Origin of the sequence: Lysinibacillus sp. A1, assembly GCF_000801965.1 — a bacterium.
In the GTDB taxonomy this organism is placed as follows: Bacteria; Bacillota; Bacilli; order Bacillales_A; family Planococcaceae; genus Lysinibacillus; species Lysinibacillus fusiformis.
Genome location: NZ_JSZM01000015.1, coordinates 1 through 57,671, shown reverse-complemented (window position 1 = coordinate 57,671; position 57,671 = coordinate 1). Strand labels below are relative to the sequence as shown.

The window sequence follows — 57,671 nt, the reverse complement described above, 5'->3', positions numbered from 1 at the left end:
CTGGAGATATGGGCTATGAGCAAGATGGGTATTTGTTCTTTTTAGGTCGCAAGGATTTCCAAGTAAAATTACATGGTTATCGCTTAGAGATCGAGGAGATTGAGAAACAAATTAGTAACCTGCCACCTGTTTCAAGCTGTGTAGTTGTTCCTGTCCATAAAGATAATGAAATTGTTTCTCTCACTGCTCATATCGTTTTGCGTGAGCCTTTAGCGGACTCTGCTTTTAAAATGACAAAGCAGTTGAAGACCCTATTATCGGAGTATTTACCAGCCTATATGATACCTAGAACGTTTAAATATATGGATGCTTTACCGCTAAATTTAAATGGTAAAGTCGATCGTAAAGGATTGGCGGTTATGGAAACAGTATGACGCCTTATGGAAATATAGCATTCTTTCTCATCATTGGACTATTATTGCTACCTACCATTTTATTAGGTTTACGTGGCAAGTCTGCGAAGCATTATAATTTATTGGTTTCGTTGATTGTTTTAGCCCTTATCTTTGGACACTCTTTGAACGGATCAATTTCGTTAATATTGTTTACGGTCTTTCAAATAGTGCTTATTACGGCTTATCAACGCTATCGACTGCAGCAAAATAATGTGCCTGTTTTTGTCATGGCTGTGCTCCTGTCGATTTTACCGCTTGTGCTAGTGAAGATTTTGCCTATCCTTGGTCTGCATCATTTATTCGGCTTCCTTGGTGTATCCTACATTACGTTTAAAGCTGTGCAAATGATTTTAGAAACACGCGACGGCTTAATGAAGGAAAAAGTCTCTATCGTCGAACTGGCCTATTTTTTACTGTTCTTTCCTACAGTATCATCGGGGCCTATCGATCGTTGGCGCCGTTTTACGAAGGATTTTCATTCGGTTCCCTCTTCGGAAGACTATCAAAAGCTGTTACTAAGTGGCATTAACTATATCTTTGTGGGCTTTTTATATAAATTTATATTGGCTTATTTAATCTACAACTACACACTTATTTATTTGCCAAATCATACGTATAACTATTTGACACCTTTCCAAGGACAATTAGCGTATATGTATATGTATAGCTTCTACTTATTTTTTGATTTTGCAGGCTATAGTGCATTCGCAGTAGGTGTAAGCCGAATAATGGGCATTCAAACACCTATTAACTTTAACCGCCCATTTGCCAGTCGCAATATTAAAGACTTTTGGAATCGTTGGCATATGAGTCTTTCCTTCTGGTTCAGAGATTATGTGTATATGCGCTTTGTTCTTTGGATGACGAAGAAAAAATGGCTGAAAAATAAATTCGCCATTTCATATATTGGGTTCTTTTTACTATTCTTTTTAATGGGCATTTGGCATGGCCTCGAATGGCATTTTGTCGTTTACGGTCTCTATCATGCCTTATTAATTATTAGCTTCGATAAATTCGAACGCTGGAATAAAAAGCATAAGCTTTGGCCAAAAAATAAATGGACACATGCCATTGGTGTATTTATCACGTTCAATGCCGTATGTTTTGGCTTCTATATCTTTTCAGGGAAATTATTTTAACTAAAGGCTTTCTACAAATAAAGCCTGTTCAATAAAGGAGAATTATTAATGGATAAACAACAAGTTTTAGAAATGCTAGTGGAGTTATGTGAAGATGAAATTATTGTAGAAAACCCAGATATCGATCTGTTCGAGGAAGGTCTTCTCGATTCTTTTGGTACCATTAATTTATTGGTAGAAATTGAGAATCGTTTTAATATTTCAGTACCTATTACTGATTTTAATCGTGAAGAATGGAACACGCCGAATCGTATTGCAGGGAAATTAGCTGAAAGACAATGATAAAAAAAGGCTTTCTATCACTATTTATTGCCTTAGCCCTGTTCTCCGGCTTTGTCTTCTTTCCAAATTCTTGGATCAAAGCATGGATATCAGAAGATGATGTGGAGCAGGCCAAAACAAATATGTCTCCACTCGTCTTTCAAGGCACGTATTTACAGGAACGAATGTTACAGGAACCTACTTCCATGCCTTTATATGGTTCCTCTGAATTAAATCGATTTGACCCGTTTCACCCTTATAATTATGCAAGAGCAACAGATGCCCCGTATACGACATTTATGATTGGTCGTGGTGGGATGCAGTCCATTACGCATTTCTTAAATTTTGCTGCGCAAGAGAAAAATTTAGAAGGCAAAAAATTAGTTTTTATTATTTCACCTCAATGGTTTACGGAAAAAGGCATGGGTGAATTCCATTTTTCACCGAATTATTCTATGTTACATGCCTATGACTTAGCGTTTAATCGTGACATGGATGCTAATCTCCGTAAACAGGCTATGGAGCGCCTGTTAGAATTTGATACCGTTGAGCGAGATCGTCTCTTAAAAACGATGTATCAATATCAAATGTCTAATGGCAAAAAACATCCTGTTACAGGACGTATGGCTATGGTAGCGGGCCGCTTTCACAAGGAATTACTAGAAAAAAAGGATCTCTACTATTCGCTATTCCCTCGCAAGGGGCATTCATTAAAAAATAATGATAAGCTCGTTGCGGACCAAAGCTTTGAACAGCAAATACAGCATGCTGAAGCCTATGGGGAGAAACGTGTCTCCAATGAATATATGATTGAAAATAGAGCTTACAAGCGACTGGTTAACGCTAATTTTTCAAAGTTTAAGAATATGCGAAAGCATGAAGATTATACGAAATCTCCTGAGTACAAGGATTTTCAGTTAGTTATGGATGTGTTAAAGGATGCTGGTGCTAAGCCATTATTCGTCTCTATTCCCGTTAACGGCTATTGGTATGATTATAATGGCTATCCTAAAGAACGACGTCAACAATATTATGAGAAGATGGCACAACTATTAAAGCATGCCAATGTCGACTATGTTGATTTTACAGACCATGAGTACGACCCTTATTTTATAATGGATACGATTCATATTGGCTGGAAGGGCTGGGTTTATTTAGACCAGAGTATGGATAAATACTGGGCACAGCAGTAATGTAATAGCAAATGGAGAATCAGTCTGTAGTGAGCTAACACTTCAGACTGACCTTTTTTATGTTCATGAACTTTCATCATCTAATGAGAACAGTCTAAGTTCCTCGGAATCATTGGAAAATTGGATGGCCTTTTCAAACTGCAAGCCTATTCTTTCGAGTAACTTAGCTGACGCATGATTATCTTGGGTAGTAATAGCCACAATTCGATTAAATTCTAGTGTATCTAGACCATAGGCTAAAACGGCTGATGCTGCTTCATAGGCGTATCCCTTTCCCCAATAATCAGGGAGAAACGCGAAACCAATATCTACATCCTCTAAATTATCTCTTTTGACGAAACCACATATTCCTATCGGGGTTTGATCTTCCGTTTTTTCCACTACATATAGGCAAAATCCGAATTGCTCATACATCCGTATTGCACCATTTTCTATATAACGAGCCGCCTCCTCTACGGTCTTCACACCGCGGTCACCGATAAATTGTATCCACGAGGGATCATTCACTAGCTCAAGAATAAATGGCGCATCATCCGTTGTTTGTAAGCGCAATATTAGTCGTTCTGTTTCAAGAATGTTCATTGTCACGCTGCTCTCCTTTCGTCTGAAGCTTACAGTCAAATTTACTGCTCTCCCATTCAGACGCTAAAATAGAATATTGATATTCATCCACCCATTGTCCCTTGGACATATAGTTTTGTAAGAAATGACCTTCGCGTCTCATCCCTACACGTTCAAGTACGGCAATAGAATTGTTATTTCTCACATCCGTAAAGGCAATGACTTTATGTTTCTTGAATGAATGGAAAAGATAATTTATTAACGCGCAAACCGCTTCCTTTGCATATCCCTTCCCTTGATGTTCTGGAGAAAGGGTAAATCCAATTTCTACAATGCGTGGTTCACTTAAAGGCGTGTGAAGTGCGCAATCTCCAATAAGCTCATTCGTTTCCTTCAAAGCAATGGCGAATTGGTACCATGTTCCTGGCTGATGAGGAACATGGTTTATTTGGTGATGCACGAACGTTTTTGCTTCGTGATATTGATAATTCTGCCACGATTGATATTTAGCAATTTCAGGATCAGCCCGATATGTATAAAAACTTTCAATATCATCCGTCTGAAATTTTCTTAATAGAAGACGATCTGTTCCAGCAAATACTTCCATATTTTTCTCCATAGTATTTTCCCTTTCGTAACTTTTTTCCTTATATATTATTATAATCATTTTAAACAATGGATGCTTTGTTCATTTTACATGACAACGTTTATAAAAAATCGCCCCAAAAGTATGTTTAACTTTTGGGACGATATACGTATTAGTCGCTTATTTTAAGTTGTAGAATGATTTTAAACCAAGGTACTCAGCTGTTGAACCAAGTTGATCTTCAATACGAAGAAGTTGGTTGTATTTAGCTACGCGGTCTGTACGTGATGGCGCACCGGTTTTAATTTGGCCTGCATTTGTTGCTACGGCGATATCAGCAATTGTTGCATCCTCTGATTCACCAGAGCGGTGAGAGATAACTGCTGTGTAGCCTGCACGTTTCGCCATTTCGATCGCTTCAAATGTTTCTGTTAATGTACCGATTTGGTTTACTTTGATAAGGATTGAATTTCCTACTCCTTGCTCAATACCTGCAGATAATTTTTTTGTATTTGTTACAAATAAATCATCACCTACTAATTGAACACGACTACCAATACGTTCAGTTAATAGCTTGTGTCCAGCCCAGTCATTTTCATCTAAGCCGTCTTCAATTGAAATGATTGGGTATTTGTTTGTTAATTCTTCGTACCAATCAACCATCTCTTCTGAAGTTTTAACAACACCTTCACCATCTAAGTGGTATTTACCATCTTCTTTATTGAAAAGCTCTGATGAAGCTACATCCATTGCAAGCTTCACTTCTTCACCTGGTTTGTAGCCTGCTTTTTCAATCGCTTCTAAAATGACTGTAATGGCTTCTTCGTTAGAGCCAAGGTTTGGTGCGAAACCACCCTCGTCACCTACTGCTGTATTATAGCCTTTAGCTTTTAATACGGCCTTTAAGTGGTGGAAAATTTCAGCACCCATACGTAGTGCATGACGGAAAGATTCTGCACCGACAGGCATAACCATAAACTCTTGAATGTCTACGTTGTTATCTGCGTGTGCTCCACCATTTAAAATGTTCATCATTGGTACTGGTAATTGTTTAGAATTAAACCCACCAAGATATTGATAAAGAGGTACATCTAAATAATCTGCCGCAGCATGTGCAACTGCCATGGATACACCTAGAATTGCGTTAGCACCTAGCTTGCCTTTATTTTCTGTGCCATCGAGCTCTATTAAAGCTTTGTCAATGACAACTTGGTCAAGAACAGAATAGTTACCTTCTAATTCTTGCGCAATAATTGTGTTAACATTTTCAACTGCTTTTAATACACCTTTGCCTAGGTAACGAGAGTTGTCACCATCGCGTAATTCTACAGCTTCGTATTCACCTGTTGATGCACCTGATGGTACGATTGAGCGTCCGAAAGCGCCTGACTCTGTAAATACTTCAACCTCTACTGTTGGGTTCCCACGTGAATCTAAAACTTCGCGAGCATAAATTTGTGTAATAAATGGCATAATTAATTCTCCTCTTTTTCAATTAATGATTGACCTGTCATTTCAGTAGGCTGTGATACCTGTAATAATTCTAACATGGTTGGAGCCAAATCGGCTAAAATACCACCATTTCGTAAAACAACATTTGGTTTTGTCACAATTACTGGAACAGGATTTGTTGTATGAGCTGTCATAGGCTCCCCTGCTAGTGTTACCACTTCATCTGAGTTCCCATGGTCAGCTGTAATAATAGCTGCACCACCTTTTGCAAGAAGCGCATCTACTACTTTCCCTAAGCATTCATCCACTACTTCAATGGCTTTAATTGTTGGTTCAAGCATTCCACTATGACCTACCATATCAGGGTTGGCAAAGTTAAGTAGAATACCATCGAATTTTTCAGCCTCAATTTCTGCAAGTAAGGCTTCTGTCACCTCATAAGCAGACATTTCAGGTTTTAAATCGTATGTGGCAACCTTTGGAGATGCGATTAATAAACGTTCTTCACCTAAGAATTTTTCCTCACGTCCACCGCTCATAAAGAAAGTAACATGTGGATATTTTTCGGTTTCAGCAATGCGTAGCTGTGTTTTACCATTCATCGCTAACACTTCACCGATTGTATTTTTCAGGTTGTCATTTTCATAAGCAACCTGTGCATTAACTTCATCACTATAATGAGTAAAGGACACAAATTTTAAATTTTTTGGATGCTTGGCAGATACTGCAAAACCATCAAAGCCTTCATTTGTGAATACTTTTGACAACTGTATAGCACGGTCCGGACGGAAGTTAAAGAAAATGACTGCATCGTTATCACCAATTGTTGCCACTGGCTCTCCATGCTCTTGAATGCTAAATGGAATGACAAATTCATCTGTCACTTCACGCTCATAGGATGCTGCTACACCACCTTTTGCACTTTCCGCTGTTTGACCAACGCCATCTACCAGTACATTATAAGTAAGCGCAACACGATCCCATCGTTTATCGCGGTCCATTGCATAGTAACGACCGTGGATAGATGCAAATTGACCTACTCCCATTTCAGTCATTTGTTTTTCAGTTTCTTCAATATAGTCTAAAGCTGTTGTAGGTCCAACATCTCGACCATCTAAGAAGCCATGAACGAAAACGTCCGTTACATCTTGCTGCTTTGCAAGCTTTAATAGAGCAAACATATGCTCATAATGGCTATGAACACCACCATCTGATAACAACCCCATAATATGCAGTTTAGAATTATGGGCTTTCACATGTGCCACCGCATCTAAAAATGCTTGATTTGTAAAGAAGTCTCCTTCACGTATCGATTTATTTAAGCGTGTTAAGCTTTGATAAACAATACGACCAGCACCAATGTTTAAGTGACCCACCTCGGAATTACCCATTTGGCCTTCTGGTAGCCCTACGGCTTCTCCAGATGCTGTTAATGTAGCGTGTGGGAATTGGCTCCAATATCGATCAAAATTTGGCTTTTTAGCCTGTGCTACTGCATTTCCGAATGTTTCATCACGAAATGCAAAGCCATCTAAAATAATTAAAGCTACTGGCTTTTTAGGCATTTGCTGCCGCCTCCAATAATGTTAAATAAGATTCTGGTTGTAAGCTTGCTCCACCTACTAATGCTCCATCAATATGCTCTTTTGATAAAAGCTCATGAACGTTGTCAGGCTTAACGCTGCCACCGTATTGGATGCGAACTGCATTGGCCGTTTCAGCATCAAATAATTCTTCAACGACCGAACGAATCGCTCCGCAAACTTGATTGGCATCATCGGCTGTAGCCGTTTTACCTGTACCGATTGCCCAAATTGGTTCATAGGCAATGACCATATGCTCTACTTGCTGCGCTTCAAATCCAGCAAGTGCCGCTTTAATTTGGCCCGCAACCTTTTGCTCTGTCGTTCCCGCTTCTCGTTCCTCTAGCGTTTCACCACAGCAAATAATCGGTACAATATTATGTGCAAGTGCTGCTGCTACTTTTTTATTAATAGCCTCATCTGTTTCATTGTAGTACTCGCGACGTTCTGAGTGTCCTAATATAACATAGTCCACGTCCACACTTGCTAGCTGTGCAGGACTAATTTCACCAGTAAAGGCACCTTCATTTTCATAGTGCATCGTTTGGGCACCAATAGCTAGCTCTGATTCACTAGCAACTTGCACAAGAGTAGGTAGGTAAAGTGCTGGTGCGCAAATTACAGCGTCTACTTTCTCATTAGAAGGAAGTTTATCCTGTACGGCATCTACAAATTGTATAGCTTCTTCAAATGTCTTAAACATCTTCCAGTTACCTGCAATAATTGGTTTACGCATCGTCTTGCCTCCGATTTTTTATTTGGCTTATTTATCGTCTAGTGCAACAATTCCTGGAAGCTCTTTACCTTCCATTAGTTCTAGTGAAGCACCGCCACCTGTAGAAATGTGATCCATTTTAGTAGCTACTTCAAACTTTTCAACTGCCGCTGCAGAGTCACCACCACCGATTACAGTATAACCGGATGTAGTTGCCATTGCGTCAGCCACTGTTTTTGTGCCATCCGCAAATTTATCCATTTCAAAGACACCCATTGGTCCGTTCCAAATAATCAATTTAGAATTTTTAATGACCTCTGCATAGTGAGCAGCTGTTTTTGGCCCAATGTCTAGCCCCATCCAATCGGCAGGTATAGCATCCACATCCACAACTTTTGTTTCCGCATCTTGTGAAAATTCATTAGCCACTACCGCATCAATTGGCATATGTAATTGCACGCCTTTTGCTTTCGCCTTTTCAATAAATGATTTTGCTAGCTCAATTTTATCTTCTTCTAATAAAGATTTCCCAATATCGTAGCCTTGTGCCTTAATGAACGTGAATGATAATCCACCACCAATAATTAAGTGGTCTACTTTTTCTAATAAACTTTCAATTACACCAATTTTATCTTTAACTTTGGCACCACCGATAATCGCTGTAAATGGATGTTCAGGATTCGATAGCGCTTTATCAAGTACATCTAATTCCGTTTGCATCAGGAAACCTGATACTGCAGGAATGTGCTTGGCGATTCCTTCTGTAGAAGCATGTGCACGGTGAGCTGCACCGAAAGCATCATTGACATAAATATCTGCTAGCTGAGCAAATTGCTGTGCTAAAGCTGGCTCATTTTTTTCTTCGCCTGCATGGAAACGAACGTTTTCAAGAAGTAAAATGTCTCCATTCTGCATGCTTGCAACAGCTTCTTCCACTGCTTGCCCAATGGATTCATCTAGCTTCGTAACTGGTTTGCTCATTAGCTCCGCTAAGCGGATACCAACTGCTGTTAGACGCATGTCCTCTTTTACTTCACCTTTTGGACGACCTAAATGAGAAGCTAAAATGACTTTTGCACCTTGCTCTACTAAATATTCAATTGTTGGAATAGCTGCTCGAATACGTGTTTCATCTGTAATGGCCCCATCCGCCATTGGAACATTAAAATCAACACGTACAAAAACGCGTTTACCTTTTACATCAATATCTTTCATTGTCTTCTTATTTAACATGAAGAAACTCCCTTCAAAGTTGTTTTAGTCTTACATCCTTGTGTTTTACCCATCTTGGCTCCACACCATGCTTCCTAAATTGAAAAGTCATCTTGGTACTTTTTCGGGGTCACCATCTAGTATGCATATGATTCTCGAACTTTTGATAATGAACCCTAATACTTGTTTTTATAGTAGCAAAAATACCCTTTTATGTCTTGCAAACACCATGTATCAATTACGCCTGTGTTGGAGCCCTAACAAAATCTGTGACATCCACCGGGCTATTATCTTGATGTAGTTGGTGCTGTTTGGACACCCACTCCCACTCCATTAAAGAGAGCCATTTGTGTATTCATCTCATTACCTATAGAGGTTGGTATTTCCTGCTGAATTTAGACAAAAAGGGAGTAAGGGTTATCCCTTACTCCCATTACCCTTGTATATTATATCTATTCGATATTATAAAGGCTATACTTTTTGTGCATAAAAAGCAGTATTATGTCACACTTTTTACTCAAAATGTTGAAATATGATACTTATTTATTGTTTAACCCTTGTTCAGCAATGTATAAAGCTAAGTCCATTAAGCGAGTAGAGTAACCAATTTCGTTATCGTACCAAGCTAGAACCTTTACCATTTTGTTTTCTAATACCATTGTTGAAAGACCATCAACAGTAGAAGAATGGTGGTTACCGTTATAATCAATAGAAACTAATGGTAGTTCATTGTAGTCTAAAATGCCTTTTAATTCATTTTCAGATGCTTCTTTTAATACCGCATTAATTGCTTCTTTCGTTACATCTGCTTTTAATTCTACAACTAAGTCTACACATGATACGTTAGGTGTTGGTACACGCATAGAGAAGCCATCTAATTTACCTTTTAATTGTGGTAATACTTTAGAAACGGCTACAGCTGCCCCCGTTGTTGTTGGAATCATAGATACCGCTCCTGCACGCGCACGACGTGGATCAGAGTGTGGGAAGTCTAAGATTCGTTGATCGTTTGTATAAGAGTGGATTGTTGTCATCATACCGCGTTCAATGCCAAATTTCTCATCAAGTACTTTCGCTACAGGCGCAAGACAGTTTGTTGTACATGAAGCATTTGAGATAACATCATCTGTTGCTGGGTTATAGTCTGTATGGTTAACACCCATCACAAATGTAGGCATTGCTCCTTTTGCTGGTGCAGAAAGGATAGCTTTTTTAGCTCCTGCTTCAATATGCTTCCCTACTTCTTCCACTGAACGGAAATGACCAGTACATTCAAGAACTACGTCTACACCTAATTCACCCCATGGTAATTGTGAAGGATCTTTTTCAGCATATACTTTTATACGTTGACCATTCACTACGAAAGAATCTTCATCTGCATTGACTTCAGCATCATAGATACCGTGGACTGAATCATATTTCAATAAGTGTGCAAGCTGACCTGCGTCTGTTAAGTCGTTTACAGCTACTACTTCAAATTCATTTTGCTTCATTGCCTCACGAAATACTAAACGTCCAATACGTCCAAATCCATTAATTGCTAATTTTAATGCCATTGTTAATTCCTCCAATAATGTGTAATGTCTGCCTCTATTGAAATAGAGACGTTAAATTGCTTTTATGCTCATTCAAAAAGTGCTTCAACACTTTTTGAGATCGAGTGACATGGTAATGCTCACACCCATCAATCAAAATGGCTGTCAGAAGATAAAGTAGCAGCAATGGCTTTTGCAGCTGCTTCATCTGTAATAAAAATCGTTTGCTTTGGCGCTACTTTAAAATATGAAAGCATCGCATTGACCTTTTGTTTTCCTGCTGCCACTGCAATAACTTGCTGGCTATTTTTTACCTGTTCAAGCTGAATACCAATCGTGCGGATACGATGTACGATTTCACCATCGGCATTAAAGTAATAGCCAAATGCCTCACTTACCGCGCCCTTCTCCTCAAGAATTCGTAAATCCTCAGAAGATGAATTACGTCGAATCGCCATTTCCTCTGCCGATCCAATGCCATGGATCACGCAATCTGCTCGATCATAATAAGCCATCATTTCAGTTACCATCGGCTCTGTTAACATTGCTTGATAAGCTTGCTCACTTAAATGCTCAGGTAAAAATAATGTACGGTATTGTTCCTCCATCTGCATGGCAAATGTTGCAACAAGCGTATTCGCTTGCATTTGCATTTCATGACCAATTCCTCCGCGTGCGGCAACAAAGGTAATATCTTTTTGTCCCTCTAATGGATGTAAAAATTGAGCTAGAGAGGCAACTGATTTTCCACCAGTGACCGCTACAACTTGTTCGTCAAAAGCAGTAGACATAAATTGCAATGCTGCTTCCTTGCCAAGCAAGGTTAGGATTGTATTGTCTTCACTATAGTCACCTGGTACAACAACAACATGTTGTATACCAAAATGATTTTCAAGCAATTTTGCAAGCTGGGTTAAACCAGACCATTCATAAACGATGGCTCTCAGTTTTTCAATGACTTCTTCACCATCATCTGTACATACCATACCCGACTTTTTTGAATCTAATAACCCTTGTTCACGTAAAATGTCAGTTTCTTTACGAATTTCTCTCTCTGTCATTTTCAATGAATCTGCGAGTGTTCGACGCCCGATAGGTTGCATGAGTTGAACGGCTTGCAAAATACGATATCTAGATTGCAGAAGCGGATACATTTCAGGAAGTAGCCTTTGCTGTGCCTCTGGAATAGTGAACATATTTATCTACTCCCTTGTTAATAGAGGTGGGATTAATTCGGTCCCACTATATTATTTTGTGTCCCACTTATGATTTTATTATAATACGCATATTTGGAAAGTGCAAGTAATTGTATAGTTTTGGATTAAAAAAAAAGCCCCATAGCTTTGTCATTAGCTACGAGACTTGGGTTTGCTTATTTTGTGAAAGATAAAATTGCGTTTTTGTTAAATCCTTCTAAAGCTTTTGTTGCTTCATTTTTATTTGTAAATTCAAAAATACGAACGTCCTTTTTTTCAAATACTGTAATAACCCACATTGTAAAATCTCCCTTCACATCGCTTTTGTAATATAACAACCACTAAAATTTGTGATACTTTTTATTATCTGTTTTATAACAACGTCTTACTTGATACCTATTCTACTCCGATTTTTATAAAATAAAAGACTAATGTGAAGGTCTTCACAAACTGTTCAAATTCAAACCGCTTTCATTGAACAATTTGTGAATTGTATGAATGCCAACTAACAATAGAGCGATTTACGCCGTTATTATCTTTTTAAAGACATAGTACTTAACGGCCCAAGTACTCCATCAATGTGGCATAATCCAGATTGCCGTATTGGATAACGACCCCATCCTTTTCTACTACAGGTATCATTAACATATATTTTTCGTGTATGAGATCATCCTCTTCAATATTAACTATTTCAATATCGAACACTACATCTTCCTGTACAAGCTTTAATGTATGTAAGCCCTCTACACATAATGGACAATTAGCTCGACTAAAAAATTGAATAATCATGGATGGCACCTCCTGTTTCTATTATTTCTTCATCGTTGAACGATGACAATGTTAGCTACAACGATTGTAAACTATGTAGTGGATTCATTCAAAAGCTTACTAGAAAAATGAAAGGCATTGAGTGCGAATAACAAGCACTTCAATGCCTTTTGGCTATTATGTTATTTTAAATGATGATCAAGGAATTTCAACATGGCATTATAGAATTCGATTCTATTTTCTTCATTCGAGAAGCCATGGCCTTCATTATCCTTTAACATATACTCTACATCTACACCTCTAGCACGTAAAGCTTCTACAATTTGGTCGGATTCCGCTTTGTTGACACGTGGATCATTTGCGCCTTGTGCAACAAATAAAGGTGTTTTAATTTTATCTGCATGGAACACCGGAGAAACCGCTGTTAATAATTCTTTATCTTTCTCTGGATGACCTACTCGTTCATAAAACATGTCTCGCATCGTTTCCCAGTATGGTGGAATTGTATCTAATAGTGTGAAAATATTAGATACACCAACATAATCAACTGCTGCCGCATATAAATCTGGTGTATACGTAATGCCAGCTAATGTAGCATAACCACCAAATGAAGCACCGTAAATACCGATACGTTTAGGATCTGCAATCCCTTGGTCAATCGCCCATTGAACGCCATCCGTTATATCATCTTGAATTTTCAAGCCCCATTGCTTATTACCAGCTTGAAGGAATTCCTTGCCATATCCAGTCGAGGAACGGAAGTTTACTTGTAGCACTGCATAGCCACGATTTGCTAATAGCTGTACTTCTGGATTGAATCCCCACATATCACGAGCCCACGGTCCACCATGTGGGTTTACAATAAGAGGTAGATCTTTAGCATTTTTATTTTTCGGCAACGTTAAATAACCATTGATAATTAATCCATCACGACTCTTATAAGAGATAGGATGCATTTCTGCAAGTTCTGAAGATTTCAGCCATGGGCTCAATGTTGCTAATTCTGTTAATTCATCTTTTGTTGAATCATAGTAATAATACTTTCCATAGATGGTGTCACTCGATACACTTACAATAAATTTTGTCATCTCTTTATTGTAATCGTTTATGCCCAATTGGCTTTCTTGAACACCAAGCTTGTTTTGAATTTTACGGAATAACTTTTCAAAGTCTTTATCAAAGAATTGATAATGGATTTTATCCGTAGCATACGCACCATACAATAATTTATCTTTTTCAGCATTATACAATACACCCGAAACATCCACTTCATCATTGGACATGATTACTTCTTCTTTACCTTGTAAGTCATACTTTACCACTTCTACTTTATCCCGGCCTTTATTGGATGTAGCATAAATAAACTTATTGTCCTTCGAGAAAGCTAGCGGCATCACTTCATCCCCAGCACCGATTTTAATAAATGGTCTGAATTCATCCTTTTCTGAATCTCGATAAAGGACAGCACCTTCCACCCCATCAGTAGCCACAGCTATACGTACATTGCCGTTACGATCTGCTAACCAGTTCGTAATATTGCCAGGATTTTTAGCGACGTGAGTCGTTTTACCCGTCTTTACATTTAGCTTGTACACATCAAAAACGGTAGCATCCTCTTTGTTCATCATAATAAGAATTTCGTCTTTTACACCCTGTAAGCTATCCAATATCCCTACAGTCACGTTAGGATATGGCGTTAAATCTTTTTCCACAGAACCGTTAAATGTTGTAGAATAAATATGAAAGTTTTCATCTCCACCTTTATCTTTTAAATAAAGTAAAGCATCATCCTTCCAGAAAAAACCTGCAATATCTCGATCCTTTGAGCTTGATACACGAACAGGCTCACTATTATCATTCATTTTTTTCACGAATACATTCGAGCGGTTCTCCCATGCAGAGGCAAATGTAATGTAATTACCATCAGGGGACAGTTCGTAGCCAAAATTCCCTGGATTTTTCATAAAATCTTCCACAGAAATTTCTTTTACTCCTTTATTGTTGGAGCCATTTTTTATATGTTTAACATTGTTAAGGAGTTTACCAGCATCTTGTTTCGTAATAAAATCTGTACTTGAAGATACTCCCTTAAAGAAACCAAGCTTATTGGCCTTTTTTAAATACTCTGCTAGTGACTTTTCTTTTCCTTCTTTATTGGCAGCTCTAACTAAAATCCTAGCTGCTTGATCACGTTTAATAGTAGCGCTTAAGTCTGAAATCTCTCCAGCCTTTACCCATTGATCCTTAATTTGTTGACGCATTGAATCGGAGCCATGCTGGAATGTTAAAGCTGTTACTGCTAAATCTAGAAATTCCTGTGCTGAAAGATGTTCCTCTTGTGCTAATACAACATTTGTTTCATTGGCAGCACGTACTTCTTGCAATGTTGCAGGGATAACCGTAGCAGTTGTTAAAATAATTGCTAATGATGCAGTTAAAAATCTTTTTTTCAAAATGATTCCTCCCTATATCAGTTTACGTTATATCGATAGTCGATATATACAAATTATACCATTATTTGTATTTTTGTCAATATTTTCATAATAAAAGCGAACTAAATAATTAGCTCGCTTTCGGTTAGTATTAAAATTTTCGGCTTGCCCCTCCACCTGCTGAAGATCCGCCACCAAACCCTCCAAAACCGCCACCACCTGAACGTCCGCCACCAAAGCCACCAGGGTAACCGCCGTAGCCTCTCCCACGAGGTCCGCCTCTTCCGCCTTTTGAAAAAGAAGAAAAAATGAGGACTATAATAACGATGACAATAATGAGCCAGATGGGCATTCCTTCCTCTTCATTTGCACCTGCAGGTAATTCACCATTCCAATTATACTCTTCAGCTACAGCACGAAAGACCTCAGCATATGTAGCTAGAAAGGCTTGATCATTATCACCTTCACTTGCAAAGGGATAAAATGCATTATCTAAAATACGCCCTAATTTACCATCTGGTAATGGTCCCTCTAAGCCTTGACCGACAGCTATCACTACATCATTTTGGCCTTTGCCCTGTCCAAATGTAGCAAGTATAAGGACACCATTATTTTTCTCTTTGTCCCCAATACCCCAGGAACGAATCATCTTTGTCGCATACATTTTCGCCTCCTGCCCATGAAGGCTATCAACGGTTACGACCATGATTTCAGCACCTGTTCCCTTATCTAATTGCTCTGAATAATGGTTTAGCTCTTGTTTTACATCCAAAGATAAAACATTCGCAAAATCATGAATATACGTATTTTTCATTGGTGAAGGCATTGCTGCTTTCGTCATAGTCATGCTAAAAAGAAGCACTGAGCAAACGATAATCAGCTGTATAATACAACGCTTCATCATTGTGTACCTGATTGACTAAAATCAATAGACGGTGCTTGTTCGGCACCCGCTGCGGCTTTAAAGTATTCTTTTTGTTCAAATCCAAACATTCCTGCCATTAAATTGCCAGGAAAGCGTTTAACATGTTTATTAAATTGTTGTACTTCATTATTATAATCCTCGCGCGCAACTGCCAAGCGATTTTCTGTGCCAGCAAGCTCATCCATTAACTGACGAAAATTTGCGTCTGCCTTTAAGTTCGGGTAGTTTTCCACGACTACTAGTAAACGACTAAGTGCACCCGTTAAAGCATCATTCGCAACAGCTTGCTGCGCGGGAGTATTAGCATTGCTCATTTGAGCACGTGCGTTAGTAATATCCGCAATGATCTGTTGCTCGTGATTCGCATACCCTTTCACAGATTCAACCAAATTGGGAATTAAATCATAGCGGCGTTGGAGCTGGTTTTCAACTTGCGCCCATTTGGAATCTACATTTTCCTCAGCTGTTACTAAACTGTTATATTTAGGAATCAATACTAAGGCTAGCACGATAAGAATGATAACAATTATCCCAATTGGTCCAAACCATTTCTTCATTTTCTAAAACCTCCTTGACTTGCATTTCCTTTTGTTAGTCTACATTTTTGCCTTTGCATTTATACCGTATGAAATTCATTTGGCTTGACATACTAAATACTGCATCAAAAATTATATGAGGAGGCGTTTTTTTTGTCACAATCGTTTTACAATGAATCATCATCCAATCAAACAAATTTCAATCAACAACATAGTCTAAATCATGGTGGACACGAAATGATGGACATGCATGAAGCAATTGGTGAAATTATCGCTGGTATGAACCAAGCGATCATTTTACGTCCACAAGTAAAGGATCAAGAATTACTCAGCATTTTGGATCGCCAATATAATTTTACATTGGGTATGTATAATACGATTGTTGAGTCCTTTAAAACAGGTCATGATCCATCTGTTCCTACGGGACGTTACCAAATGGAAACAGGCAATGACTTTAAATATGGCTTAACTCCAGGCCAACCCAAAAAACCAATGCAAAACGCTAATGAAATTAATGATGAAGCCATTTCTGGTTTCTTATTAGGCGCTCAAAAAGGAGCAGCAAAATGTATGACGGCTGCTGCAACAGAAACGACAAACCCTGTTGTTCGTCGTGTTGTTGCTGATAGTATTCCCAACTGCATAGAAATGGCCTATGAATTATCCATTTACCAAAATAAACATGGCTATTATCAAGTGCCTCAGTACTCTCAACAAGATATGCAAACGATGCTTAATGCATACGATACAACCTCTAATCCCCTTCATTAACAATCAAAAGGCAGTCCATAGTGATGAATTCTCATCATGGACTGCCTTTTCTCATTATAGTACTTTTCCTAAAAATGCTTTTGTACGTTCACTTTGTGGGTTTCCGAATAATTCCTCAGGCAACCCCTCTTCCACAATATAGCCACCATCCATAAAGACTACTCGATCACCAACTTCCCGAGCAAAGCCCATTTCATGTGTGACTACAATCATTGTCATCCCTTCAGCCGCTAGATTTTTCATAACATCTAACACCTCTTTTACCATTTCAGGATCAAGAGCTGAAGTAGGCTCATCAAATAGAATGGCCTTTGGCTTCATTGCTAACGCACGTGCAATAGCTACACGTTGCTGTTGTCCACCTGATAGCTGTTCAGGATAATTATAGGCTTTACTGTCGAGACCGACCTTTTTTAGCAGCTCATGCCCAAGCTCTTCAGCTTCTGGACGACTCATTTTACGAATTTGCATGGGTGCCATCGTGACATTATCGATGACGTTCATATGAGGGAATAAGTTAAATTGTTGAAACACCATTCCCACCTCTGCTCGAATTTCATTGATATTCGTTTTCGGATCATTGATCTTCACATCTTCAATATAAATAGCACCGTCCGTTACTTCCTCTAGCATATTAATGCAACGTAAAAAAGTACTTTTTCCTGAACCAGAAGGCCCAATGACACAAACAACTTGTTTTTCTTGGATTTCATAATCAATCCCTTTTAATACTTCTAGCTTACCAAAATATTTGTGTAGGTTCTCAATTCTTATCATCTTGCTTCCCGCCCTTCTGCCTTACGAGGGACATAACTATTGCTAAATCGTTTCTCAATAAATGCAACAATCTTCGTTACACCATACGTTAATATTAAATATAGTAATGCAGCAACAATATACGGTTCCCAGAAACGGAAGCTTGCACCTGCAACAACTTTACTAGCATATAAAATATCTGGTGCAGCAATGACTGTTACTAGTGAGGAATCCTTTAATAATGCTATGAATTCATTCCCTAATGGCGGGATCATGCGTCTAAAGGCCTGCGGTAAAATAACCTTACGCATCGCTTGGTTATGTGTAAGTCCAAGTGAACGAGCGGCCTCCATTTGCCCCTTTGCAATACTCTGGATACCTGCACGGAAAATTTCTGCGTTGTAGGCAGCACAGTTTAAAATAAGCGCTGTAATCCCTGAAACCATATACCCTAAAGAATGTCCAAAAATGGTTGGAATAACGGCTAAGTGTATTAATAAAATTTGAACAAGCATTGGTGTTCCGCGGAATAAATCCACATATAATTTTGATGGCCAATATATCCATTTTTTACTTGATAATTTCCCTAGTCCTAAAAATAGTCCTAAAAGAATACCGCCAAAATAACCACTAAGTGTCAAAATAAGTGTTACGCCAATACCTCGTATAAACATATCTCGGTAGTTCCAGACAATGTCCCAGCGTAGGTCAAAGATGTCCATCCGAAAACCCCATTTCCCCTTTAAAGTCACATCAATTAAATGAGTCGCTAGCATACTGCTTGGCGAGTGGCATTACCCTATTATTCGAAATCAGTACCTGTAATTTCTTTTAATTTACCGTTTTCTTTAATCTTTTTCAGACCTTCATTTAATTTATCTAATAGCTCTTTATTCCCCTTTTGAACCATAAAGCCATAATATTCTTTTTCGAATGCGTCATCTTGAATGACTTTAATTTTTTGATCTGGATGCGCTTTAATATATTCGTATACTACCGCATTGTCTCCAATAGCTGCGTCAACATTACCATTTAGCATTTCTTGAATTGCGATTGGCTGACTTTCAAAAGCCATAATATTTGTACTTGCTTCACCTTGTAGCTTTTTAGCTGCCATATGGCCAGTAGCATTAATTTGTACGGACACCTTTTTATCTTTTAATTCATCTAATGATTTAATCTTTGAATCTTCTTTCACAACAATTAATAATTGAGATTCATAGTATGGCTCAGTAAAATCAAATGATTCTTTGCGCTCATCTGTAATTGTAATCCCTGAAGCACCAATATGTGTTTCACCGTTTTTAATTGTTTGGAAAACGGGTTCCCAACCAATATTATTCCACTCTACCTCGAAATCCATTTCATCAGCAATTGCTTTTAAAATATCGACATCAATCCCCACAATTTTCCCTTTATCGTCAACAGATTCAAACGGTGCAAATGTTGCTTCTGTACCTACTTTATATACTTTCTTGCCATCCGCACCTTCTGAAGGTGTGCTACCAGAAGAGGCATTGTCCTTTGTGCCACATCCTGCAAGTGCTAAAGTTAGCGCTGCTATAACCATAAGTAACATCCAAGCTGTTTTTTTCATTGCATTTCCCCCTATTTCGATAATTTTCCATCCTGCGTATTATTTTTCGCAATTCGGAAATGTTAGACTATTAGGTCAATTATATTAACATTATAGTATTTGCACAACAACTTTTCGCATAAAACTAAATATTTTTTCATATTAATTAATGGAAAACCCAATTAAATAGAAAAAATAAGCATTAATAACAAGAAAACGAACCTAAAACTAATATATATACAATAGAAGCAATGCCAAATTTCGATAAATTTAAACAAAAAAAAAGAATCCCCTCAGAAAGGATTCTTTTTTTCGGCTATTACTAGCCTTCACGGACAGTATGTTCACTAAAAAATAATTTGGAGTTGTTGCTTTCTTGAAGGTTTGAAAGGCATAAATAGGGGAATAATGCCAACTAGGACAGTATTCCCATTACTTTTCCTCTCTATCTCCACTAAGCAGGCTGCTAAACTACTTATTAGGAGATTGAGCTATTACAGTATATCAATATTCAGTAAAATGGCGCCCTCGGAGGGAATCGAACCCCCAGTGCAAGAACCGGAATCTTACGTGTTATCCATTACACCACGAGGGCAAAAAACACAAAAAAAAAGTACTCACCCTAGGCTTACGAAAAGCATGATGTAGATAATCCTCATTTGAAGCATACCTGCAAAATAGTGTCCTGTACTTTCAAACTTATAACCTTACCTATTATACAAACGTATCACATATATTTCAACCATAGAATGCAAAAAGAATTTATTTTTTTTATTTTAATTAATTTCACTTTAGCAGGGTTAATATTTGACCTTCCCTGACTATAATGTGTATGATAAGGTTACAGCTGAAATAAACAATGTAGATTTCAGCAAAGGTAATCGAATTTAGTTTTTTGAAGGAGGATTTAACATGAATTTAATTCCTACAGTTATTGAACAAACAAGCCGTGGTGAGCGTGCATATGACATTTATTCACGTCTACTTAAAGACCGCATTATCCTTTTAGGAAGTGCTATTGATGACAATGTGGCGAACTCAATTGTCGCACAGCTACTTTTCCTACAAGCAGAAGATCCAGACAAAGACATTTCTCTTTACATTAATTCGCCAGGTGGATCAATTACGGCTGGTATGGCTATTTATGACACAATGCAAATTATTAAGCCAAAAGTTCAAACGATTTGTATTGGTATGGCTGCATCAATGGGAGCTTTCTTACTTGCTGCGGGTGAACCTGGTAAACGTTTTGCATTACCAAATGCGGAAGTAATGATTCACCAACCACTAGGTGGCGCACAAGGTCAAGCGACAGAAATTGAAATTGCTGCTAAACGTATTTTATTCTTACGTGAAAAATTAAACGGCATTTTATCTGAGCGCACTGGTCAACCACTTGAAGTCATTGCAAGAGACACAGATCGTGATAACTTCATGACAGCTGAACGTGCAAAAGAATATGGTTTAATCGATCACATTATGCACCGTAGTACGGATAATAAATAATACAAAAAAGCCTCCCAGAAAATTACTCTGAGAGGCATTTTTATTTGTTTGTTAATCTTCATTTTCAATAATTGTAGCTAATGCTGTAACCGCTTGCTCAGCATCATTGCCTTCACTACTTAACGTTACTTCGGTACCTTTCGCCACCGCTAAGCTCATGACACCCATTATCGATTTGGCATTCACTTTTTTTTCATCTTTTTCTAGAAAGATATCCGCACTGAAACGATTGGCCTCTTGCACAAATAGTGCTGCTTGTCTAGCTTGTAGTCCTAATTTTAATTTAACCTGGACTCTTCTCTCGATCATTCTCAAAACTCCCCTTCACTACCGTTCATCTATTAGTTTTATCTTACCTTACTTACTAGCAAAAGAACAATAAGCGATTACGCATGACATTCATACCTGAAAAGTATGAAAACTTAACCACCTATTTTTTCACCGCGTCTTAATGCATCTGCTATTTCGTCTATTTTTCTTAAACGATGGTTGACACCTGATTTGCTGACGGTACCACTGGATACCATTTCACCAAGTTCTTTTAACGTAACATCTTGATACTCTACTCGTAATCGTGCAATTTCACGAAGCTTTTCTGGTAGTTGGTCAAGACCAATAGAATTTTCAATAAATCGAATATTCTCTACCTGCCGTAATGCTGCTCCAATTGTTTTGTTTAGGTTGGCTGTTTCACAGTTCACAATACGATTGACACTATTGCGCATGTCTCGCAATATCCGAACGTCCTCAAATTTCATCATTGCCTGATGGGCGCCTACAATATTAAGGAAATCAGAAATTTTTTCGGCTTCCTTTAAATAAGTAACAAAGCCTTTTTTACGTTCAATTGTTTTGGCATTGAGTTCAAATTCATTCATTAAATCCATCAATGCCTCACCATGTTCTTTATATAAAGAATAAATTTCTAAATGGTAGGCGGACGTTTCTGGGTTATTGACAGAGCCTCCTGCTAAAAATGCACCTCTTAAATAGGCTCTTTTTTGACCATTTTTTTTAATGAGCTTTCTTGAGATCGTATGATTAAATTGAAAGTCGTCTGAGATGATTTCTAAATCAATTAACAGCTCGCGCGCTCCTTCTCTTACACGGCAAATATATACGTTATTTTTTTTCAATCGCATTTTCTTACGAACTAGTAATTCCACATTGTACGGATACAATTTTTTCATAATCGTATATAGTCTTCTTGCAATTGCAGCGTTTTCAGTTTGCACGTCCAAGCTTAGTTGTTTATTCGCAAAGGATAATGAACCATTCATACGAATTAGGGCAGAAACTTCTGCTTTCATACAATGATTGTCCGCTTCTATTTGGGTTAACTCCTTTTTCGTTTCAGAAGCAAAAGACATATCACGCCCCCCTTTCAATCATAATTTCTATGTATATGTTCATCTTACCATATACAATAAACACTTTATGTTTCTATTATCGGTTCTCTTACCGATCATAAATACCGGCATAATCTACCAGCCACTCTGCAACATTCGTAGCATTATGTCGAACCGTACCATCTGATCGAATTGTAGCAATATCGCGCCTTATAACCTCTAATCCCATACTTTCAAGCTTTGCCACATCAAATGTCACTGGCTCTGCTCTTTCTTCTTTATACAATTCTTTTACAGGATTCGGCAATTCTTCATCATTAACTAAAATCGAATCAATAAAGGATGCGCCAACATGCTTATGTATGGCCGATACATGATCACCTGCTGTATAAGAAATGGTTTCACCTTTTTGTGTCATTAAATTACAAACATATATTTTTCTTCCTTTTGCTTTCACAACAGCTTCCCCTATCTCTTTGACAAGGAGATTTGGAATAATACTTGTATATAAGCTTCCTGGGCCAATTAATATATAGTCTGCACGCTGAATTGCCCGAATAGCTTCTGGTAACGGTTGCACGTTTTCGGGTACTAAAAAAACGCGATCAATGCGTTTTGTCGCTGTCGGGACTTTTGATTCACCTTCAATGATTGAACCATCCTCTAACACAGCATGTAAGTTAATTTTTTTATTGGCTGCTGGTATTACACGGCCATGTACTTTTAATACCTTCCCCATCTCACTTATAGCATGGTTAAAATCACCAGTAATATCAGTAAGTGCTGTTAGCATTAAGTTCCCTAAGGAATGGCCACGTAAATCCTCTGACGCTGAAAAACGGTATTGAAACATTTGCTCCACTAGCGGTTCAATATCTGATAATGCCGCAATGACATTCCGAACATCACCTGGTGGTGGAATATCATAATCATCTCGTAAACGACCTGAAGAGCCGCCATCGTCTGCTACCGTCACAATAGCAGTAATATCAAATGGATGGTGCTTGAGCCCACGAAGTAATGTAGATAGTCCTGTTCCACCACCAATTACCACAAGCTTTGTTTGCTTTTTCCCCATTCACTCATTCCTTTCTACGATTAATATCACGATGCGTAATAACCGTATTCTCTTTGCTGGCTAAATAAGCCCCAAAAAACTCTGCTAAAGTTACTGAACGATGCTGACCACCCGTACAACCAAAAGCGATAACGAGTTGTGATTTACCTTCTTGTCGATAAAGAGGAATCATAAAGTCGAACAAATCCGTTAGTTTTTGTATAAGTATTTGCGTATCTTCCAAGGCTAAAACATAGGAGGATACTTCTGTTTGAAGTCCCGTCTTTGGGCGTAGCTCTTCTACATAATACGGATTTTTAAGAAAACGAACATCGAACACTAAGTCTGCATCAATTGGCATACCATGCTTGAAGCCAAAAGACATGATGTTTACGGTAAAAATAGTATCTGCTTCACTGGCAAATTCTTTAACGATCTTTTCACGTAATTGCTTTGGTTTCATGTTAGATGTGTTATAAACAAAATTAGCACGGCCTTTTACTTCCGATAAAAGCGCTCGCTCTTGCTTTATACCATCTAAAGGTAAGCCACTTACTGCCAATGGATGGGCTCTTCTTGTTTCTTTATAGCGTCTTACTAATGTGGCATCATCTGCATCTAAAAATAAAATACGAGCTACAATGTCGCCTTCTTTTAGTATATGGTCTAACGCCCCAATAAGCGCATCAAAAAAGTTACCTCCACGCATATCCATCACTGCCGCAATACGTGTACTATTCTTGCCAGAATCTCTTAGCAGAGTTAAAAAAGTTGTAAGTAACGCAGGTGGTAAATTATCAATACAGTAATACCCTAAATCTTCAAAGCTTTGAATAGCTACGGTCTTCCCAGCTCCAGACATTCCTGTAATAATAACCAATTCATGTGTACTTTTTTGGCCTTCAACCACCACTGTCATGCAACTCCTTTATTGTTCTTTTGATATTTGTATTTTCTGATGAAGTAATTCAAAATTCGTTGTATAGTCAAACGTGCCATACTGAATACCTGATTGCGAAATAGCAAATTGTAAATTAGTGCGATCTCCTTCAGCCATTGGCAAATGTGCTAAATCCTCTACTGGGTGCCATGCAAGTTTACCTTCTCTAGTTTCTACAAACGGTACACCGTCTACATCCTTGGCAACAAATGTATAAAGCATCCATTCATCTACGACTTCATCATTTTCTTTAATGACCATCGTATAAACACCCTTTAGGTGTACATGTAAAGGTATAACATTTGTCTCTTCCTGAAATTCACGAACAGCAGCCTCAAAGATGGACTCACCGCTTTCCATTTTTCCACCCGGAGCAACGTACCAACCTCGTCTTGGTTTTTGAAGTAATAATACTTTACCGTCTTTTACGGCAATTAAATTTGCAATTCTTTGCATAGGCACACCTCTAATCACTTTTGCATTCTACTCTCCATTATAGCAAGACACAGCAAGATTTGTCCTCATTTACAACTCTCATACGTAGACATTTAACAATTTAGTTTTATCGAAGAATTTATTAAAAAAAGCTTATGCTCTTTTCATGATCTATACAAATAAAAAAGTAGGTTGTTCCCACCTAATTGAGGCGGAAACAACCTACTAAACAAAATAAAAGGGGGATTGCTAATTACACTTTTAATCATACACCTTTTATATGTCATTCAAGTTACAACAATATTAAAACCACATTAAAATTGTATTTTTTTCCTTAAAATAGCCAAGTTATGCATTAATTTTCTCTAATAGCTCTTCTACATAATGCTGTACAGCTTGAGCTGCAATACTGCCATCACCAGTTGCTGTAACAATCTGACGTAGTGATTTTTCACGTACATCTCCAGCTGCAAAGATACCTGGAATTGTTGTTTCCATATTATCATTTGTCAAAATATAACCAGCATCATTTAAAATACCTAAAGATTCAAATGGCTTTGTTAAAGGTAGCATACCGATATACACAAACACACCATCTGTTGTAAACTCTGATTCAGTTCCATCCACAGTTGATTGTAGTGTAACACTACCCACTTTACCATTAGCTTCATTAATTTCTTTTACTGTAGCATTCCAAATGAAATCAATTTTGTCATTTGCAAATGCACGATCTTGGAGGATTTTTTGTGCACGTAATTTATCACGACGGTGGACAATTGTTACTTTATCAGCAAAGCGTGTTAAATATACGCCCTCTTCTACAGCTGAATCTCCTCCGCCAACAACTACAAGATTTTTTTGTTTAAAGAACGCGCCATCACAAACTGCACAGTAGCTGACACCACGGCCGCCAAGTTCTTTTTCACCAGGCACACCCATTTTTTTATACTCTGCACCAGTTGTAATAATAATGGCACGTGTTTTATATTCTTTTGTACCTGATTTAATGGTTTTAAATTCTTCCCCTTCGATGATTTCTGTTACATCGCCATAGGCATATTCAGCACCGAATTTTTTAGCATGGTCAAACATTTTTGTAGAGAGCTCAGGTCCTAAAATTGTATCGAAACCAGGATAGTTTTCTACTTCTTCAGTGTTGGCCATTTGTCCACCAGGGATTCCTCGTTCAATCATAAGCGTTGCCAAATTAGCACGTGATGTATAAACAGCAGCAGTCATCCCAGCAGGACCTGCACCAATAATGACCACATCATAAATTTTTTCTTCCGACATAAATACTTCCCCCTAAACAGAATACTTTTTATCTTCATTCAACAAATAGTAGTGAAAGTGTAACGTCACCTACATATGATCCCAACTTACAATAGAGGGGATGAAGATAAACCATTGGCAACTAGCAAGGAGTAACACTCAAACGCAATGTTGCCAGGGCAAATTCTTGATAACGTTAGTATGTTCATCGTATGTGAAAGTATAAAGTTATTCAACTATGTTGCTCACACACTAATTATGACTGTCTGGTAAAAAAGCTAAAATTTCTTCAATATACTTCGATAAAGTGGCAACAGATACTCCATATTGTTGAGCTATTTCTTTTTTTGTCACCTTAAGCATTTGAGAAGATCTAAATAAATAATCATTTGCTCCTGCAATCGCTACAGGATTTGTAAAACGATAATTTTGAATTAAAGCTTGTTCACATAAGACAAACCACATTTGAAACATAGGTACAATCAATGATGATAATTTGCCATACTGCTCTAATAAAATTTCCGGCACATTTACAGCACGTAAAAAGCTGGCCTCTACTTTGTTTTTCTTATCAAATTCATGACCAAGTGCATAGGCTAAAAATAATTTCTCAAACGCACCGAATTGCTCGATATTGACCCATTTAGGATGGGCGATTATTTCTTGCTTATGAGCCGTATCCTTCAATAAAAACAATCCAAAGATACGCTCACTTGAATAGCTACTTTCTAATTTTTCAACGATAAAATTTCGATCATGTTCCAACGCGTCCAGTGCAAATTCATTGTCATGTTGGCGCCAAGGTTCAAAGCCCTCTTTATCTGGGTCTACCTCTAGCAGTTGACCCCAAGCACTTTTCGAAACCTCTTCATGCCCTGAAAAATAAGCAGCATGGGATAGCCAGAAATAAAAACCTGCGTCGCCTACATAGCCTCTTTTTTGCATACTGCGCAACCATTTATAGGCTAATTCATATTGCCCTATTAAAGCTAATGTAGCACCTAGTTTATAACGATGCTCCCATGTATATGGCTGAATTTTAACAAGGATATTTAATAGCTCTTGCAAATCTTCTTCATTCTTTTCATAATACGCAATCACCGTTAAGTTACAAAGTGCATGTAAGTTTCCCTTATTTTCACGTAGTACTGTATGTAAGAGAGCCTTCGCCTGTTCCTCTTCTCCAACATAAAAATAAGCAAGTGCAAGATTATTATAGGCCGACCAAAATGCTGGTCGATCTTCAATTAAATCTTCTAAAATAGTAATAGCTTCAGGAAAGTCGCCCTTCTCCATATGACGGCGAGCCTGTTCCTGACGATATAAATCCTCACCAGATCCTTCAAGCTCCTCAAATTCATCCTGCTCGAATGCGACAAATTCTAAAATTTCTGCTGCTTCATCTGCATATGCACCTTCAGGCTCTAGCTGCAAATACTCTTCAGCAAAGCGTTTTGCATCCTGCATGATTCCTACACAACCTGACACTTCCGCCATGTAAAAAATAATTTCCGGATTATCGGGGTCAATTTGATAGGCACGACGAAGCAGATCATACGCTTCTTCAAAACGTTGACCTTCTAACTCTACAATAGCAAGCTGCAAGATTATCATAGGATCATCTGGGCTAAGATCAACTGCACGCTGCAAATATTTATAGGCTTTATTCATTTGTCCACTGTTCATAGCTTGAATTGATTTTTTATAATAATAGTCGCCTGTTGGAATGAACGACACTATATTTGATTGGTTCTTATTTTGACGTTTCTTTTCCAATACATTTCCTCCGAAACAAGAAATAAGGAACGTATTAAACGTTCCTTTACACAGTAAACCCTATTATACCATACAATTAATAATATGCTGTTATTTCTCCTCGTGACGTTTTTTCAACACATGAAGAACATCATATATACTTACCTTTTGTTCTTGCAGTAATACTAGTAGGTGATAAATTAAATCAGCAGCCTCCCACTTTACTTCTTCTGCATCCCGATTTTTGGCCCCAATAACAACCTCTGTCGCTTCCTCACCAACCTTTTTACAGATTTTATCGATACCCTTGTCAAATAGATATGTAGTATAAGCTCCCACAGGCATTTCCTGTTCTCTCTTTTCAATAACACTTACAAGTTTTGCAATCATTTCTACAGAGCCGACTTCAGCATTTTGCTGTACCACCTCCGTAAAGCAAGTAGTCGTACCATTATGACAAGCTGGGCCATCTGGTAAAACCTCCACAACTAATGCATCTTGATCGCAGTCTGTTTTAATGGCGACAACCTTTTGTGTATGACCACTTGTCGCGCCCTTATGCCAAAGCTCTTGACGTGAACGAGAATAAAACCAAGTTTCACCTGACCCTATCGTTTTCACTAATGACTCTTTATTCATATAAGCCACTGTTAGTACTTCTTTCGTATGGGCATCCTGTACAACTGCCGGTACAAGACCTTTCTCATCAAATCGAATACGTTCTATCATCGTACTGCCACTCCTTTTTCACGTAAGTATTCTTTCACTTGGGCTACGCTTGTTTCTTTATAATGGAAGATGGAAGCTGCAAGTGCTGCATCTGCATCAACTTCCTCTGCTAATACTTCGTAAAAATGTTCGGCATTTCCTGCTCCACCACTTGCAATTACAGGGACTGTCACAGCCTCTCGTACTGCTTTTGTTAATCCCAAATCAAAGCCAGATTTTTCTCCATCTTGATTCATACTAGTTAATAAAATCTCACCTGCTCCTAAGCGCACCGCTTCCCTTGCCCAGTCCATAGCTGACCAAGTAGTTTTGTTGCGCCCACCATGGGTATAAACCATCCATGTACCGTCCTCTTCACTATAGCGAGCATCGATGGCCACGACGATGCATTGGGCACCAAAGAAATCGGAGCCCTCTTGAATTAGGGCAGGACGCTCTAAAGCGGAAGTATTAACAGAAACTTTATCCGCACCAGCGCGTAAAATACGCTTCATATCATCCAACGTCCGAATACCTCCACCAACTGTAAAAGGAATCGCTAATGTGGCAGCACTTTGTCGAACTACATCTATCATTGTTTCTCGACCTTCATGTGAAGCAGATATATCTAAAAATACGAGCTCATCTGCGCCTTGTTCATCATAGAATTTTGCTAGTTCCACTGGGTCACCAGCATCACGAATGGATACAAATTGTATCCCTTTTACAACACGTCCCTCCTTGACATCTAGACAGGGAATAATTCGTTTCGTTAGCATGCTTTCACACCTTTCAGCCATTGCTCCAATAAATATACGCCCAGCTCACCTGATTTTTCAGGGTGAAATTGCATACCTGTCACGGAACCTTTCGTTACAATACCGGGAACTCGTATGCCACAATAGTCTGCATAAGCAACAAGTTCAGACTCCTCAATATGAGTGGCATAAAACGAATGAACGAAATAGACATGCTTTGCAGGGGCACTATTTTCTAACCAAGCAGGACGATTCGCCATCACCAATTCGTTCCAGCCCATATGGGGCACTCGATATGCCCTCCCCTCATTTGTTCCACTAAATCGCTTAATTTGTCCTTTAAAGAAACCCAAGCCATTTGTTGATGTGACCTCATCACTTTGTTCAAATAATAATTGCATCCCTAAACAAATGCCTAAAAGAGGGCGATTTTGGCTTTGGGCTTTTATTAGATAACGATCTAATTTAGTCTCAGCTAAACGCTTTCTAGCATCCGGGAATGCCCCAACTCCTGGTAATAGTAATGCATCTGTAGCATCTAGCGTCTGTTCATCAGCTGTCACAACCACCTCACAGCCCAGTCGATTTAATGCTTGTACCACGCTAAATAAATTCCCCATACCATAATCAATCACACCTATTTTCACGTTAACAGCCCCTTAGTCGATGGTACTCCTTTAACACGTGGATCAATTTCTACGGCAGCATCAATCGCTCTAGCTAATGCTTTAAAAATTGCCTCGATGATATGGTGCGTATTATGTCCATAGGGTACAATCACATGTACATTCATTCTTGCCTCCAAGGCAAATTTCCACAAAAACTCATGCACTAATTCTGTATCAAAAGTTCCCACCTTTTCTTTTAAAGCGGGCACACGGTATTCTAAGTGTGGACGATTCGAGCAATCAACCACCACCTGCGCAAGTGCATCATCCATTGGCACAAATGCCGTTCCATAGCGTTTAATGCCCTTCTTATCGCCAAGTGCTTCTCGAATTGCTTGCCCTAACACAATACCAAGATCCTCCGTAGTATGGTGATCATCGATATAGGTATCCCCATTCGCATGGATGGTCCCGTCAAAAAGACCATGCTTGATAAATAAATCCAGCATATGGTCCATAAAACCTACGCCTGTTTTAATGTTTGCCTTCCCTTCGCCATCTAAATTGATAGCTACTGAAATTTGCGTTTCATTAGTTGTTCGCTCTACTTGTGCAAATCGTTTCTTTTCCGTCATTGTATTATTCCTTCTTCCATCCACGAGATTCCACCGCACGTGCATGCCCCTCTAAACCTTCCATACGTGCGAGACGGGCAATTTTTGGTGCATTGTCTTGCCAAGTTTTTTCACTGTAATAAACAATACTTGATTTTTTCACAAAATCATCTACGTTTAAGCCACTAGCAAAACGAGCTGTGCTATTGGTTGGTAATACATGATTGGTCCCCGCAAAATAATCACCAACAGGCTCTGAACTATAACGACCAATAAAAATACCACCTGCATGCTTTATTTGTTCAGCGATCGCCTCAGCATTATTTGTCATAATTTCTAAATGCTCCGGTGCTAATGAATTAATCGCTTCTACTGCATCTGATACCGTTTCAGCTACATAAATGACCCCAAAATTTTCGATTGAAGCACGCGCTACTTCTTGACGTGGTAAAATCTCCAATTGCTTTTCAACTTCTTCAGCTACATTTTTGGCCAATTGCTCTGAGGTCGTGACGAGAATAGCACAGGCTAAAGGGTCATGCTCTGCTTGTGATAATAGATCTGCAGCAATTTCGTCCGGAAATGCAGTGTCATCAGCTAGTACTGCAATTTCGCTTGGTCCCGCAATCATATCAATTGCAACCTCTCCAAATACCTCCCGTTTAGCAAGGGCTACAAAAATATTTCCTGGGCCTGTAATTTTATCGACTGGGGCGATGGTCTCTGTGCCATATGCAAGAGCAGCAATTGCTTGTGCCCCACCAATTTTATAGATTTCATCAATCCCTAAAAGATGAGCCGCCACTAGGACACCTGCAGGTATTTTTCCATCACGGCCTGCCGGTGAAGCAATCACGATTCGATTAACACCAGCTACCTGTGCTGGAATCACATTCATTAGCACGGAGGATGGGTATGCTGCAGTACCGCCAGGAACATATAACCCTACTGCATCTAGAGCTGTTACACGTTGTCCTAGCCAAGAACCGTCTCCAAGCTCTATGCGATAGCCATGTCGTGACTGTTGTTCATGATAAAGTCGAATATTATTGGCCGCTTCCGCCAAATCCTGATAGAGTTGTTGGTCAAGAGCATTTATGGCCTCTTGTATCTCTTTCTTTGTGACCCGCAAGCTTACAGGCATATATCCGTCCCACCGTTCTGTATAGGCACGTAACGCTACGTCTCCCTGTGTCTTGACATCCGCTAGCACCTGTCTTACAACTGTTAACTGTTCCTCATTTCCTCCTTCTAGTGGTCTTTTTAAGGAAATACCCTTTGCTAGTTTTGTTATTTTCATACAATTAAACCCCTTCAGTTACTCATATGTAGCGCTATATGATTACTTTATTGTTCATTCACACACTTCTTTAGTCGTCTTACAAGGTCAATAATGCGCTCACCCTTCATGCGATAACTGACTGGATTGGCAATTAACCGAGATGAGACAGCTGAAATAAATTCATATTCCACTAAGCCGTTCTCTTTTAATGTGCGTCCTGTAGAAACAATATCGACAATTCGATCAGCTAAGCCAATCATAGGGGCTAATTCAATAGATCCATTAAGCTCAATGATTTCAACTTGCTCCCCAATGCCTTTATAATATTTCATCGCAATATTCGGATATTTCGTAGCAATCCTAGGAGCAATCTCATTCATCTCTGTATGGGGTAAACCCGCTGATGCGATATAGCAATTACTAATTTTCAAATCCAGTAATTCATGTACCTCTCTCTGCTGCTCTAACAAAACATCCTTTCCTGCAATACCGATATCCGCTACACCATGTTCAACGTAAACAGGCACATCCATTGGCTTTGATAAGATAAAGCGAATTTTCTCTTCTGGTATTTCAATCATTAATTTACGCGACATTTCGACCTCTTCTGGTAAATTAAATCCTGCCTCTAATAGCATTTGGTAGGCTTCTTCAAAGATTCGCCCCTTTGGCATTGCAATTGTTAATTCATTCACTGCCAACTTCCTCCTGTCCAACTACAACTACTTCAGTAAAGTGTGCTAAAAAGGCTTCTTCATCGACTAGGCTACTACGCAACTGTAAGGTAGCGAATTTCCCCGCTCCTCGTAATGTGTTTACCTGTAATAAAGCTGCCTCAAATTGTTCTTCCTCAAACAGCACAACAGTTGCTTCTTGCTGCCCCTCTGATTGCCCATTTAATGTTTCCAATAAACGATCGACACGAATGCTAAAGCCTGTCGCACCAGCTTTTGATCCAAACACCTCTAACAATCCATCGTAACGACCACCATTCCCTAATGGAAAACCACTACCTAAGGCAAATATTTCAAAAAGCATACCTGTGTAGTAACTCATATGACTCGAAAGTGTAAAATCAAACGTAACATAATCAGCTAAGTCAGCCATCTCCAATAGCTGAGCAAGCTGTTGCATATATTCTAATGCATCATTTTTGCGAACATATTGTTCAATATCACGAATGTCCTTCACATCCATTGCTTCTTCAATAAACTGGAGAAGAGCATCCGCTTTAGCTTTCGGTAAATTAAATGACTCTACCGCTTCTTCAAATCCAACATAATTTCGCTGGACAAGTAAAGTTCTAAGTGTAGCTTGCTGTTCAATACTCTCTGTGTAATCTTGTAAAATGCAGTTTAGAATTCCTGCATGCCCAATCGTCACTTTAAACGCTTCTAATTGTAAGTGTTTCAAAAGTTCCATAGCTGTCACTATGACTTCTGCATCAGCAAATACGGATTGGTCGCCTATTAATTCAATGCCCATTTGATCGAATTCTGCTGGTCTCCCACCTTCTGCTTCTTGTGCACGAAAAACACTTGCGAAGTACGCTAAACGTTGAGGAATCATTTCTTTCAATAATTTTGAAGTGGCCACCCGAGCAATGGGGGTCGTCATATCCGGTCGTAGCACTAATGTATTTCCTTGACTATCCACAAGTTTAAATAAATGAGTATCAGCAATCGCGGAGGCTTTTCCGACTGTATCAAAATATTCAACAGCTGGTGTTTTGATAAACTCATATCCTCTTTTACATAAGAAATCTTTGCCAGACTGTCTTACTGCTTCAACTTTTTCAAAGATCTGCGGAAATGTATCACGCATTCCAAGTGGTTTTTCAAACATTTTTATTGACGACATATGAACACTTCCTCACATTCACTTTAATTCACTAGAGTATTAGAGAATTAGATTATGAAAGAATTCTAACTTATTTCTTTTCAACAGTCAACGTAATTTCCCTTAATTATCTAAATCTTTAATTTACTTTTCATTTGAATAATATAGAGAGGCAAGTGCAAGTTGAAGAAAATCTACAAAACTTAAAGATTGAGAATGAGAATGTGTCTAAAATGTGACAAGTAAATCATAGTCACTGTTAACATGTCTGTAAAAAATTGATAATGATTCTCGAGTGGACGAAAGTATAGACCATTCCATCAGCTATTCTCAATACAGTCTATCATAAGATTATATTAGTATAATTTAATTGCCAGGTGTAATTAAAATGATTCTCAATCTCATTATCAACAAAAATATTATACTATCAGTATTTACGATGATTATTACTCTCATTCTACTTTTACTTTTACAATTCAAAATCCTTAATATAGAATAGCATTAATAAATAAAACAACAGTTATAATACACATTGGAGGGATTTATGATGGCATGTCCATTCGTACAACTTAGTGAGCAAATGATCGTTAGTATTTGTAAGGGAGATTTTTATCCTGGTGATAAAATTACATTACATACAACCGAAGACATTGATGGTACTGCAATTAAATCAACTTTCGTTGAATCAACTTGCTTAGGCGATCATAGTAATTGTGAATTCAAATCAGAATATGATGCTGTACACGCATAAATCGGCTTCATAATACCAAAAACAAAAGCTACTCCCAAAAATTGTTGGGAGTAGCTTTTTAAACTTATTGAACGTTTATTATTTTTTAGGTGTACACCATTGCACAATTTCATGACGCTTACGCTCTGCCATTTGCTCTGCTGTATAAATAATTTGCATTGGATTTCCTCCTGCTAGGCAGCCAGCCGGCACATCCTTATGTACAAGAGTAGCGGCCGAAACAATGGCGCCATCTCCAATTGTCACACCAGGTAAAATGGTAGAATTCGCACCAACCATTACTTCATGACCAATATGGACATCCCCTAAACGATATTCCTCTATTAAATATTCATGGGCTAAAATGGTCGTATTAAAGCCAATCACTGTATTATCTCCAATAAAAATACGTTCAGGATACATTGTGTCTGGCATAACCATTAAGGCTAGTGATGTTTTTTCACCAATGGTCATTCTTAAAAATGTTCGATAAAGCCAGTTTTTCACACGTAAAAATGGTGTGAAGCGTCCAATTTGAATGATAATGAAACACTTCATCACCTTCCAAAAGGACACCGTATCGTAGATTTTCCAAAGAGAATTCGCCCCTTCGACACGGTAACGTTCTGTTTTACGCGCCATCTAACTTACCCCTCTTTCACAATATCCAATAAATCCGTCATATGATGCAAAATATATTCCGGTTGATACTGCTGTAAGTACGCCTCTCCTTTAATCGCCCAAGCGACACCAGCTGCTCTGACTCCTGCACGATGCCCGGCTTCTATATCATGCGAATTATCCCCAATCATAATGGCATCATCTTTGCCCACACCTAAATGTTCCAATGCAAGTAATACTGGTTCAGGATCGGGTTTCACATTTTTCACATTATCTGTTCCAATACGGACATCAAATAGGTGTGTTGCTCCAAGGATAGATAGCCCACGATCAATTGTATCATTCCGTTTTGTCGAAACAATCGCCAATAATATTCCTTGCGCTTTTAATTGCTCTAATGTCGAAACAACATCAGGGTATTGACTAACAAGTTCATCATGATGCTCTAAATTCCAAGCTCGATATTTGGCTATTAAAGCTTCCTCTTCACCTGGTGCAATGTCATTAAATGTCTGCTTAAGGGATGGACCAATGAATTTCAAGCAATCTTTTGGCGAAAATTGCCCGGGAAATCTCTCATTTAAAACATGCATAAATGTTTGAATGATTAGTTCATTTGTATTCAGTAAAGTTCCATCAAAATCAAATAGTAGTGCCTTTACAGCCATATGTTACATCCCCTTATTTATTATCTAAGTATTTCATGGCCGGTTTAACCTTTATTCGACGATAAATAATGGCCCCAAGACCTACTACAATACTTATAATAGATACAATCTGCGCTGAGCGTAAATCGCCAACTAGGTAAAGACTATCTGTACGCATTCCTTCAATGAAGAAACGACCAATAGAATACCATATTAAATAACTGAAGAAAATTTCCCCACGATTTAAATTTACCTTCCGTAATACTAGTAAGATAATGAGCCCTATTAGATTCCACACGGATTCATACAAAAACGTAGGATGTACATAAGTACCTAATTCTTCAATGTACATTTGATTGATAATCCAATCTGGTAACATTAAATTTTCTAAAAATTCCTTTGATACAGGACCACCATAAGCCTCTTGATTCATAAAGTTGCCCCAGCGACCGATAATTTGTCCAATTAAAATACTAGGCGCTGCAATATCCGCTACTCGTAAAAAGCTTACATTTTTAATACGAGTAAATATGTAAGCCGTCACAAATGCACCAATTAACGCACCGTGTATAGCAATACCGCCATTCCATATCTCAATGATTTTACCTGGATTTTCACTATAGTAATCCCAGCGCATTGACACATAATAAATGCGCGCACAAATGATGGAAATCGGAACCGCCCACAATAATAAGTCTGCCAAAAAATCTTCAGGCAGTCCTCGTTTTACGGCCTCTCGTTGGCCCACCACATACGCTAAAATAATACCCGATACGATAAGCAATCCATACCAACGAACTGGAATTGGCCCTAAGTGAAAGGCAATCGGGTTAATTTGTAAAAGTAATAAATCCATCTTTTGCTCCTCTCCAACTATCTATTACCAAAGAACGGTTAACTTTTAATCATCTAATACATCGTTTGACGAAATAACTTCATCTAAACGTCTTGAAAATTCTTCAGCCGCATTTACGCCCATTTTCTTCAATCGATAATTCATCGCTGCCACTTCGATAATTACAGATACATTTCGTCCTGGCCTTACAGGAATTGTTAGTTTCGTCAATTCCGTATCAATGATTTTCATCTTTTCTTCTTCTAAGCCTAATCGATCATACACTTTTTGAGGGTCCCAAATTTCCAGCTCAATAATAAGTGTAATACGTTTATACGGGCGGACTGCACTTGCACCAAATAGTGTCATAATATCAATAATGCCGATGCCTCGTATTTCCAGTAAATGCTCTAAAAGAGGAGGTGGACTACCAATTAATAAATTTTCTGATTCTTGTCGAATCTCGACACAATCGTCGGCTACTAAACGGTGACCTTTTTTGACAAGCTCAAGAGCTGTTTCACTTTTACCTACGCCACTTTTACCAATAATCAGTATACCAATGCCATACACATCAACAAGGACACCATGTGCAGCTGTCATTGGTGCTAAACGCCCCTCTAAATAGTTCGTCAATCTACTTGAAAACTTGGTTGTTGTCATATGTGTTTTAAAAACTGGAACATGCTTTTCGTTGGAAGCTTGAATCAGCTCCTCAGGTACTTCTAAATCCCGAGAAATAATAATTGCAGGTGTATCCTGGGAACAAAGTAAGCGCATCCGCTCAAGCTTGATATCTGTTGGTAACATTTCAAAAAATGACAGCTCTGTTTTGCCAAGCAATTGTACTCGATTGGCTGGATAATGTGTAAAATACCCTGCCATTTCAAGTCCTGGTCTTGAAATATCACTTGTCACGATCGTTCTGCCGATTCCTTCCTCACCTGCTAATAACTCTAACTTAAATTTCTCCATAACATCTCTCGTTAATACTACGACCAATGAAAAAGCCTCCAATCAATGGATAAGGTTCTCCTTATTTTAGCATGTCTATGTATAAAAGAAATGTATTTACTCTTCACAAAAAAAACTAGCGGCTCTCCAGTCCGCTAGTTTTTGAAGTATTATTTTTTAGTAGCTAACCATTTAGCAACTGCTTCAGCATCTGCGCCTTTTACAATTCCTCCAGGCATGCCACCTTTACCATTATTAATAATATCTAAAATTTCCGATTCCGATAAACGAGAACCTACATCGTTTAATGCTGGTCCATTGGCACCTTGTAGCTCGCCACCATGACATGTCACACATGATTTCATTGCGATAGCTTCTCCATCTGGAGCAGTGGCACCTTCATTGTTAGTTGCCTCTTTATCTCCGCCTCCACAAGCTGCTAAGAAAATTGCTGAACCGAACACTAATGTTAACATTGCTTTTTTCATTAGTACCCCTCCTCATAATCGATAATACCTTACGCCGCCATTATACCAAAATTATGCACGTTTGAAACCTTCTCCTAATACCTCATAAGCATCCGAAACGATGACAAACGCTGATGGGTCAACGCTTTTAATGAGTTGTTTCAGCTTTGTGAATTCTGTCTGATAAACAACAACCATAAGAACTGGTCGTGCCTCTCCTGTATAGCCCCCAAATGCTTGTAACTTAGTTACACCCCGATTGACTTCTGCATAAATGGCTTCACGTACTTCATCTTGTTTCAACGTAATAATATAGACCATTTTGGATTGGCTAAAACCTAGCTGAATAATATCAATCGTTTTGGTTGTTACATAAAGTCCAATTAGGGCATACAAACCTTTCTCTAAATCGAAAACAACTGCTGCACTAATCGCTATGATTCCATCTATTAACAGTACACTTGTACCAAGCGTTAATCCAGTATACTTCGTAATGATTTGCGCTAGTAAATCAGTGCCACCAGTAGAAGCATTCCCTTTAAAGACCAGTCCTATTCCTAATCCCACTACAATTCCGCCAAAAAGAGCTCCAAGCAAAGGATTGTCCGTCCATGGCTCCCAGCTATTTGTTAGCAAGACAATAAACGGTAATGTAATCGTACCAATAAATGATTTTATGCCAAATTTTTTGCCGAGTAATAAAACACCAGCAATAAATAGTGGAATATTAAAAGCATACTGTACAATACCTGGATTCCAGCCAAATAACCCATGCAAAATCGTACTAATTCCACTTACCCCTCCGGAGGCAACTTGATTTGGTAATAAAAATACATTAAAACCAATAGCAATCACTGCTGCTCCTACAATAACATACACATAGTCCACAATGTTTTCCCTAACATCATGTTTCATTTCCCCACGCCCACTTCAACTATCAGAATTTTTTTAAGACGAGATGATTATAGCAAATACTTTACACATTGAGAACTTCATCTTGATGAAGAGATTAGCGATTGTGGAGGATAAAAATAAGCTATCTTATACGAATGTAAGATAGCTTTTTGTTCGAAATATTGGCACTTACTTAAAATGATTTTTCTGCCCATTCCATTGCCTCATAATATAGAAGATCCATATCATTGAGCGGGATATTTAATTGAGCACCTAGCTCCTCTAAACGCTCCCAATCTAATTTACCTAGAGCGATACTAAATTCTAGAAATGGCGTCATCTCTGTTTCGTGGCCTAAAATTGTATTTGTAATATCTTCTGAAAACGGTAGCTGATACAATATGCTACTCATAGGTCTTTGCAGTAATGTATCAATGAGTGAAAACATACCTACAAGGAAATATTCCGAAAAATTCTTTTTGTAAGAGAGCTTCGCTAACTTCTCACAAACTTTTGCTCGAAACAAGGACATACACATCACTTCTTTGAAAAGATCTGAATCCGCATCAATATCAATTTCTCGCATCGCTAATAGATAAATCCATTTTCGCAAATTGGATATACCTAATAACACAATTGCTTGTTTAATGGAGCGTACTTTAGATTTTGAACGCTTAGAAGAATTATTGATCATTTGTAATAATTTATACGTCAAAGAAATATCTCGTTCGATATTTTCTGCTAATAATTGAATATTAGGTTCTTCTTCTTTTAGCAATGAAATGATATGAATATACTGAATCGTATTTGCAGGTATATCTGTTGCTTTTATAATTTGAGGTTGTTCAAAGAAATAGCCTTGAAATAAGACGTATCCAGAAGATTTAGCCACTTCAAATTGATGCCGAGTCTCTACTTTTTCAGCGAGCAATTGAATATGTGGATAATTTCCCTTTACTTTATTTTCAATCTCCATTCTTTTAACCATCGATGTTGCTAGAAAATCTACTTTTATATAATCAACTTGTTCAAATAATTCATCATAGATTTCAACATGTTCATCCATAATAAAATCATCTAATGCAATTTGAAATCCATATTTTTTTAGCTCCACCACGCGTTTCACTAATTGTGATGTCAGTGGAACATCCTCTAAAATTTCAATGACAACTTGTGAAGGATTTAAAAATTCATGAATGGAGCTCATTAATAAATTATCAGTAAAATTAACAAAACCTGGCTTACCTTTTGTAACTTCTTCAAAACCAATTGAAAGAAATGAGTTCACCAGTACATCAATAGTTGCTGCATCTGAATCAACCATTGGAAAGGCATTAACATTTTTGCCACGATATAATAATTCATACGCAACGACCTGTTCGTGAAGATTAAAAATAGGCTGCCTGCCAATAAATACTTCCATTTCGTTGCCCCCATTTCTCCACATTCTAGTAATTAATAGTATAGCATTTTTTACGACCTGATGCTTATACTTCCATATAATTTATTATCACCATTATAGATTTACTAGTGCTTTTTTCTACCTAAAAATAGACAGTCCCAGTGATGTGGCATCACGTTAGGACTGTCTAAATTATTTGCTAACTTTGGCTTTTATCGCACCAATTACAGCAGGAACGACAGAGATAAAAATAATTAATATAAGTACAACTGAGAAGTTATCTTTAATAATAGGAATATTACCAAAGAAATAACCAAGTAATGTACAGCTGAATACCCATAAAATAGCACCTAAAATATTATAAAGTAAGAAGTAGCTATAATTCATTTTACTTGCTCCCGCTACGAATGGGATAAATGTACGAATAAACGGCATAAAACGAGCTATTACTATTGTTTTTCCACCATGTGTATTGAAGAATTTTTCAGCTGCTTCCATACGTTCTTTTTTCACAACTCTTCCGAGAAGGCTCTTTGGAGGAATCGACGTTCCAACTTTATGACCAATATGATAATTCATTGTATCACCTAAAATGGCCGCTGCTAAAAATACTGGTATTAATATCCACATATCAAAGGCTCCCATTGCAGCAGCCAATGTACCACTTGCAAATAGTAATGAATCACCTGGTAAGAATGGGAAAATAACGACGCCTGTTTCTACAAAAACAATGGCAAATAAAATAAGATAACTCCAATTGCCAAAATCACGAATGATTTCTTCTAAATGCACATCGATATGCACAATAAAGCTTATTAACTCCTGAATGAGTTCTATCATGTTTTTGTATGCTCTCTTTCAATAGTATTTTTACCTAAAAGCTTTGACGTAGCCTTACATCAAAGGGTTCCAGTTTTGTACGTCTTTTTACATTACTTCCTCACTATATGACAAGCTATTGAAAAGTATGTAGAAGATTTCACAAGTTTGATTTTATCACTTCCAGATAACTTACCTCAACTGATTTTACTATTATACGAATAATGTACACAAAAAAAGAGCTACCATTTTTCAATAGTAGCTTTTTTCGTTTTATACTTTTTCTTTTAAGGAACGGCGAAGTATTTTTCCAGTCGTATTTTTAGGCAATTCATCCATAATTTCAATGACCTTAGGCACCTTATATTTCACCATATGCTTACCACAATACGATAGAAGTTCTTCCGTCGTAGTGGCCGCCACCTCTTTTAATACAACATATGCGTGAACTGCCTCTCCTAAGTTAGGATCAGGGAATCCAACTACCGCTGCCTCTACAATGTTATTATGGGCAAACAATACTTCCTCGACCTCTCTAGGATAGACATTAAAGCCTCCTACAATGATCATATCCTTTTTACGATCGACAATATAAAAATAGCCTTCGTCATCCACTCTTGCTAAATCGCCTGTATAGAGCCAGCCATCACGGATTGTCATAGCCGTTTCCTCCGGCATTTTATAATATCCCTTCATTACGTTAGGGCCACGTACTATTAACTCCCCAACCTCGCCAACAGGTACTTCCTGACCGTTTACATCGACAACTCTATTTTCCACATTGCTAATTGATGTACCAATAGATCCAGCTTTACGGTCACGATCCAAAGGATTAAAGCACGTCACAGGTGATGCCTCTGATAAGCCATATCCTTCTGACACACGCACATTAAATTTCTGCTCGAAATTATGTAATAGTGCAACTGGTAAAGATGCTCCTCCTGAAATAGCTAAACGAATTGTCGAGAAATCTTCAGGATTGCCCTCAGGTAATTGGTATAAGAAATTATACATAGTTGGTACCCCAGCAAAGACTGTTGCTTTTTGCTCTCGCGCTAAAGCAAAAATTTCTGTAGGGCTAAATCTAGGTGCTAGTAAAACTGTTGCTCCACTTAATAATGGCGCGTTTACAACAACTGTTAAAGCAAAGACATGGAATACAGGTAATGTGGCAATGACACGATCCTTTTCTTGGATACCTAAATAATGGGCAACATCACGCGCATTTGAATAGACATTTTCATGCGTAAGCATCGCTCCTTTTGGCGTGCCAGTAGTACCCGAAGTATATAAAATAATAGCATTGTCATCATCTGCCACTTCAACAGGTTGTAAAGATTGAGAAGTATTCGCGACAATTCGTGTAAATAAATGAGTTTTTTCTTGCGCACTTGGTGATAAAGTAGCTATTTTTTCCGCTATATCTGCCGTTGTTTCACAAACTACAAATGCTTTTACCTGCGGAAATGCTTGTACACCTTTCTCCACCAATGGTAGTAAAAGATCCAGCGCAATAACTGCTTTTACATCGCCATTATGCAAAATATAAGAAATTTCATCTGGTGTATAGATTGGGTTAACAGGGATTGCCGTTGCCCCTAAACGCATTGTTGCATACAAAGCAATTAAATAATGTGGTGTATTGCCGAGTAAAAACGCCACATGATCCCCTTTTTCAACACCTAAATCTTGTAATCCCTTTGCAAAACGACCAACTGTTTGCTCGAATTCTCCGTATGTCGTATCTTTCCCCATAAAATGATACGCAACTTTTTCCGGCTGTTCTGTTGCCTGTTGACGAACACGTGAAACTAAATTCAATTACACCATCCCCTTATCGTATAAAATGAATCGTTATTCAGTAATATTATATAAGAAATATATGTAAAAAACAATCAGTCTTTTTATTTCATGTCATAAATTACGTTAAATAATTCATTTTTTTCTCTTTTAAACAAATACATTACGAACGAATATGAGAAATGTATCGCCAACGAATTAAATAAAAATACACTACTTGAATTAATACAAAAAAGCCAAAAGCAAAGAATACTTCTTTTACAATAGAAATATTCGCGATATCTTTCAAAATGCCCTGTACCATTAGAAACGCAAAGGCACTGTGCATCATAGCAACGCCCCATGGTAAGAAAAATTGAGGAAATAAATGGCGGTTAACAAGCTTCTTTAACTCTATATCCGTTAAACCCATACGCATTAAAACATCAAATTTACGCTTTTCTCTCTCTAGTGATGTATGCAATTTAAAATAGATAAAGCTTCCTGCAGCCAGTAAGAATACGGTAGCCACTAGAACTCCCACTAATGTAAATAATGAGTAGGTAGCTAATATATAAGAATAATTTAAACCGGCATTTTCAAAGTAAAATGGACTGAATTTATCCTTTTTAAGAAAATATAAATTGGATTCTAAATAATCGATGTCCTTACCGACTTCCTTCGTTTCCATCCACTGTGGAATAACAAATGTAAATAAATGATAGCTTGGTTGAATAATGTTTTTCTCAGAAATAGGAAGAATAAGCTTTGCAAAATCTTCATCACTAATAACGATCGAGTTGACGCTTACAATTGAACCAGGAAATACAATCTTAGGATAAACACTATCAATCGTAATTGGTATCGAATTTTCTTCAAGCACTGTATGCACAACTCTATTTTTTAATTTTTTTAGTGAATCCTCTGAATAAGGAATAAATACCGCTTCACCGGAATCAAGATTTAGAAGTGGATAACTATAGGAAGATAGCAAGACATTCATATCAGACTCACGAAAAACCTCTACTTCATTTTGCGTGAAAGAAGATGTTTGCTTAACAACAACAAAGCGGGACAGCTGATAGGATAACCCCTTCTCTTCTAATTGCAGACGCAAAGAATTTATATGCTCTCGCTCAAAAGGATTATCAATATCGCCCTTATAAACTAAACCCAATGGATTTAAACGATCATATTGGGTTGTATAAGAAGACATTGTCGCTAATACACCTACAGATAAAAATGCGAGTGTGGAAACCATAGTAACAACAAAAAACATTTTCACATTATCCATCATAATATGAGTTTGCTCAGCTAGTGAGAGCAGACGATAGCGTTGCCAATGAAATTTACGTTTACCTCGTGCTAAGTCTAAAAAACACGGAACGGAATCGCTGAAAAAATAATAAGTACCAAATGTTGCTGAAAATGGTATTAATAGCGTGAGTCCTATTAAAGACGTATGTCCTACAACAAACGCGAGAATATACGTCCCTAAAATTAAAGTAATACCGTATATAGCCCGAATTTTGGAATAGGTTGTTAAACTATTTAAATAATCGCTACCTTTAATTAGATCTCGTAATTTCCTCTCTCGTGTAAAATATACACTAATAAAAGAAATGACGACAAAGGCACTTGTGAATACGCCTATTGTCAGTAGGAATGGCTGCCAAGAAACATACAATGGTAACTCATCCAAATGTAAAATTTCCCGTACAATCATGAAAAAGAATTTTGAAAAAGAAAAGCCAAAAACAATTCCTACAATAATGGAGCCTGCCCCAATAATCATTGTCTCAAGAAAGACAAGTTTATTCATCTGACGCTTTTCCATTCCTAGATGCAATAACATCGCAAATTCATGTGATCTAGCCTCTAAAAAGGCACTCATAGAATAGTATAAAAAGAATAACGTAAAAAGGACGAGTACAATTTCAGCACCCACCATGCCAATAAGTGATACTTCTCCTAATATTCCGCGTTCAATATCAGGATGAAACATCAGCATTGAATAGATAAAAAATACAGCCACAGAAAAAAAGCTCGCCATGAAAAAGGCACCATATATCCGGCTGTTCCGTACGACATTACGGTAAGCGAATTGTCGAAAGGTCACCTACTTGCCCTCCTCCTAGTAAGCTCAAAACATTTAATATACGTTGGAAAAACATTTGACGACGGTCATCTCGATAAATTTCATTGAAAAATTCGCCATCTTTTATGAATAGCACTCGATCACAGTAACTTGCTGCAATTGGATCATGCGTGACCATCACAATCGTCGTGCGTTTATCTTTATTTACTTTCGTTAAAAGTTCAAGTACATCTCGTGAAGAATTCGAATCTAAATTCCCTGTTGGCTCATCTGCTAAAATGAGACTTGGATTATGAATAAGTGCTCGACCTATGGCTGTTCTCTGTGCTTGTCCACCCGAAATTTCATTTGGACGCTTGTGCAAGAAGGGTGTCAAATCTAACTTATCGACAATATTAGCCAGCCGTTCCTCCATTACCTCTAATGGTTGCTGGTCCAATGTTAACGGCAACACAATATTCTCCTCAACTGTTAGCATATGCAGAAGATTGAAGTCCTGAAAGACAAAGCCTAGCTGCCTTCTTCTAAAGTAGGCTAGCTCCGTTGCATTAAGCTTATGAGGATTCATGCCATCTAAAATTATCTCTCCACTCGTTGGTTCATCAATAGTAGAAATAATATTCAATAATGTTGTTTTACCACTTCCGGAAGGGCCCATAACTGCTAAAAATTCGCCTTCTTCCACCTCAAAGCTCAATTGATTTAAGGCACGATGTGTGACCTTGCCTTCATAAACTTTTGTCACATCTTTAATTTGTAATATAGGCATGCTAAATTCACCTTATTTCTTCATTAATTCTAATGATTGCGGTAAAAGCCACTGTAATACAACTTCAAAGCCGATTTGAAAATGGGGCTCTGTTAATCCTAAAACGGACTCTTCCGCTACCAAACTAAAACAATGCTCTCCTATAATGACATCCCAGGCATCCATTTCTCCCTCGAGAATGTCACCATATACAGTGTAATGTCCACTATACATAATCTGTTGACCATCAACAGGAAACGCATTTAATAATGTTGGTTGTTGTAAGTTTAACCCAAGGATATTTGAAAAATGCAGTAGATCTTCATTTAGCACTTCATTTGCCATGACGAAATTTTGATAAGATACTTGATCGCCCTCTTGCAAATGTGTCATAAAAAGAGACTTTGTTTTCTCTTTATCGATATTTAATAGCCAGCCTTCAATGCTTACTTCTGTCATCCTAGCTCCCCCTAATTTGTAAAAGTCACTGTAACAATCGTCCCTTTTCCTACCTCTGATGAAATAGCCAATTCATGTCCAAGCTTCTCGCAAATTTCCTTGGCTAAATAAAGGCCCATCCCAGTAGACTCTCCTGTTTTCCGCCCATTTTCACCAGTAAAAAAGGCCTTCGTAACACGTGAAAGGTCAGAAGCTGGAATACCAATTCCCTCATCGCAAATGGCTAGCTGTACATAATCATCCTTTTTAATAGCAGAAATGACTATTTTTTTATTGGCTTCAAATGTGTATTTCACTGCATTGGTTACAAACTGACCGAGAATGAAGCGAAGCCATTTCGAATCACTCGCCACAATAAGATCATCTTCAATATGAATTTCAGGGAATACTCTTTTCGTAATAAATAAACGTTTATTCTCATTAACAGTTGCAGTCACTATGGACTTTAATGCAACCTGTTCTACTTGCATATCATCTTCGAAGTTTTCTAATCGTGCATTTACAAGCACCATGTCTAAGCCTCTACGTAAACGATCAATTTCCTCCTGTACATTTTTCTTATCAAGAGGACGATCATCCTGCAGCAGTAACTCTATAACAGATATGGGTGTTTTCATCTGATGCACCCACTGATTCATAAATTGATCATGACGTTTTTGACTAGCGTATAATGAATGCAGCTCATGTTGATAGAGTCGATATAGCTCATGCATATATTTCTCTGATTGCATTGCTTCTGGCGTTTTGGCGTTTTTTTGTAACACATCCTCCATGGCTGTTGGTAGCTGGGATATTTTCAACAAATAACGTTGCCGCATTAAATAGCGAACAAGTAAAAATGAACAGAGCAGCACAAGACTGATACAAAAGGAATATATAGCTGTATCGATATTTCTGAATCCATCTAGTCCATATAAGACCATGATGAAGCCAACTAATAAGAGCTGAAATACAATAAATGATGCATAATCACGTAAAAATAATTTCCAGCCCACTATAATTCACCTGCACTCAATATGAATCGATAGCCTGCGCCACGCACAGTTTCAATAGTTGATGCAATTTGATAATCCGCTAATTTTTTACGGACGCGAGTCATATTCACATTCAACGTATTTTCATCGACAAATGCTTGATCATCCCAAAGTTCCTCTAATAGTTGCTCCCGTGTTACTACTTTCGGGGCATTCCCCATAAGCAATTCTAAAATAATGCACTCTTTTTTCTGGAGTGGGATTTCTAAATCATTTTTATGCAGCTCCATCCTCTCTAAATGAAGAATAAGCTGCCCTTGCTTAATTGTCCGCTCCTCTTGCCTTGTAGCATACTCACCATATGTACGACGCAAATGACTACGAATTTTAGCCAAGACAATTTCATAATTAAAGGGCTTTGTAATAAAATCATCGCCCCCATTTTCAAGTGCAAAAATTTGGTCCATTTCCCCTGAGCGAGCAGAAATAAAAATAATCGGACACGTTGTATGTTGACGTAGCTGACGGCACCAATAGTAGCCATCATATGAAGGTAAATTTATATCAAGCAGCACCATATGTGGATTAAATGCTGTAAATTCTTCTATAAGATGATCAAATTCTTGAATGGTTTCAACTTCGTATTGATATTTTCTAAGCGTTTCCGCTAGTAATGATGCAATCTTCACATCATCTTCAACTATGAATATTCGATGCTTTTCCATATCAACACTCCTTTCTAACTATATTGTATCAAAAAAAGGTTCGACGACATAATTGTCAGCGAACCTTTAGGCTAAATCATTACATGAAATCGAATTTTTCTTAATAAATTAATTGTAAAAAGTCTTCTGTTGAAATTCCACCAAAATATGTAGGAATATCAATATCTGCTAATGCTTCTGCTATAGCCGTTCTATCATGGTTTGTCCCAACTAAGCGTTGTTCTATATCAGTCATATCCCCTACACCAAAGAAATCACCAAAAATATGTGCCTCTTCAATGACACCATGATTAACTTCAAGGCGAATATCAATGCCTCCTGTTGGGAAACGGTGCGTCTTTTGAATATTAAAGCGCGGTGATTTACCATAATTCCATTCCCATGTTTGATAGCGTTCTGCTGAAAGCTTATGAATATTTTCCCAATCTTGATCCGTCAGTTCATAATAACGAATGTTTGCTTCGCCATCGAAAATGGATTTTAAAATTTCAAGACGAAATTCTTCAATCGACATCTTCTCTTTTAAAAACTCCGAAATGTTTGCAACTCGAGAACGAATGGATTTAATTCCTTTAGATTCAATCTTATCCTTTTTGACTTTCAAGGCTGACACAACGGCATCTATTTCAGTATCAAACATCAACGTACCATGGCTGAACATACGGCCTCGTGTAGAAAACTGGGCATTTCCAGAAACTTTACGCCCCTCTGCAAGAATATCATTACGTCCTGAAAGCTCTGCATTCACACCCATTTTTGCCAAAGCATCTACTACTGGCTGCGTGAATTTTTTATAATTCATAAAGCTATCGCCATCATCGTTTGTAATAAAACTGAAATTAAGATTTCCTAAATCATGGTACACGGCTCCACCACCAGACAAACGGCGAACAACAATAATGTCATTATCCTCTACATAATCCGTATTAATTTCTTCAATGGTATTTTGATTTTTACCAATAATGATGGACGGCTGGTTAATATAGAAAAGTAGCACTGGCTCCTTTTCAACATCCATTGTTTTAAGTAAATACTCCTCAATAGCAAGGTTAACACGCGGATCATGGATCCCTTTATTATCAACGAAAATCATAGTTTACGTTTCCTCCTTCACAAAATATCCATATTTATTTTAACGCAAATTAGGCATTTTGTGTTGACGAAAAGCATCTGTTATAATACACTAGAAAATATCAGAACAGTAATAGTACAGATGAACTTAAAGGAGGAGTCCACAATGTTAGAAAACGTAGTTGAATTTTTCAAGAATTTACCTGCTAAGCAATGTACAGAGTGCGGTGAAAAAATTGAAGAACAAAGTGAATGCTACTGCAACACTTGTGAAAAATGTAACCACCTATAAGCATTTGCCTATTCTGTAATTGTCATTTACGTGCCCCACACGTAGTCATAATGACAACTTCATCATATTATGATGAACCTTTAATTAAATCTCTTACACTTACAAAACAACAGCTGATACGCTCATATCAGCTGTTGTTTTTTGGCGTTTAAAACCAAATAAAGCACCCACCTCAGTTGGTGAGTGCTTCAACTATTTTAGTTTTCCTCAGCTATTTTAGAGTAACGTTTGTTATGCAGTAGCATGAAATAACCGAATGTGATGGCTAAGAATGCTACTAAGAAGCCAGCTAAAACTCCATAGTTTTGCATTAAGAATGACGTATCGCCAGTAGAAATGCTTGATTTAAATGCTTGAACCGTATAAGTCATCGGTAATAGTTTGTTAAATACTTGTAATGGTGATGGAATTAATTCAAGTGGGAAAGTACCTGCACTTGTTGTTAATTGTAAAATCAATACAACAATTGCCATGAAACGTCCTGGATCACCAAAGATCGAAACAAGCATTTGGATTAATGCTAAAAATACATAGCTTGTTAATAATGCTGTTAAGATAAAGTAGCCCATGTTATTGACTTCAAGTCCTAGACCCCATTTAACAATAACTACTGTTAGTACTGTTTGCACTAAACCTACGACTGCTAAAACAGTCACTTTACTTGTGAACCAAGATGCACCATTTTTTGGTCGAATAGCTGGTTCAACAAGTGGGAACACAATTGAAATTAATAATGCACCTACGAATAAACCTAGAGAAATAAAGTATGGTGCAAAACCTGTACCATAGTTAGGAACATGGTTGACTGATTCTTTTTCAACTTCAACTGGACTACCTACCATGTCGTAAGTGTCTTGATTAGCTTTTACTTCATTTGCTTTTTCACTTGCCTCACCTAATTTGCCTGATAATGTAGACGTACCGTCAGCAAGTTCTGTAGAACCATCTGCAAGTGTTGCTGAACCTTGTGCTAGCTCACCAGATTTTGAAGCAAGGGTAGATGTACCTTGATTTAATGTCGTTGTACCATTCGCTAATTCATTTAAACCAGATGCCAATGTTTTAGAGCCTGTTACAGCTGTATTCACACCCGCATTTAGTTCCCCTAATTTTGCAGCTAATGTTGCATTACCTGCTTGTAGACCTTTGGCACCTTCCACTAAAGCATTACTTTTTGCTGTTAGAGCATTAGCACCTGCTAGCACCTCAGCTTGCCCTGCTGCAATTTGACCTGCACCTGAGCTTACTTGATTAGCACCAGCTTGTAATTTTTCTGTACCTGTAGATAATGATGTTAAACCGTTGTGCACACTAGCACTACCTGCTTGTAGCTCTGCTAATGTTTGCTTTAATGCCGCTGCTTGTTCCTCTGGCATTGAAGCCATCATTGTTTGTAACTGGTTGGATAACGCTGTAATACCTGCTTCTACCTTAGCAGAACCAGCAGTTAATTGGTTGGCTGCACCATTTAATGCACCTGCATTTTCAGCAATAGAAGCTGCACCTGCACTAATTTGTTGCTGTTTATCATTTAAAGTGTTTAAACCCGCCCCAACTTTAGCAACACCTTGTGTATATTGTGACAATCCTTGCTCAAGGCTAGTTGCACCATTGGCAGCTTGCTGAGCACCTTGTTGTAATTGTACTGTACCATCTTGAAGTTTAACTAAACCACTAGATAAATCATTCGCACCTTTTGCAGCATCTCCAGCACCTTTTGTTAATTTATCTGTACCATTTGATAGTTCAACTGTACTTGATGCTAGCTGTTCAAGATAACCTTTTAAATCTTTTGCACCGTTCGCAACTTTTTGGGCACCTTCATCAAGCTTATTAGAGCCATCAGCGGCTTCTGTAAAGCCATCACCAAGTGTTGCGATAGAATCAAATAATTTTTCAGCGTAAGTTGCTGAAACTTGTGAATTTACTTCTGCACGGACACGATCCATTGCAGTCTCACCAATTTGTGCACCAAGGAAGTTAAGCCCTTCGTTTGGAATGTAATTCATAACCAATTTTGATGGTTTGTCATCTAATAATGTTGTAGCATGCTCAGAGAAATTTGTTGGAATTTCTAGAATCATATAATAATCACGGCTATTTAAACCTTTTTCGGCTTCTTCTTTTGAGACCTCTATAAAGTTAAACTGCTCGCTATCTATCAACTTATCAACTAAGGTATCCCCTAAGTCTAATTTTACGTCATCCATCTCAGCACCAGTATCCTCATTAACAACAGCTACTGGAAGATTAGGAAGCCCTGCATAAGGATCCCAAAACGCCCATAAAAACATACCCGCATACATTACTGGAATAAATAATACAGCAATGATGGAAACAAGCATTTTTCTTGTTTTAAAGATCTTCAGCCACTCAGCTTTAATCATATAATATCCTCACTCCTAAACTATTTGACCGAAAACGTCATTCAGTCATTTTTGTTCAAAAAAAATATAAACCCTTCAACCTTTGCAAAAAGAACACTTGATTCGACACTTTAGTGAATATCGAAATCGAATCAAGTTAGAATTAAACCTCGAAAGATTGTCTCCTTGAAAAGATTAAGAATCTTCTCTTCAGGGATCACATCACCGTGTAACTCATGCCAATCGACAACAAATGCAAGATAGGCCTTTAATAGTAAGTAACTAACCAGCTCTGCATCACAATCTCTAATTTCACCTTTATTAATACGTCGCTGAATTAACTCTGCAACATACGATAAAATTTCTGTCTCGATGCGTAGGAGCACCTGTTTAACAGCTGGTGTACGTAGTTCTTTTTCTTCCTCTATTAACTTCGCAAATAAAAGATGTTTTTCACGGAACTGTAGCATTTTCATTAAAGCATTATGTGCATTATCCATAAAGCTTGCTGATGCATCCAACACTGCATCCGCTTCACCCTTCATCTCTCGAACTAGTGACATAGCGATTTCCTGAAATAAAATCTCTTTATTTGCAAAGAATGTATAAATCGTACCTTTACCGACATTAGCTATCTTTGCCACTTGCTCCATTGTTGTTGCTTTGTAGCCAAACAATGTGAAAGATTTTGCAGCTGCTTCAAGAATTTCCTGCCTACGATCCATTAGTAACACCCTTTCTTGTTAGGTTATGTACATCAAAAGTACACTTTCATAAAAATGACCAGAAAACCATTCCGGTCATCTGGTCATTATCATATTCCTATTTTAAAAAAATTGCAAGTGTTTAATGATGATTTTCTTCATCTTTTTTTTCTTCAGTCTGATCAGTATCGTCAGAAGTGCCATTATCATGGTTCATCATGTTATTATCCATACTGTTATTGCTCTTTTCATCTTCTGGCAAAACTTGTGTCATATCGGGACTTCCTGCAAGAATTTCTTGCTTAGGCATGTTATGAACACCATTTGCTGTTGTATGCGCATACATATAATAAACCCCATCATGATCAAATGTAGTTGTCGCTTTATATACGCCATCTTTGTCTAATTTTCCATCAATCATTTGTCCTTCATCACGTTTCCCTGATTCCCACACCTCAAACTCTACTACAGCGTCATCAACATTTTTACCACCCTGCTCAACATGGGCCGCTAGCTCAATTGTTTCATTAAGTGGTACTTCTTTTGGTGTTAAAATTTCAACTTCCGGTATTTGTGGAACTTCTGGCTCCGGTAAAGCCTCTTCTTTTTTTTCTCCACAGCCTACCAATAAGGCAGGAACCGCAATTAGTGCAAATAACCATTTTTTCATTTTTTAATCCTCCATTAATGGCAATGTAATCTTAACGATTGTGCCTTTTTCAATAATACTTTTTATTTCCAATCTTCCCTGTAGCTGTTTTAATAATTGCTCTACAATCGATAAACCTAGTCCACTACCGCCATCTGCTCGACTCCGCGCCTTGTTAACACGGTAGAATCGCTCTGTTACGTGTGATATATCCTCTTGTGGGATGCCGATTCCATAATCTTTGATGGTGATTTGTGCACTTCCATTCTTTTCAAGAGCCACCATTTCCACCTTCGAATTTTCATACGAGTAATTAATAGCATTTTCAATAATATTTATGAAAATTTGCTTAAGCTTTACCTCATCTGCTTGAATAATTAAAGCATCGTCCACATCTAAATGTAATGTTATGTTCTTTTTATCAGCTTGATGTGTTAAGATTTTTTGAACCTCTCGTAAAGTCTCTCCCAGAGGAATTGGATACACTACAATGTCTGTTTGTTCATTTTCAGTTCTGGCAAGTTGAAGTAATTCATTCGTCAACCTCTCCATTCGATTAGCCTCACGAACAATAAGCTGAATCGTTTCCTCTTTTTGATTTTCTGTGATGATGCCATTTTGCATTGCTTCACTATAGCCCTTTACATAGCTAATTGGTGTTCGTAACTCATGAGAAACAGTCGCTAAAAATGTTTTTTGTGCTTCATCCTCTTGCTGTATTGCCTCTGCCATTTTATTAAAGGTGCTTGATAATTTACCGATTTCATCTCGCGAATTTACAGGTACACGTGTCTCATAATTCCCGTAGGACATCTGTTCCACCGCAAGTTGCAAATCGTTTAATGGTCGCATAATATGCCGAATACCTTTATAAATTAAATAGCTTACAACCACTAAAAAAATGAAAGCACTAATAAATAACAGAATCACCCCACTATTAGCTAATTCACTAATTTTGGCTAGAGGGAAATAAATGTAAATAATTCCTTCTAATCTATTTTGATCGACAAGGGGCAAGACGACAGAAATTAGCTGTCGATCGAAACGAGGTTCATAGCCAATTTTTTGCACATAACTACCAGAAAGTAATTTCTGTCTTTCTTCAGGTCCAATTAATGTTTCATAATCTATATCAAATGGAACACAGGCACTTAATTCACGTGGATTTCTTACGGCAAATATATTTAAATTTGAATAATCGTTAAAACGTTCAATATCTGCAATAAATTCATCCGTTACCTTTCCATTGTTATACATTGTCTGTAGCTTTAGGCCAACCTCAACCATTGTATCTTCGGTATCTTGTACATATAAGCGTTGGTATAAAAAATTCGTGAGGACATACATAAAAACAACTGTAATAATTAAAAATGCAAAAATTAACAACCAAATACGTGTGGCTATCTTTTTCATTCGCCAGGATCAAAGCGGTAGCCGACTCCCCAGACCGTTTGAATATGTGCAGCCGCTTCCTTTCCAAGCTTGATGCGTAAGGTTTTTATATGTGTGTCGACAGTTCGAGTCCCACCTACATAATCAATATCCCAAATGCGCTCTAATAACTGCTCACGTGTATAGGCATTTCCCGGATTTTTCATAAATAAATGGAGTAGTTCAAATTCTTTTAAAGTAAGGGGGATACTTTTTCCATCTACCGATACTTTACGTGCAATTTCATCTATTTTAATGGGACCAAATACAACATATTTTTGCTGTAGCTCTGCAATATTTGCACCACTTCTTCTTAATACTGCGTAAATTCTAGCGACTAGTTCATCATGTGTAAATGGTTTAACAATATAATCATCACCACCAAGTGTAAGACCCTTCACTTTGTCATCATTGGCGTCACGTGCTGTCAGGAATATAATCGGAACATTGGACATAGCCCGTATACTTTGACACACAACAAAGCCATCCTCATGCGGCATCATTACATCAAGCAGCACTAAATCAATTTTCTCACGTACAATTATATCGTATGCCTCAGTACCACTCGCAGCAGTAAATGTTTCAATTTCAGAGTTATTGAGCATCATTTCTATTAGGTTCCGCATATCTTGCTCATCATCAACTATTAATACAGTTGTCATTGTTTTTCCTCCCTTACTAACAGCTGAAAAGCACCTTTCCCGACATCAACTGTTTTTTCCTTCTGGCCATCTTTTATAAAGTGCAATTTGTGATCGTCATAGCCGGCGACAACAATATAGTCTTTAAATTGATTGACCACAAAAGGGTTTGCTCCTACTTCCTGCTGCCATTTTATATGACCATCAAAGTCAGCAACATATAACTCATTATGACCATGACTGACAACAAGTACAGCATCCTTTGTTTTTTTTAACCCTACTGGCATCAATGGCATGTTTATTTCACCATGCAATTGACCACTGCTCAAATCATATTTTTTAACCGAACTATTTGGCTTACTTCCTTCTCCATGGCCACCTATCCAAAGTTCATGAGTCTCGTCTACAATGGCTATTCCATGTGAAGATTTTTGGATCGGCCACTCCTGTTCAATTTGTAAATCCTTCATATTTAAAACAGATAATTTTGTATCTTTGAAATTTATCACATACAGCTTATCCTTATACGATGCCATTGACATAGGATAATTACCTACCCGCTTGGAGGCCAGCACGTTTCCTTCATGATCAAAGCTTGTCACTGTATTAGTTTTACTATTCGTTATAAAAAATTGCTTGATATTGTCATCATAATACACATTCGTTGTACCAACCTCTACTTTTTGAGAATAGAGCTTTTCTCCAGTAGATAGTGTATAGACGTCGATGGTATTTAATTGGTGTCCGTATAAGAGAACTTGATCATCCCCTAGCAATGTTGCTCCTGAGTAAGCTCTATCAAATAACCACTTCGCTAATACATGCCCATTTTCATCAATAAAGTCCAATGATGGCTCTTGAATATTTAATGAAGCTATAAAATTTCGATCACGCTCAATCGATTCATACGATTTTTCAGTACAACCCGCTAACCAAACTATTTGTAGTAAAGAAAAAATGAAGAATGCCCATTTTTTCAACGTTATCACCTCTGCCCCTTTACTATACTTCACAATTGTGAAATTCGGGTGAAACTTGAAAGGTAAATTTATGACAAACCATAAAAATACATTTCACAATTCAATTGTATTCATCCAGCCAATATTTCCTTCTATACATATACTACAAGGATAATGGTAAGGAGGAATAAAATGTGGTTTCCATCAGCTTATGTATGATTGTGAAAAATGAAGAAGATGTCATCGGAAGATGTCTTGAATCTGTTAAAGATTTAGTAGATGAAATCAATATTGTAGATACTGGTTCAACAGATCGTACAAAACAAATTGTTGCTCAATTTACAGATAGAATTTTTGATTTTGAATGGATCCATCATTTTGCCGCTGCCAGAAACTATTCCTTTCAGCAAGCAACGATGGATTACATTCTTTGGTTAGATGCAGACGATGTTTTTTTAGAAGAAGATCAAGAAAAATTTAAGGCGTTAAAGAGCTCTCTTTCCCCTACTATTGATGCCGTTTCAATGAATTACAATCTTAGCTTCGATAGTGAAGGAAATGTAGATGCTTTAATAAGAAGAAACCGACTAGTAAAGAAAGAAAAAAGCTTCCAATGGATTGGTGCTGTCCACGAATATTTGGAAGTAGGTGGCGAATTAATAGAAAGCGATATAGCGGTTAGTCACTTACCATTAACTCATGACCATTCACGTAATATTACGATTTATAAGACATTAGTTGAATCTGGTGAAACATTATCACCACGAGATACATTTTATTTTGCCAATGAGCTATTAGATCACGGTCAATTTGAAGAAGCCATTTACTATTACGAATTATTTTTAACGTCAAAGCTTGGCTGGGTGGAAGATAATATTCGTGCTTGCTTTAAATTAGCGGATTGCTATTCAAATTTAAATGATCCGGAAAACAATTTTAGTGCTATACTAAGAAGCTTTGAATATGATATACCCCGCCCTGAGGCCTGTTGTCGTTTAGGTTACCATTTCATGGAGCAATATAAGAATTATGAAGCTATTTTCTGGTACGAACAAGCACTTATTATTAAACAAAATCCTAACGCTCCCTTTCAAAATAAAAGCTTCTCAACTTGGCTTCCTCACCTACAGCTTTGTGTTCTATTTGATCGTCTACAACAATATGAACTCGCAAACGCACACAATGAATTAGCCGGCTCCTTTATCCCAAACGACGCAAAGGTTTTACACAATAAAAAGTATTTCGAGCAAACCTTAAAGTCTAATCAGACTGATTACCAGTAATTCTATCGCTAGAATAAATAGGACAAAAAATTACCCATTAGTATTTAGCAGGACATTATGAATCTTCAAGCTTTATTAACAAACCTACTATTTACTATTAGTAAATAGTTATGTGTCTACCTCCTCTATCAATTCTCGGAATACGATATTTGAGAGAGGAGGTGAGACTTTGCATTTTGGAAATTATCTAAAACGAGTATGTAGTAAATGTAATTCTTTTCCTTGTTGTTGTAGAACTGGGCCTATTCCAAGTTGTCCAGTTTGGCCTGTAAAACCTACCGGAACTACTGGTGGTATTACTGGGGCTACCGGTTCTACTGGCGCTACTGGCGCTACGGGTGCTACTGGCGCTACTGGCGCTACTGGCGCTACTGGAGCTACTGGTGTGACTGGGGCTACTGGAACTAC

The 57,671-nt window shown here is 37.8% G+C and carries 61 protein-coding genes and 1 tRNA gene (1 of these 62 running past the window's edge); 9 read left to right on the top strand and 53 right to left on the bottom strand.

The window, feature by feature from the left end; translation table 11 throughout:
• The 4 genes in view from dltA to dltD are tightly spaced (at most 48 nt apart) and all read left to right on the top strand, a layout consistent with a single transcriptional unit that may run on beyond the window.
• Positions 1–374 carry the end of a D-alanine--poly(phosphoribitol) ligase subunit DltA gene (dltA, locus tag PI85_RS13795; protein ID WP_036120170.1) on the top strand. The gene continues 1,102 nt to the left of window position 1, outside the view, so the window shows 374 of its 1,476 coding nt (coding positions 1,103–1,476); the start codon falls outside the window, past its left edge; its stop codon occupies positions 372–374.
• Entirely contained in the window at positions 371–1,534 is a 1,164-nt protein-coding gene (gene dltB / locus PI85_RS13790; RefSeq protein WP_036120173.1) for a D-alanyl-lipoteichoic acid biosynthesis protein DltB, read from the top strand. The genes dltA and dltB overlap by 4 nt, the downstream gene beginning before the upstream one ends.
• A 48-nt stretch (positions 1,535–1,582) precedes the next feature.
• A complete protein-coding gene (gene dltC, locus PI85_RS13785) occupies positions 1,583–1,816 on the top strand; it encodes a D-alanine--poly(phosphoribitol) ligase subunit 2 (protein ID WP_012292252.1) in 234 nt (77 codons plus the stop codon).
• Positions 1,813–2,988 carry a D-alanyl-lipoteichoic acid biosynthesis protein DltD gene (gene dltD / locus PI85_RS13780; RefSeq protein ID WP_036120179.1) on the top strand — a complete coding sequence of 392 codons (1,176 nt, stop codon included), beginning with the start codon at positions 1,813–1,815 and terminating at the stop codon, positions 2,986–2,988. Before dltC ends, dltD begins: the two co-directional genes overlap by 4 nt.
• Positions 2,989–3,051: 63 nt before the next feature.
• On the opposite strand, the gene PI85_RS13775 is transcribed toward dltD, so the two are convergent.
• From PI85_RS13775 to PI85_RS13720, 13 genes are all read right to left on the bottom strand, one after another.
• Positions 3,052–3,570, bottom strand: coding sequence for a GNAT family N-acetyltransferase (locus tag PI85_RS13775; RefSeq protein ID WP_036120182.1), 519 nt, complete (start codon positions 3,568–3,570; stop codon positions 3,052–3,054).
• Positions 3,557–4,168, bottom strand: a complete 612-nt coding sequence (locus PI85_RS13770) for a GNAT family N-acetyltransferase (protein ID WP_036120186.1) — start codon at positions 4,166–4,168, stop codon at positions 3,557–3,559. Before PI85_RS13770 ends, PI85_RS13775 begins: the two co-directional genes overlap by 14 nt.
• Before the next feature lie 147 nt (positions 4,169–4,315).
• Entirely contained in the window at positions 4,316–5,608 is a 1,293-nt protein-coding gene (gene eno / locus PI85_RS13765) for a phosphopyruvate hydratase (RefSeq protein WP_036120189.1), read from the bottom strand.
• 2 nt (positions 5,609–5,610) lie between these two features.
• Positions 5,611–7,152, bottom strand: a complete 1,542-nt coding sequence (gene gpmI, locus PI85_RS13760; protein WP_036120192.1) for a 2,3-bisphosphoglycerate-independent phosphoglycerate mutase — start codon at positions 7,150–7,152, stop codon at positions 5,611–5,613.
• Positions 7,145–7,906: a triose-phosphate isomerase gene (tpiA, locus tag PI85_RS13755; RefSeq protein ID WP_036120195.1), complete on the bottom strand. Its 762-nt coding sequence runs from the start codon at positions 7,904–7,906 to the stop codon at positions 7,145–7,147. The genes gpmI and tpiA overlap by 8 nt, the downstream gene beginning before the upstream one ends.
• A gap of 27 nt (positions 7,907–7,933) precedes the next feature.
• Positions 7,934–9,118: a phosphoglycerate kinase gene (pgk, locus tag PI85_RS13750; protein ID WP_036120198.1), complete on the bottom strand. Its 1,185-nt coding sequence runs from the start codon at positions 9,116–9,118 to the stop codon at positions 7,934–7,936.
• Positions 9,119–9,636: 518 nt separating this feature from the next.
• Positions 9,637–10,653, bottom strand: coding sequence for a type I glyceraldehyde-3-phosphate dehydrogenase (gene gap / locus PI85_RS13745; RefSeq protein WP_008173218.1), 1,017 nt, complete (start codon positions 10,651–10,653; stop codon positions 9,637–9,639).
• A 128-nt stretch (positions 10,654–10,781) separates the two neighbouring features.
• Positions 10,782–11,828, bottom strand: a complete 1,047-nt coding sequence (locus PI85_RS13740; RefSeq protein WP_036120202.1) for a sugar-binding transcriptional regulator — start codon at positions 11,826–11,828, stop codon at positions 10,782–10,784.
• A 176-nt stretch (positions 11,829–12,004) separates the two neighbouring features.
• Positions 12,005–12,127, bottom strand: coding sequence for a hypothetical protein (locus PI85_RS25065; RefSeq protein ID WP_255350102.1), 123 nt, complete (start codon positions 12,125–12,127; stop codon positions 12,005–12,007).
• 256 nt (positions 12,128–12,383) lie between these two features.
• Positions 12,384–12,617 (bottom strand): glutaredoxin family protein, encoded by a 234-nt coding sequence (locus PI85_RS13735; RefSeq protein ID WP_036120205.1) that lies wholly within the window; start codon positions 12,615–12,617, stop codon positions 12,384–12,386.
• Between the two features lie 161 nt (positions 12,618–12,778).
• Positions 12,779–15,049: a S9 family peptidase gene (locus tag PI85_RS13730; protein WP_036120208.1), complete on the bottom strand. Its 2,271-nt coding sequence runs from the start codon at positions 15,047–15,049 to the stop codon at positions 12,779–12,781.
• A gap of 130 nt (positions 15,050–15,179) precedes the next feature.
• Entirely contained in the window at positions 15,180–15,932 is a 753-nt protein-coding gene (locus PI85_RS13725; RefSeq protein ID WP_235318482.1) for a YgcG family protein, read from the bottom strand.
• Positions 15,929–16,510 carry a LemA family protein gene (locus tag PI85_RS13720; RefSeq protein WP_036120214.1) on the bottom strand — a complete coding sequence of 194 codons (582 nt, stop codon included), beginning with the start codon at positions 16,508–16,510 and terminating at the stop codon, positions 15,929–15,931. Before PI85_RS13720 ends, PI85_RS13725 begins: the two co-directional genes overlap by 4 nt.
• Positions 16,511–16,642: 132 nt before the next feature.
• Here PI85_RS13720 and PI85_RS13715 point away from each other — a divergent pair, with 132 nt between their 5' ends.
• Positions 16,643–17,260, top strand: coding sequence for a spore coat protein (locus PI85_RS13715; protein ID WP_008173231.1), 618 nt, complete (start codon positions 16,643–16,645; stop codon positions 17,258–17,260).
• 54 nt (positions 17,261–17,314) lie between these two features.
• Here PI85_RS13715 and PI85_RS13710 read toward each other — a convergent pair whose 3' ends face one another.
• The 4 genes from PI85_RS13710 to PI85_RS13695 form a co-directional block, all read right to left on the bottom strand.
• Positions 17,315–18,037, bottom strand: coding sequence for an amino acid ABC transporter ATP-binding protein (locus PI85_RS13710; RefSeq protein WP_008173232.1), 723 nt, complete (start codon positions 18,035–18,037; stop codon positions 17,315–17,317).
• The gene (locus PI85_RS13705) at positions 18,034–18,738 is read right to left on the bottom strand and encodes an amino acid ABC transporter permease (RefSeq protein ID WP_036120219.1); all 705 of its coding nucleotides are present in this window, start codon (positions 18,736–18,738) and stop codon (positions 18,034–18,036) included. Before PI85_RS13705 ends, PI85_RS13710 begins: the two co-directional genes overlap by 4 nt.
• A gap of 80 nt (positions 18,739–18,818) precedes the next feature.
• On the bottom strand, positions 18,819–19,613 hold the full coding sequence (locus tag PI85_RS13700; protein WP_036120222.1) for a basic amino acid ABC transporter substrate-binding protein: 795 nt from the start codon (positions 19,611–19,613) through the stop codon (positions 18,819–18,821).
• A 499-nt stretch (positions 19,614–20,112) separates the two neighbouring features.
• Positions 20,113–20,187: transfer RNA gene (locus tag PI85_RS13695), tRNA-Arg, on the bottom strand.
• 317 nt (positions 20,188–20,504) lie between these two features.
• Between PI85_RS13695 and clpP the strand changes: the two genes are divergently transcribed.
• Entirely contained in the window at positions 20,505–21,098 is a 594-nt protein-coding gene (gene clpP / locus PI85_RS13690) for an ATP-dependent Clp endopeptidase proteolytic subunit ClpP (protein WP_008173241.1), read from the top strand.
• Positions 21,099–21,149: 51 nt separating this feature from the next.
• On the opposite strand, the gene PI85_RS13685 is transcribed toward clpP, so the two are convergent.
• The 14 genes from PI85_RS13685 to PI85_RS13620 all read right to left on the bottom strand — a co-directional run bounded on the left by PI85_RS13685 (position 21,150) and on the right by PI85_RS13620 (position 33,736).
• Positions 21,150–21,407, bottom strand: coding sequence for an HPr family phosphocarrier protein (locus tag PI85_RS13685; RefSeq protein WP_004228023.1), 258 nt, complete (start codon positions 21,405–21,407; stop codon positions 21,150–21,152).
• Positions 21,408–21,520: 113 nt separating this feature from the next.
• Positions 21,521–22,468, bottom strand: coding sequence for a DNA-binding protein WhiA (gene whiA / locus PI85_RS13680; RefSeq protein WP_008173244.1), 948 nt, complete (start codon positions 22,466–22,468; stop codon positions 21,521–21,523).
• 88 nt (positions 22,469–22,556) lie between these two features.
• Positions 22,557–23,525, bottom strand: coding sequence for a YvcK family protein (gene yvcK / locus PI85_RS13675; RefSeq protein ID WP_008173246.1), 969 nt, complete (start codon positions 23,523–23,525; stop codon positions 22,557–22,559).
• A 4-nt stretch (positions 23,526–23,529) separates the two neighbouring features.
• Entirely contained in the window at positions 23,530–24,423 is an 894-nt protein-coding gene (rapZ, locus tag PI85_RS13670; RefSeq protein ID WP_036120225.1) for an RNase adapter RapZ, read from the bottom strand.
• A 9-nt stretch (positions 24,424–24,432) separates the two neighbouring features.
• Complete coding sequence (locus PI85_RS13665) at positions 24,433–24,900, bottom strand: 8-oxo-dGTP diphosphatase (RefSeq protein ID WP_036120228.1); 468 nt, start codon at positions 24,898–24,900, stop codon at positions 24,433–24,435.
• A 327-nt stretch (positions 24,901–25,227) separates the two neighbouring features.
• Positions 25,228–26,172 (bottom strand): thioredoxin-disulfide reductase, encoded by a 945-nt coding sequence (gene trxB / locus PI85_RS13660; protein ID WP_036120230.1) that lies wholly within the window; start codon positions 26,170–26,172, stop codon positions 25,228–25,230.
• Positions 26,173–26,403: 231 nt separating this feature from the next.
• Complete coding sequence (locus PI85_RS13655; protein WP_036120232.1) at positions 26,404–27,927, bottom strand: tetratricopeptide repeat protein; 1,524 nt, start codon at positions 27,925–27,927, stop codon at positions 26,404–26,406.
• Between the two features lie 90 nt (positions 27,928–28,017).
• A complete protein-coding gene (gene hisIE / locus PI85_RS13650) occupies positions 28,018–28,635 on the bottom strand; it encodes a bifunctional phosphoribosyl-AMP cyclohydrolase/phosphoribosyl-ATP diphosphatase HisIE (protein WP_036120234.1) in 618 nt (205 codons plus the stop codon).
• Positions 28,632–29,393: an imidazole glycerol phosphate synthase subunit HisF gene (gene hisF, locus PI85_RS13645; RefSeq protein ID WP_036120237.1), complete on the bottom strand. Its 762-nt coding sequence runs from the start codon at positions 29,391–29,393 to the stop codon at positions 28,632–28,634. The genes hisIE and hisF overlap by 4 nt, the downstream gene beginning before the upstream one ends.
• On the bottom strand, positions 29,387–30,019 hold the full coding sequence (gene hisH, locus PI85_RS13640) for an imidazole glycerol phosphate synthase subunit HisH (RefSeq protein WP_036120240.1): 633 nt from the start codon (positions 30,017–30,019) through the stop codon (positions 29,387–29,389). Before hisH ends, hisF begins: the two co-directional genes overlap by 7 nt.
• On the bottom strand, positions 30,016–30,615 hold the full coding sequence (hisB, locus tag PI85_RS13635) for an imidazoleglycerol-phosphate dehydratase HisB (RefSeq protein WP_036120243.1): 600 nt from the start codon (positions 30,613–30,615) through the stop codon (positions 30,016–30,018). Before hisB ends, hisH begins: the two co-directional genes overlap by 4 nt.
• Before the next feature lie 4 nt (positions 30,616–30,619).
• Positions 30,620–31,894, bottom strand: coding sequence for a histidinol dehydrogenase (gene hisD / locus PI85_RS13630; protein ID WP_036120246.1), 1,275 nt, complete (start codon positions 31,892–31,894; stop codon positions 30,620–30,622).
• A gap of 47 nt (positions 31,895–31,941) precedes the next feature.
• Positions 31,942–32,571 (bottom strand): ATP phosphoribosyltransferase, encoded by a 630-nt coding sequence (gene hisG / locus PI85_RS13625; protein WP_036120252.1) that lies wholly within the window; start codon positions 32,569–32,571, stop codon positions 31,942–31,944.
• Positions 32,564–33,736 (bottom strand): ATP phosphoribosyltransferase regulatory subunit, encoded by a 1,173-nt coding sequence (locus PI85_RS13620; RefSeq protein ID WP_036120255.1) that lies wholly within the window; start codon positions 33,734–33,736, stop codon positions 32,564–32,566. The genes hisG and PI85_RS13620 overlap by 8 nt, the downstream gene beginning before the upstream one ends.
• 523 nt (positions 33,737–34,259) lie before the next feature.
• Between PI85_RS13620 and PI85_RS13615 the strand changes: the two genes are divergently transcribed.
• Positions 34,260–34,466, top strand: a complete 207-nt coding sequence (locus tag PI85_RS13615) for a hypothetical protein (RefSeq protein WP_008173271.1) — start codon at positions 34,260–34,262, stop codon at positions 34,464–34,466.
• 78 nt (positions 34,467–34,544) lie between these two features.
• Here the strand turns inward: PI85_RS13615 and PI85_RS13610 are convergent, their stop codons facing one another.
• The 15 genes from PI85_RS13610 to PI85_RS13540 form a co-directional block, all read right to left on the bottom strand.
• Positions 34,545–35,087, bottom strand: a complete 543-nt coding sequence (locus tag PI85_RS13610) for a DapH/DapD/GlmU-related protein (protein ID WP_036120261.1) — start codon at positions 35,085–35,087, stop codon at positions 34,545–34,547.
• A gap of 5 nt (positions 35,088–35,092) precedes the next feature.
• The gene (gene ppaX / locus PI85_RS13605; protein WP_036120264.1) at positions 35,093–35,734 is read right to left on the bottom strand and encodes a pyrophosphatase PpaX; all 642 of its coding nucleotides are present in this window, start codon (positions 35,732–35,734) and stop codon (positions 35,093–35,095) included.
• A gap of 13 nt (positions 35,735–35,747) precedes the next feature.
• Entirely contained in the window at positions 35,748–36,569 is an 822-nt protein-coding gene (gene lgt, locus PI85_RS13600) for a prolipoprotein diacylglyceryl transferase (RefSeq protein ID WP_008173278.1), read from the bottom strand.
• Positions 36,570–36,614: 45 nt separating this feature from the next.
• Entirely contained in the window at positions 36,615–37,550 is a 936-nt protein-coding gene (gene hprK / locus PI85_RS13595; protein ID WP_025116542.1) for an HPr(Ser) kinase/phosphatase, read from the bottom strand.
• Between the two features lie 122 nt (positions 37,551–37,672).
• Positions 37,673–37,990 carry a cytochrome c551 gene (gene cccB / locus PI85_RS13590; protein ID WP_008173280.1) on the bottom strand — a complete coding sequence of 106 codons (318 nt, stop codon included), beginning with the start codon at positions 37,988–37,990 and terminating at the stop codon, positions 37,673–37,675.
• A 51-nt stretch (positions 37,991–38,041) separates the two neighbouring features.
• Positions 38,042–38,884: a YitT family protein gene (locus PI85_RS13585; protein ID WP_036120271.1), complete on the bottom strand. Its 843-nt coding sequence runs from the start codon at positions 38,882–38,884 to the stop codon at positions 38,042–38,044.
• A gap of 172 nt (positions 38,885–39,056) precedes the next feature.
• The gene (locus PI85_RS13580) at positions 39,057–40,286 is read right to left on the bottom strand and encodes an EAL and HDOD domain-containing protein (protein ID WP_036120274.1); all 1,230 of its coding nucleotides are present in this window, start codon (positions 40,284–40,286) and stop codon (positions 39,057–39,059) included.
• A 171-nt stretch (positions 40,287–40,457) separates the two neighbouring features.
• Positions 40,458–41,102, bottom strand: coding sequence for a VTT domain-containing protein (locus PI85_RS13575; RefSeq protein ID WP_225316111.1), 645 nt, complete (start codon positions 41,100–41,102; stop codon positions 40,458–40,460).
• 255 nt (positions 41,103–41,357) lie between these two features.
• Entirely contained in the window at positions 41,358–42,905 is a 1,548-nt protein-coding gene (locus tag PI85_RS13570) for a fatty acid--CoA ligase family protein (protein ID WP_036120277.1), read from the bottom strand.
• A 142-nt stretch (positions 42,906–43,047) separates the two neighbouring features.
• On the bottom strand, positions 43,048–44,982 hold the full coding sequence (locus tag PI85_RS13565; protein ID WP_036120280.1) for an FtsX-like permease family protein: 1,935 nt from the start codon (positions 44,980–44,982) through the stop codon (positions 43,048–43,050).
• Positions 44,954–45,730: an ABC transporter ATP-binding protein gene (locus PI85_RS13560; protein ID WP_025116535.1), complete on the bottom strand. Its 777-nt coding sequence runs from the start codon at positions 45,728–45,730 to the stop codon at positions 44,954–44,956. The genes PI85_RS13565 and PI85_RS13560 overlap by 29 nt, the downstream gene beginning before the upstream one ends.
• 12 nt (positions 45,731–45,742) lie before the next feature.
• Positions 45,743–46,168 (bottom strand): hypothetical protein, encoded by a 426-nt coding sequence (locus PI85_RS13555; RefSeq protein WP_036120284.1) that lies wholly within the window; start codon positions 46,166–46,168, stop codon positions 45,743–45,745.
• An 11-nt stretch (positions 46,169–46,179) separates the two neighbouring features.
• On the bottom strand, positions 46,180–47,163 hold the full coding sequence (locus PI85_RS13550) for a HAMP domain-containing sensor histidine kinase (protein WP_036120285.1): 984 nt from the start codon (positions 47,161–47,163) through the stop codon (positions 46,180–46,182).
• Positions 47,163–47,867, bottom strand: coding sequence for a response regulator transcription factor (locus PI85_RS13545; protein ID WP_036120286.1), 705 nt, complete (start codon positions 47,865–47,867; stop codon positions 47,163–47,165). Before PI85_RS13545 ends, PI85_RS13550 begins: the two co-directional genes overlap by 1 nt.
• 100 nt (positions 47,868–47,967) lie before the next feature.
• A complete protein-coding gene (locus PI85_RS13540) occupies positions 47,968–48,960 on the bottom strand; it encodes a lipoate--protein ligase (RefSeq protein ID WP_036120288.1) in 993 nt (330 codons plus the stop codon).
• A 144-nt stretch (positions 48,961–49,104) separates the two neighbouring features.
• On the opposite strand from PI85_RS13540, the gene yhfH reads away from it, so the two are divergent.
• The gene (gene yhfH, locus PI85_RS23920; RefSeq protein WP_008173294.1) at positions 49,105–49,230 is read left to right on the top strand and encodes a protein YhfH; all 126 of its coding nucleotides are present in this window, start codon (positions 49,105–49,107) and stop codon (positions 49,228–49,230) included.
• 197 nt (positions 49,231–49,427) lie between these two features.
• Here yhfH and PI85_RS13535 read toward each other — a convergent pair whose 3' ends face one another.
• From PI85_RS13535 to PI85_RS13510, 6 genes are all read right to left on the bottom strand, one after another.
• Positions 49,428–51,617, bottom strand: a complete 2,190-nt coding sequence (locus PI85_RS13535; RefSeq protein WP_036120290.1) for a YhgE/Pip domain-containing protein — start codon at positions 51,615–51,617, stop codon at positions 49,428–49,430.
• A 131-nt stretch (positions 51,618–51,748) separates the two neighbouring features.
• Complete coding sequence (locus tag PI85_RS13530; RefSeq protein WP_008173298.1) at positions 51,749–52,321, bottom strand: TetR/AcrR family transcriptional regulator; 573 nt, start codon at positions 52,319–52,321, stop codon at positions 51,749–51,751.
• A 121-nt stretch (positions 52,322–52,442) separates the two neighbouring features.
• Positions 52,443–52,970, bottom strand: coding sequence for a FixH family protein (locus tag PI85_RS13525; protein ID WP_008173300.1), 528 nt, complete (start codon positions 52,968–52,970; stop codon positions 52,443–52,445).
• Positions 52,971–52,973: 3 nt separating this feature from the next.
• Positions 52,974–54,362, bottom strand: a complete 1,389-nt coding sequence (locus tag PI85_RS13520) for a cell wall metabolism sensor histidine kinase WalK (protein ID WP_008173302.1) — start codon at positions 54,360–54,362, stop codon at positions 52,974–52,976.
• Positions 54,359–55,042, bottom strand: a complete 684-nt coding sequence (locus PI85_RS13515; RefSeq protein ID WP_036120294.1) for a response regulator transcription factor — start codon at positions 55,040–55,042, stop codon at positions 54,359–54,361. The genes PI85_RS13520 and PI85_RS13515 overlap by 4 nt, the downstream gene beginning before the upstream one ends.
• Positions 55,039–56,010 (bottom strand): YncE family protein, encoded by a 972-nt coding sequence (locus tag PI85_RS13510; protein ID WP_225316110.1) that lies wholly within the window; start codon positions 56,008–56,010, stop codon positions 55,039–55,041. Before PI85_RS13510 ends, PI85_RS13515 begins: the two co-directional genes overlap by 4 nt.
• Positions 56,011–56,174: 164 nt before the next feature.
• Between PI85_RS13510 and PI85_RS13505 the strand changes: the two genes are divergently transcribed.
• Positions 56,175–57,263: a glycosyltransferase family 2 protein gene (locus tag PI85_RS13505; protein WP_036120299.1), complete on the top strand. Its 1,089-nt coding sequence runs from the start codon at positions 56,175–56,177 to the stop codon at positions 57,261–57,263.
• 183 nt (positions 57,264–57,446) lie between these two features.
• Here the strand turns inward: PI85_RS13505 and PI85_RS24675 are convergent.
• Positions 57,447–57,671 (bottom strand): hypothetical protein (locus PI85_RS24675; protein ID WP_039391963.1); only part of this gene is annotated, 225 nt, incomplete at its 5' end.

Coding starts and splice junctions, on each gene's coding strand:
- dltB (WP_036120173.1), top strand. CDS start 371: ATGACGCCTTATGGAAATATAGCATTCTTTCTCATCATTGGACTATTA.
- dltC (WP_012292252.1), top strand. CDS start 1,583: ATGGATAAACAACAAGTTTTAGAAATGCTAGTGGAGTTATGTGAAGAT.
- dltD (WP_036120179.1), top strand. CDS start 1,813: ATGATAAAAAAAGGCTTTCTATCACTATTTATTGCCTTAGCCCTGTTC.
- PI85_RS13775 (WP_036120182.1), bottom strand. CDS start 3,570: ATGAACATTCTTGAAACAGAACGACTAATATTGCGCTTACAAACAACG.
- PI85_RS13770 (WP_036120186.1), bottom strand. CDS start 4,168: ATGGAGAAAAATATGGAAGTATTTGCTGGAACAGATCGTCTTCTATTA.
- eno (WP_036120189.1), bottom strand. CDS start 5,608: ATGCCATTTATTACACAAATTTATGCTCGCGAAGTTTTAGATTCACGT.
- gpmI (WP_036120192.1), bottom strand. CDS start 7,152: ATGCCTAAAAAGCCAGTAGCTTTAATTATTTTAGATGGCTTTGCATTT.
- tpiA (WP_036120195.1), bottom strand. CDS start 7,906: ATGCGTAAACCAATTATTGCAGGTAACTGGAAGATGTTTAAGACATTT.
- pgk (WP_036120198.1), bottom strand. CDS start 9,118: ATGTTAAATAAGAAGACAATGAAAGATATTGATGTAAAAGGTAAACGC.
- gap (WP_008173218.1), bottom strand. CDS start 10,653: ATGGCATTAAAATTAGCAATTAATGGATTTGGACGTATTGGACGTTTA.
- PI85_RS13740 (WP_036120202.1), bottom strand. CDS start 11,828: ATGTTCACTATTCCAGAGGCACAGCAAAGGCTACTTCCTGAAATGTAT.
- PI85_RS25065 (WP_255350102.1), bottom strand. CDS start 12,127: ATGTGGGTTATTACAGTATTTGAAAAAAAGGACGTTCGTATTTTTGAA.
- PI85_RS13735 (WP_036120205.1), bottom strand. CDS start 12,617: ATGATTATTCAATTTTTTAGTCGAGCTAATTGTCCATTATGTGTAGAG.
- PI85_RS13725 (WP_235318482.1), bottom strand. CDS start 15,932: ATGATGAAGCGTTGTATTATACAGCTGATTATCGTTTGCTCAGTGCTT.
- PI85_RS13720 (WP_036120214.1), bottom strand. CDS start 16,510: ATGAAGAAATGGTTTGGACCAATTGGGATAATTGTTATCATTCTTATC.
- PI85_RS13710 (WP_008173232.1), bottom strand. CDS start 18,037: ATGATAAGAATTGAGAACCTACACAAATATTTTGGTAAGCTAGAAGTA.
- PI85_RS13705 (WP_036120219.1), bottom strand. CDS start 18,738: ATGGACATCTTTGACCTACGCTGGGACATTGTCTGGAACTACCGAGAT.
- PI85_RS13700 (WP_036120222.1), bottom strand. CDS start 19,613: ATGAAAAAAACAGCTTGGATGTTACTTATGGTTATAGCAGCGCTAACT.
- clpP (WP_008173241.1), top strand. CDS start 20,505: ATGAATTTAATTCCTACAGTTATTGAACAAACAAGCCGTGGTGAGCGT.
- PI85_RS13685 (WP_004228023.1), bottom strand. CDS start 21,407: ATGATCGAGAGAAGAGTCCAGGTTAAATTAAAATTAGGACTACAAGCT.
- whiA (WP_008173244.1), bottom strand. CDS start 22,468: ATGTCTTTTGCTTCTGAAACGAAAAAGGAGTTAACCCAAATAGAAGCG.
- yvcK (WP_008173246.1), bottom strand. CDS start 23,525: ATGGGGAAAAAGCAAACAAAGCTTGTGGTAATTGGTGGTGGAACAGGA.
- rapZ (WP_036120225.1), bottom strand. CDS start 24,423: ATGACAGTGGTGGTTGAAGGCCAAAAAAGTACACATGAATTGGTTATT.
- PI85_RS13665 (WP_036120228.1), bottom strand. CDS start 24,900: ATGCAAAGAATTGCAAATTTAATTGCCGTAAAAGACGGTAAAGTATTA.
- trxB (WP_036120230.1), bottom strand. CDS start 26,172: ATGTCGGAAGAAAAAATTTATGATGTGGTCATTATTGGTGCAGGTCCT.
- hisIE (WP_036120234.1), bottom strand. CDS start 28,635: ATGATAGAACGTATTCGATTTGATGAGAAAGGTCTTGTACCGGCAGTT.
- hisF (WP_036120237.1), bottom strand. CDS start 29,393: ATGCTAACGAAACGAATTATTCCCTGTCTAGATGTCAAGGAGGGACGT.
- hisB (WP_036120243.1), bottom strand. CDS start 30,615: ATGACGGAAAAGAAACGATTTGCACAAGTAGAGCGAACAACTAATGAA.
- hisD (WP_036120246.1), bottom strand. CDS start 31,894: ATGAAAATAACAAAACTAGCAAAGGGTATTTCCTTAAAAAGACCACTA.
- PI85_RS13620 (WP_036120255.1), bottom strand. CDS start 33,736: ATGTCGTCAATAAAAATGTTTGAAAAACCACTTGGAATGCGTGATACA.
- PI85_RS13615 (WP_008173271.1), top strand. CDS start 34,260: ATGATGGCATGTCCATTCGTACAACTTAGTGAGCAAATGATCGTTAGT.
- PI85_RS13610 (WP_036120261.1), bottom strand. CDS start 35,087: ATGGCGCGTAAAACAGAACGTTACCGTGTCGAAGGGGCGAATTCTCTT.
- ppaX (WP_036120264.1), bottom strand. CDS start 35,734: ATGGCTGTAAAGGCACTACTATTTGATTTTGATGGAACTTTACTGAAT.
- lgt (WP_008173278.1), bottom strand. CDS start 36,569: ATGGATTTATTACTTTTACAAATTAACCCGATTGCCTTTCACTTAGGG.
- cccB (WP_008173280.1), bottom strand. CDS start 37,990: ATGAAAAAAGCAATGTTAACATTAGTGTTCGGTTCAGCAATTTTCTTA.
- PI85_RS13585 (WP_036120271.1), bottom strand. CDS start 38,884: ATGAAACATGATGTTAGGGAAAACATTGTGGACTATGTGTATGTTATT.
- PI85_RS13580 (WP_036120274.1), bottom strand. CDS start 40,286: ATGGAAGTATTTATTGGCAGGCAGCCTATTTTTAATCTTCACGAACAG.
- PI85_RS13560 (WP_025116535.1), bottom strand. CDS start 45,730: ATGCCTATATTACAAATTAAAGATGTGACAAAAGTTTATGAAGGCAAG.
- PI85_RS13555 (WP_036120284.1), bottom strand. CDS start 46,168: ATGACAGAAGTAAGCATTGAAGGCTGGCTATTAAATATCGATAAAGAG.
- PI85_RS13545 (WP_036120286.1), bottom strand. CDS start 47,867: ATGGAAAAGCATCGAATATTCATAGTTGAAGATGATGTGAAGATTGCA.
- PI85_RS13540 (WP_036120288.1), bottom strand. CDS start 48,960: ATGATTTTCGTTGATAATAAAGGGATCCATGATCCGCGTGTTAACCTT.
- yhfH (WP_008173294.1), top strand. CDS start 49,105: ATGTTAGAAAACGTAGTTGAATTTTTCAAGAATTTACCTGCTAAGCAA.
- PI85_RS13535 (WP_036120290.1), bottom strand. CDS start 51,617: ATGATTAAAGCTGAGTGGCTGAAGATCTTTAAAACAAGAAAAATGCTT.
- PI85_RS13530 (WP_008173298.1), bottom strand. CDS start 52,321: ATGGATCGTAGGCAGGAAATTCTTGAAGCAGCTGCAAAATCTTTCACA.
- PI85_RS13525 (WP_008173300.1), bottom strand. CDS start 52,970: ATGAAAAAATGGTTATTTGCACTAATTGCGGTTCCTGCCTTATTGGTA.
- PI85_RS13520 (WP_008173302.1), bottom strand. CDS start 54,362: ATGAAAAAGATAGCCACACGTATTTGGTTGTTAATTTTTGCATTTTTA.
- PI85_RS13515 (WP_036120294.1), bottom strand. CDS start 55,042: ATGACAACTGTATTAATAGTTGATGATGAGCAAGATATGCGGAACCTA.